This window comes from Natronosalvus sp. KLKA75 (genome assembly GCF_059736265.1).
This window is the reverse complement of record NZ_CM185522.1, coordinates 907619-963166: the sequence shown is the minus strand read 5'-3', so window position 1 is coordinate 963166 and position 55548 is coordinate 907619. Positions and strand designations below refer to the sequence as shown.

The 55548-nt window shown below is 63.9% G+C and carries 56 protein-coding genes and 1 pseudogene (2 of these 57 only partly in view); 27 read left to right on the top strand and 30 right to left on the bottom strand.

All coding sequences use genetic code 11. From position 1 onward, the window contains the following. Positions 1-493, top strand: the 3' end of a protein-coding gene (locus AC6I65_RS04650) for a DNA methyltransferase (RefSeq protein WP_497902890.1). 632 nt of this gene lie to the left of the window's left edge; only the last 493 of its 1125 coding nucleotides appear in the window; the start codon falls outside the window, past its left edge; its stop codon occupies positions 491-493. 156 nt (positions 494-649) lie between these two features. Here the strand turns inward: AC6I65_RS04650 and AC6I65_RS04645 are convergent, their stop codons facing one another. After that, positions 650-1309 (bottom strand): potassium channel family protein, encoded by a 660-nt coding sequence (locus tag AC6I65_RS04645; RefSeq protein WP_253433472.1) that lies wholly within the window; start codon positions 1307-1309, stop codon positions 650-652. A gap of 234 nt (positions 1310-1543) precedes the next feature. Here AC6I65_RS04645 and AC6I65_RS04640 point away from each other — a divergent pair, with 234 nt between their 5' ends. From AC6I65_RS04640 to AC6I65_RS04615, 6 genes are all read left to right on the top strand, one after another. Then, a complete protein-coding gene (locus tag AC6I65_RS04640) occupies positions 1544-2956 on the top strand; it encodes an NCS2 family permease (RefSeq protein WP_497902889.1) in 1413 nt (470 codons plus the stop codon). 58 nt (positions 2957-3014) lie between these two features. Then, on the top strand, positions 3015-3269 hold the full coding sequence (locus tag AC6I65_RS04635; RefSeq protein WP_497902888.1) for a glutathione S-transferase N-terminal domain-containing protein: 255 nt from the start codon (positions 3015-3017) through the stop codon (positions 3267-3269). A 149-nt stretch (positions 3270-3418) separates the two neighbouring features. Beyond that, on the top strand, positions 3419-3880 hold the full coding sequence (locus tag AC6I65_RS04630) for a PAS domain S-box protein (protein WP_497902887.1): 462 nt from the start codon (positions 3419-3421) through the stop codon (positions 3878-3880). After that, a complete protein-coding gene (locus AC6I65_RS04625) occupies positions 3881-5518 on the top strand; it encodes a PAS domain-containing protein (protein ID WP_497902886.1) in 1638 nt (545 codons plus the stop codon). It begins immediately after the preceding gene. 31 nt (positions 5519-5549) lie between these two features. Then, entirely contained in the window at positions 5550-6191 is a 642-nt protein-coding gene (locus AC6I65_RS04620) for a response regulator (RefSeq protein ID WP_497902885.1), read from the top strand. Beyond that, positions 6188-6847 (top strand): DUF7504 family protein, encoded by a 660-nt coding sequence (locus AC6I65_RS04615; protein ID WP_497902884.1) that lies wholly within the window; start codon positions 6188-6190, stop codon positions 6845-6847. The genes AC6I65_RS04620 and AC6I65_RS04615 overlap by 4 nt, the downstream gene beginning before the upstream one ends. Positions 6848-6920: 73 nt before the next feature. Here AC6I65_RS04615 and AC6I65_RS04610 read toward each other — a convergent pair whose 3' ends face one another. Beyond that, entirely contained in the window at positions 6921-7889 is a 969-nt protein-coding gene (locus AC6I65_RS04610) for a transcriptional regulator (RefSeq protein WP_497902883.1), read from the bottom strand. Positions 7890-8109: 220 nt separating this feature from the next. On the opposite strand from AC6I65_RS04610, the gene AC6I65_RS04605 reads away from it, so the two are divergent. Beyond that, positions 8110-9477, top strand: a complete 1368-nt coding sequence (locus AC6I65_RS04605) for a TiaS agmantine-binding domain-containing protein (RefSeq protein ID WP_497902882.1) — start codon at positions 8110-8112, stop codon at positions 9475-9477. Between the two features lie 38 nt (positions 9478-9515). Here the strand turns inward: AC6I65_RS04605 and AC6I65_RS04600 are convergent, their stop codons facing one another. After that, positions 9516-9719: a VNG_1110C family protein gene (locus AC6I65_RS04600; protein WP_253433448.1), complete on the bottom strand. Its 204-nt coding sequence runs from the start codon at positions 9717-9719 to the stop codon at positions 9516-9518. A gap of 184 nt (positions 9720-9903) precedes the next feature. Between AC6I65_RS04600 and AC6I65_RS04595 the strand changes: the two genes are divergently transcribed. Further along, positions 9904-11013: an OBG GTPase family GTP-binding protein gene (locus AC6I65_RS04595; RefSeq protein WP_497902881.1), complete on the top strand. Its 1110-nt coding sequence runs from the start codon at positions 9904-9906 to the stop codon at positions 11011-11013. A 152-nt stretch (positions 11014-11165) separates the two neighbouring features. Here the strand turns inward: AC6I65_RS04595 and AC6I65_RS04590 are convergent, their stop codons facing one another. Together AC6I65_RS04590 and AC6I65_RS04585 are read right to left on the bottom strand one after the other, a co-directional pair. Then, entirely contained in the window at positions 11166-11396 is a 231-nt protein-coding gene (locus AC6I65_RS04590) for a DUF8151 family protein (RefSeq protein WP_497902880.1), read from the bottom strand. 26 nt (positions 11397-11422) lie between these two features. Continuing rightward, on the bottom strand, positions 11423-12319 hold the full coding sequence (locus AC6I65_RS04585) for a DUF8155 domain-containing protein (RefSeq protein ID WP_497902879.1): 897 nt from the start codon (positions 12317-12319) through the stop codon (positions 11423-11425). A gap of 54 nt (positions 12320-12373) precedes the next feature. On the opposite strand from AC6I65_RS04585, the gene AC6I65_RS04580 reads away from it, so the two are divergent. Then, the gene (locus tag AC6I65_RS04580; protein ID WP_497902878.1) at positions 12374-13084 is read left to right on the top strand and encodes a lipoate--protein ligase family protein; all 711 of its coding nucleotides are present in this window, start codon (positions 12374-12376) and stop codon (positions 13082-13084) included. Here AC6I65_RS04580 and AC6I65_RS04575 read toward each other — a convergent pair. From AC6I65_RS04575 to AC6I65_RS04560, 4 genes are all read right to left on the bottom strand, one after another. Then, complete coding sequence (locus AC6I65_RS04575; RefSeq protein WP_497902877.1) at positions 13081-13785, bottom strand: energy-coupling factor transporter transmembrane component T family protein; 705 nt, start codon at positions 13783-13785, stop codon at positions 13081-13083. The genes AC6I65_RS04580 and AC6I65_RS04575 overlap by 4 nt on opposite strands. A 6-nt stretch (positions 13786-13791) precedes the next feature. Continuing rightward, positions 13792-14520 carry an energy-coupling factor ABC transporter ATP-binding protein gene (locus AC6I65_RS04570; protein ID WP_497902876.1) on the bottom strand — a complete coding sequence of 243 codons (729 nt, stop codon included), beginning with the start codon at positions 14518-14520 and terminating at the stop codon, positions 13792-13794. Between the two features lie 3 nt (positions 14521-14523). Then, positions 14524-15105: a biotin transporter BioY gene (locus AC6I65_RS04565; protein ID WP_497902875.1), complete on the bottom strand. Its 582-nt coding sequence runs from the start codon at positions 15103-15105 to the stop codon at positions 14524-14526. A gap of 262 nt (positions 15106-15367) precedes the next feature. Further along, positions 15368-15655 (bottom strand): DUF7545 family protein, encoded by a 288-nt coding sequence (locus AC6I65_RS04560; protein WP_497902874.1) that lies wholly within the window; start codon positions 15653-15655, stop codon positions 15368-15370. Positions 15656-15724: 69 nt separating this feature from the next. Here AC6I65_RS04560 and AC6I65_RS04555 point away from each other — a divergent pair, with 69 nt between their 5' ends. After that, positions 15725-15868: a DUF7557 family protein gene (locus AC6I65_RS04555; protein WP_254159823.1), complete on the top strand. Its 144-nt coding sequence runs from the start codon at positions 15725-15727 to the stop codon at positions 15866-15868. A 45-nt stretch (positions 15869-15913) separates the two neighbouring features. On the opposite strand, the gene AC6I65_RS04550 is transcribed toward AC6I65_RS04555, so the two are convergent. From AC6I65_RS04550 to AC6I65_RS04530, 5 genes and pseudogenes are all read right to left on the bottom strand, one after another. Beyond that, a complete protein-coding gene (locus AC6I65_RS04550) occupies positions 15914-16357 on the bottom strand; it encodes a DUF5799 family protein (RefSeq protein WP_497902873.1) in 444 nt (147 codons plus the stop codon). Positions 16358-16409: 52 nt separating this feature from the next. Continuing rightward, a complete protein-coding gene (locus tag AC6I65_RS04545) occupies positions 16410-16781 on the bottom strand; it encodes a tRNA-binding protein (protein ID WP_497902872.1) in 372 nt (123 codons plus the stop codon). Positions 16782-16987: 206 nt separating this feature from the next. Continuing rightward, positions 16988-18247: an outer membrane protein assembly factor BamB family protein gene (locus AC6I65_RS04540; protein ID WP_497902871.1), complete on the bottom strand. Its 1260-nt coding sequence runs from the start codon at positions 18245-18247 to the stop codon at positions 16988-16990. A 287-nt stretch (positions 18248-18534) separates the two neighbouring features. Continuing rightward, positions 18535-19332, bottom strand: a pseudogene (gene thiD / locus AC6I65_RS04535) (bifunctional hydroxymethylpyrimidine kinase/phosphomethylpyrimidine kinase); the annotation flags it as partial. After that, complete coding sequence (locus AC6I65_RS04530; protein ID WP_497902870.1) at positions 19329-20426, bottom strand: AIR synthase family protein; 1098 nt, start codon at positions 20424-20426, stop codon at positions 19329-19331. The gene AC6I65_RS04530 and the pseudogene thiD, both read right to left, overlap by 4 nt. A gap of 157 nt (positions 20427-20583) precedes the next feature. Here AC6I65_RS04530 and AC6I65_RS04525 point away from each other — a divergent pair, with 157 nt between their 5' ends. After that, a complete protein-coding gene (locus AC6I65_RS04525; RefSeq protein ID WP_497903161.1) occupies positions 20584-22032 on the top strand; it encodes an outer membrane protein assembly factor BamB family protein in 1449 nt (482 codons plus the stop codon). A gap of 112 nt (positions 22033-22144) precedes the next feature. Here the strand turns inward: AC6I65_RS04525 and AC6I65_RS04520 are convergent, their stop codons facing one another. Continuing rightward, positions 22145-23185 (bottom strand): AIR synthase family protein, encoded by a 1041-nt coding sequence (locus AC6I65_RS04520; RefSeq protein ID WP_497902869.1) that lies wholly within the window; start codon positions 23183-23185, stop codon positions 22145-22147. 213 nt (positions 23186-23398) lie between these two features. Between AC6I65_RS04520 and AC6I65_RS04515 the strand changes: the two genes are divergently transcribed. From AC6I65_RS04515 to ddfA, 3 genes are all read left to right on the top strand, one after another. Continuing rightward, positions 23399-24268 carry a dihydrodipicolinate synthase family protein gene (locus AC6I65_RS04515; protein ID WP_497902868.1) on the top strand — a complete coding sequence of 290 codons (870 nt, stop codon included), beginning with the start codon at positions 23399-23401 and terminating at the stop codon, positions 24266-24268. Between the two features lie 139 nt (positions 24269-24407). Next, positions 24408-27632 (top strand): PAS domain-containing sensor histidine kinase, encoded by a 3225-nt coding sequence (locus tag AC6I65_RS04510; RefSeq protein ID WP_497902867.1) that lies wholly within the window; start codon positions 24408-24410, stop codon positions 27630-27632. A 123-nt stretch (positions 27633-27755) separates the two neighbouring features. Further along, entirely contained in the window at positions 27756-28076 is a 321-nt protein-coding gene (gene ddfA, locus AC6I65_RS04505) for a DdfA family disk-determining factor (protein WP_497902866.1), read from the top strand. A gap of 53 nt (positions 28077-28129) precedes the next feature. On the opposite strand, the gene AC6I65_RS04500 is transcribed toward ddfA, so the two are convergent. Next, positions 28130-28825, bottom strand: a complete 696-nt coding sequence (locus tag AC6I65_RS04500) for a helix-turn-helix domain-containing protein (protein WP_497902865.1) — start codon at positions 28823-28825, stop codon at positions 28130-28132. A gap of 180 nt (positions 28826-29005) precedes the next feature. On the opposite strand from AC6I65_RS04500, the gene AC6I65_RS04495 reads away from it, so the two are divergent. Then, positions 29006-29218: a hypothetical protein gene (locus AC6I65_RS04495; protein ID WP_497902864.1), complete on the top strand. Its 213-nt coding sequence runs from the start codon at positions 29006-29008 to the stop codon at positions 29216-29218. Beyond that, the gene (locus tag AC6I65_RS04490; RefSeq protein WP_497902863.1) at positions 29211-29684 is read left to right on the top strand and encodes a DUF7384 family protein; all 474 of its coding nucleotides are present in this window, start codon (positions 29211-29213) and stop codon (positions 29682-29684) included. Before AC6I65_RS04495 ends, AC6I65_RS04490 begins: the two co-directional genes overlap by 8 nt. A 68-nt stretch (positions 29685-29752) precedes the next feature. On the opposite strand, the gene AC6I65_RS04485 is transcribed toward AC6I65_RS04490, so the two are convergent. After that, a complete protein-coding gene (locus AC6I65_RS04485; RefSeq protein ID WP_497902862.1) occupies positions 29753-30766 on the bottom strand; it encodes a DUF3179 domain-containing (seleno)protein in 1014 nt (337 codons plus the stop codon). Positions 30767-30850: 84 nt separating this feature from the next. On the opposite strand from AC6I65_RS04485, the gene AC6I65_RS04480 reads away from it, so the two are divergent. Further along, positions 30851-31300: a universal stress protein gene (locus AC6I65_RS04480; protein ID WP_497902861.1), complete on the top strand. Its 450-nt coding sequence runs from the start codon at positions 30851-30853 to the stop codon at positions 31298-31300. A 6-nt stretch (positions 31301-31306) separates the two neighbouring features. On the opposite strand, the gene AC6I65_RS04475 is transcribed toward AC6I65_RS04480, so the two are convergent. The 3 genes from AC6I65_RS04475 to rocF all read right to left on the bottom strand — a co-directional run bounded on the left by AC6I65_RS04475 (position 31307) and on the right by rocF (position 34134). Continuing rightward, positions 31307-31930 carry a small multi-drug export protein gene (locus AC6I65_RS04475; protein ID WP_497902860.1) on the bottom strand — a complete coding sequence of 208 codons (624 nt, stop codon included), beginning with the start codon at positions 31928-31930 and terminating at the stop codon, positions 31307-31309. Between the two features lie 18 nt (positions 31931-31948). After that, the gene (locus tag AC6I65_RS04470; protein WP_497902859.1) at positions 31949-33103 is read right to left on the bottom strand and encodes an NAD(P)/FAD-dependent oxidoreductase; all 1155 of its coding nucleotides are present in this window, start codon (positions 33101-33103) and stop codon (positions 31949-31951) included. A 110-nt stretch (positions 33104-33213) separates the two neighbouring features. Beyond that, positions 33214-34134, bottom strand: a complete 921-nt coding sequence (gene rocF / locus AC6I65_RS04465) for an arginase (protein ID WP_497902858.1) — start codon at positions 34132-34134, stop codon at positions 33214-33216. Between the two features lie 142 nt (positions 34135-34276). Here rocF and AC6I65_RS04460 point away from each other — a divergent pair, with 142 nt between their 5' ends. Both AC6I65_RS04460 and AC6I65_RS04455 read left to right on the top strand, forming a co-directional pair. Further along, positions 34277-34966, top strand: coding sequence for a metal-dependent transcriptional regulator (locus AC6I65_RS04460; protein ID WP_497902857.1), 690 nt, complete (start codon positions 34277-34279; stop codon positions 34964-34966). Between the two features lie 122 nt (positions 34967-35088). Next, entirely contained in the window at positions 35089-35622 is a 534-nt protein-coding gene (locus AC6I65_RS04455; protein ID WP_497902856.1) for an Rrf2 family transcriptional regulator, read from the top strand. Between the two features lie 173 nt (positions 35623-35795). Here AC6I65_RS04455 and AC6I65_RS04450 read toward each other — a convergent pair whose 3' ends face one another. Continuing rightward, positions 35796-36707, bottom strand: coding sequence for a DNA-3-methyladenine glycosylase family protein (locus AC6I65_RS04450; RefSeq protein ID WP_497902855.1), 912 nt, complete (start codon positions 36705-36707; stop codon positions 35796-35798). Between the two features lie 152 nt (positions 36708-36859). Here AC6I65_RS04450 and AC6I65_RS04445 point away from each other — a divergent pair, with 152 nt between their 5' ends. Further along, a complete protein-coding gene (locus AC6I65_RS04445; RefSeq protein WP_497902854.1) occupies positions 36860-37381 on the top strand; it encodes a DUF555 domain-containing protein in 522 nt (173 codons plus the stop codon). A gap of 253 nt (positions 37382-37634) precedes the next feature. Here AC6I65_RS04445 and AC6I65_RS04440 read toward each other — a convergent pair whose 3' ends face one another. The 6 genes from AC6I65_RS04440 to AC6I65_RS04415 form a co-directional block, all read right to left on the bottom strand. Beyond that, positions 37635-37871 (bottom strand): UPF0058 family protein, encoded by a 237-nt coding sequence (locus AC6I65_RS04440; RefSeq protein ID WP_253438168.1) that lies wholly within the window; start codon positions 37869-37871, stop codon positions 37635-37637. Between the two features lie 480 nt (positions 37872-38351). Next, on the bottom strand, positions 38352-38531 hold the full coding sequence (locus tag AC6I65_RS04435; RefSeq protein ID WP_253433364.1) for a DUF7836 family putative zinc-binding protein: 180 nt from the start codon (positions 38529-38531) through the stop codon (positions 38352-38354). Positions 38532-38589: 58 nt separating this feature from the next. After that, positions 38590-39843, bottom strand: a complete 1254-nt coding sequence (locus AC6I65_RS04430) for an RNA-guided endonuclease InsQ/TnpB family protein (protein WP_497902853.1) — start codon at positions 39841-39843, stop codon at positions 38590-38592. Positions 39844-40023: 180 nt separating this feature from the next. Then, the gene (locus tag AC6I65_RS04425; protein ID WP_254159799.1) at positions 40024-40989 is read right to left on the bottom strand and encodes a transcription initiation factor IIB; all 966 of its coding nucleotides are present in this window, start codon (positions 40987-40989) and stop codon (positions 40024-40026) included. 206 nt (positions 40990-41195) lie between these two features. Next, complete coding sequence (locus AC6I65_RS04420) at positions 41196-41480, bottom strand: DUF357 domain-containing protein (RefSeq protein ID WP_497902852.1); 285 nt, start codon at positions 41478-41480, stop codon at positions 41196-41198. A gap of 82 nt (positions 41481-41562) precedes the next feature. Beyond that, positions 41563-42828, bottom strand: coding sequence for an RNA-guided endonuclease InsQ/TnpB family protein (locus AC6I65_RS04415; RefSeq protein WP_497902851.1), 1266 nt, complete (start codon positions 42826-42828; stop codon positions 41563-41565). A 138-nt stretch (positions 42829-42966) separates the two neighbouring features. Between AC6I65_RS04415 and AC6I65_RS04410 the strand changes: the two genes are divergently transcribed. Both AC6I65_RS04410 and grxC read left to right on the top strand, forming a co-directional pair. Beyond that, positions 42967-44331, top strand: coding sequence for a DUF389 domain-containing protein (locus AC6I65_RS04410; protein WP_497902850.1), 1365 nt, complete (start codon positions 42967-42969; stop codon positions 44329-44331). A gap of 24 nt (positions 44332-44355) precedes the next feature. Further along, positions 44356-45720 (top strand): glutaredoxin 3, encoded by a 1365-nt coding sequence (gene grxC / locus AC6I65_RS04405; RefSeq protein WP_497902849.1) that lies wholly within the window; start codon positions 44356-44358, stop codon positions 45718-45720. Between the two features lie 27 nt (positions 45721-45747). Here grxC and AC6I65_RS04400 read toward each other — a convergent pair whose 3' ends face one another. Continuing rightward, positions 45748-46182, bottom strand: coding sequence for a thiol-disulfide oxidoreductase DCC family protein (locus tag AC6I65_RS04400; protein WP_497902848.1), 435 nt, complete (start codon positions 46180-46182; stop codon positions 45748-45750). A gap of 223 nt (positions 46183-46405) precedes the next feature. On the opposite strand from AC6I65_RS04400, the gene AC6I65_RS04395 reads away from it, so the two are divergent. Further along, complete coding sequence (locus tag AC6I65_RS04395; RefSeq protein ID WP_497902847.1) at positions 46406-47944, top strand: HTTM domain-containing protein; 1539 nt, start codon at positions 46406-46408, stop codon at positions 47942-47944. A gap of 1100 nt (positions 47945-49044) precedes the next feature. Here AC6I65_RS04395 and AC6I65_RS04390 read toward each other — a convergent pair. Further along, positions 49045-51663, bottom strand: coding sequence for a DUF7827 domain-containing protein (locus AC6I65_RS04390; protein ID WP_497902846.1), 2619 nt, complete (start codon positions 51661-51663; stop codon positions 49045-49047). 704 nt (positions 51664-52367) lie between these two features. Beyond that, complete coding sequence (locus tag AC6I65_RS04385) at positions 52368-53132, bottom strand: VOC family protein (RefSeq protein WP_497902845.1); 765 nt, start codon at positions 53130-53132, stop codon at positions 52368-52370. 108 nt (positions 53133-53240) lie between these two features. Here AC6I65_RS04385 and AC6I65_RS04380 point away from each other — a divergent pair, with 108 nt between their 5' ends. The 3 genes from AC6I65_RS04380 to AC6I65_RS04370 form a co-directional block, all read left to right on the top strand. Continuing rightward, entirely contained in the window at positions 53241-53861 is a 621-nt protein-coding gene (locus tag AC6I65_RS04380; protein WP_497902844.1) for a non-canonical purine NTP pyrophosphatase, read from the top strand. A 169-nt stretch (positions 53862-54030) separates the two neighbouring features. Further along, the gene (locus AC6I65_RS04375) at positions 54031-55041 is read left to right on the top strand and encodes an NAD-dependent epimerase/dehydratase family protein (protein ID WP_497902843.1); all 1011 of its coding nucleotides are present in this window, start codon (positions 54031-54033) and stop codon (positions 55039-55041) included. A gap of 259 nt (positions 55042-55300) precedes the next feature. Then, a protein-coding gene (locus AC6I65_RS04370) for a hypothetical protein (protein ID WP_254159788.1) crosses the window boundary here: on the top strand, positions 55301-55548 show its 5' portion. The gene runs 112 nt beyond the window's last position; only the first 248 of its 360 coding nucleotides appear in the window; the start codon lies at positions 55301-55303; its stop codon lies beyond the right edge, outside the window.

Sequence of the window (55548 nt, the reverse complement as noted above, 5' to 3'; positions counted from 1 at the left end):
TCCTTACTGGGATATGGACGAGCGCGAGCAGACGCGAAACCGGCGGGCGACTCGAGAGAGTAAGTTGGGGGCGTTCGATGCCGACGTCGACGCCGTCAACGCCGATGCCGACGGCAGTGGCGGCGACGATGTCGGTGGCCGTGAGAGTAAGAGTGGGAGCGACGATGGAGGTGACGCACAGCACGCCGACTCGAGCGGCCAGTCGAAAGCCGACTGGCTCGCCGAGATGGGCGAGCGATTCGCCCAATTCTCGAGGGTCCTCAGGCCCGGCCGGTACGCCGTCGTCTTCATCGGCGACATGTACCGCGAACAATCCTACGCGTTCCTGGCCGCCGATCTCGCTCGAGCGATCCAGGACGCAGCGCCGATGACGCTCGCGGCGAACCTGATCTGGTACGATCCATCGAAAGATCTCCACGTATACGGCTACCCGTTCTCGTTCGTGCCGTCGATGGTCCACCAGAACGTGCTCGTGTTTCGGGTCGACGAGTGAGTAGCGAACGCGTCTGACCGCTGTCACACGGCCGTCTGACTCAGTTTTATGCCCGATCGGTGAGTAAGTACATTCGAGGCACGCACCACCCTGACGGTATCAGTTCCCATCCTTCCCCGGTGTGTGCCTGCACGTACCCCCTCTTTCGGCGTCGACTCAGGTTTCAGCCAGCAACGTCGACCGAACCTGCTCGATGGCGTCCGTCTCGGTGATCACCGCTACCTCGTCACCGGCGGCCAGCGCCGTCCCCGGGAGCGGAATCGTCAGCGACTCCGTCTCCCGTCCGTGGGCGTAGATGCGCGAGCCTTCGGGTAACTCGAGTTCGCTGAGTCGCTTGCCGACCGCCGGCGACCCTTCGGCGATCTCGAGAACGGTCAGGTGCAGGTTCTGGGCCAGGTCAGCGACGACGTTGAAGTCCCCACCAAGGAGCGCGGTCTTCGCGCCGGCGGCACCGAGTCGCTCGGGGTAGATGATCTCGTCGACGTCCGCGGCGTACTTCTCGTAGATGTCCTCCCGGTAGTCCTCGTCGATCCGCAAGACGGTCCGACAGCCGTAGTGTTTGCCGACCATACACGCCGCGAAGTTGACGTTCAGATCGGGCGTCATCGCGCCGATAGCGTCGGCCGTCTCGATGCCCGCCTCGAGCAGTGCATCCTCGTCGGCGCCGTCTCCCTGCACGCCGTCGAACCCCTCGCCGTCGGCGCGCTCGAGACGTTTCTGGTCGTTGTCCAGGATGACGACGTCGTGGCCCTCCTCCGCGAGAATGCGGGCCGTTCGCGCGCCCACCCGACCGTACCCGACGATGATGAACTTCATGCGATAGCGGTACGCGGGCAGGGGTGAAATATGTTGGTCCGTGACACGGCACGCGTCCGGTCGGGCGAGCGTGTCGGGCAAGCGATAGAACGTGTCCTCGAGTTTGAGTTTCAGTGACAGGTAATGGTGAAGACTGCCTGCGAGACGGCTCGAGTATGCAAGTATGCGTATAGGTGGTCACATCGAGACGGGAAGGTTTAAGCGACCCCCCTCACCTATGCTCGAACGTCCAACATGGGGGCAACCGACACGCTCGCGGAGTACTTCGACTTCCGGGCTCACGACACGGACCTGCGCACCGAATCGGTCGCGGGGATCACGACGTTCCTCGCGATGTCGTACATCATCCTCGTCAACCCGTTCATTCTGGCCGATGCGATCGACATTCCGGGATACGGAGACATCGCAACCGTCCAGATGATCGCCATCGGGACGATCATCGCCTCGGCGGTCGCCATCTTCGTGATGGCGTTCTACGCCAACCGGCCGTTCGGCCTCGCGCCCGGGATGGGACTGAACGCCTTCTTCGCGTACACCGTCGTCCTCGGCATGGGCATTCCCTGGGAGACGGCGCTCGCGGCGGTGTTCGTCGAGGGGATCATCTTCATCGCCATCACCGCGATCGGCGCTCGAGAGTACGTTATCCGACTGTTCCCTGAACCAGTCAAGATGGCCGTCGGCGCCGGTATCGGTATCTTCCTGCTGTTCATCGGCCTGCAGGAGATGTCGATCGTCGTCGCCGACCCCGAGACGGCGGTGGCCCTCGGCGGCCTCGCGACGAATCCTGCGGCACTGCTCGGGCTGTTCGGTCTGTTGCTCACGTTCGTGCTCTGGGCACGAGCCATCAAGGGGTCGATCATCGTCGGTATCGTCGCCACGACCGGGCTCGGCTGGCTCGTTTACCTGACCGGACTCGCCGGCACGACAGTGCTACCGGAGGCGCTCGTCGGTGAAGATGGCGGCCTCACGTTCGCCGTCGTCACCTCCCCGCAGTACGACATCTCGCCCCTGCTCTTCGCGTTCGTCGACGGCCTGCAGGACGTTGACCCACTGACGTTCACGCTGGTCGTCTTCACGTTCTTCTTCGTCGACTTCTTCGACACCGCCGGGACGCTCATCGGCGTCTCCCAGTTCGGCGGCTTCCTCGACGAGGACGGGAACCTCCCGGACATGGACCAGCCGCTAATGGCCGACGCGATCGGCACCACCGTCGGGGCGATGGTCGGCACCTCGACCGTGACGACGTTCATCGAGTCCTCGACGGGCGTCGAGGAGGGCGGTCGCACGGGCATGACCGCGTTCGTCGTTGGCCTCCTCTTTCTCGCCACGCTGGTGTTGATCCCGCTCATCGCGCTGATCCCCGCCTACGCCTCCTTCATCGCACTGGTCGTCGTCGGCATCATCATGCTCGAGGGCGTCCTCGACGTCGAGTGGCAGGACCCGGCCTGGGCGGTGTCGGCTGGGCTGACGATCACGATCATGCCACTCACGTACTCCATTGCGAACGGCCTCGCTGCCGGGATCATCGTGTACCCGATCATCAAGGCCGCCACCGGCGAACTCGAGGACGTGCGCCTCGGCCAGTGGCTGATGGCGCTGGCGCTCGTGGGCTACTTCTACGTCTATACGAGTGGGATGCTCGGCTGACGAGTAATCGACTGCCGCAACCACGTCTTTCTTCTCGATCGAGCCCCGTTTTTCAGACATGACAGACATTACCTTATACGAACTGCCCGGCTGTCCGTTCTGTGCGAAAGTCCGAACCAAGCTCGAGGACCTGAACCTCGAGTACCACATCGTCCAGGTTCCGGCGGCTCGCAACGAGCGCACCGAGGTCGAGGCCGTCAGCGGCCAGACCGGCGTTCCGGTCATCGTCGACGAGGCCCACGGCGTCGAGGGAATGGCCGAAAGTAACGACATCGTCGCGTATCTCGAGGAAACCTACGGCGCCGAGGCGTAGGCCGACGGCTCGACGACGGCGGTCGGCGTCACCCATCTCGTAGTGGAAGAACCGATCCGGAAACGAACGGAGAAGCATCACCACGCCAGGCATGTCAAGATAGTTTTATTCAGATATATGGTGAGACGGTACGAAATGCCGCTACTTGGATGTCTGAATCCTCTCTCTATACGCGAGTTTTCGAGGAACTCACCGAGGGCGTCGCGATCGTGGATCCCGAGACCGAACGATTCGAGGACGTCAATCGGGCGTACGCCGACGTGTTCGGGTACGAACCGGCCGAACTCGAGGGCGCGTCCTTCGTCGAGGTGATCAGTGACGGGGGTCCCTCGGACGGGGACACCCTGTCGATGACCCTCGAGACACCGCGGACAGACGAATCTCACCAGTTCGAGTACGTCCTCAAGACCGCCGAAGGAACCGAGCGCCGCGTCGAACTGACGCTCACGCTCCTCGACGTCGACGACGGCAGTCGGTGGCTGTCGACCATCCGCGAACGTGGATCCGAGGAAACGCGATCTCGAGCGCTAGACACGACGGTTCAGCGGCTCAACATCGCCCTAGCCGGAACGAACACGGGCGTCTGGGAGTGGAATATGGAGACCGACTAGGTGACCTGGACCGAATCGATGGAACGACTGTTCGGACTCGAGCCCGGCACGTTCGAGGGAACCTTCGAGGCGTTCGCCAAGCGCGTCCATCCTGACGACCGCCCCGCCGTACAATCGGCCATCGAGACGGCCATCGAGCAGGACGACGTGTTCCAGCTCGAATACCGAATTCTCCGTGACGACGGCGAGCAGCGCTGGGGGTACGCACGGGCTGAAACGTACGGGTTCGAGGACGGCAACGGTCGAATGGTTGGAATCGTCACCGACATCACGAAGCGCAAGGAACAGGAGCGTCGACTCCACCGACAGGACCTGCAGTACAGGCAACTCGTCAACCGCCTTCCGGAGGCCTACTACACGTTCGATCGCGACTGGACGCTGACGTACTGCAACGAGGTGCTGGCCGAACGACTCGAAACGACTGTCGACGAATTGATCGGAACGTCGGTCTGGGAGGTGATTCCCGGCGCTCGAGGATCGATCCTCGAGGAAACCTTCCAGGAAGCGAAGGAGCGCCAGGAGGTAACGTCATGTGAATTCTACGTCGAAGATTACGAGTACTGGATCGAGGCGCAGGCGTATCCCTACGAGGACGGGGTTGCGGTCATCTCGGCCGACATCACCGACCAGAAGGAGAAGTTTGGGATGGTGCTGGACTCCATGCCACTCATTTTCTATCGGATCGATAGCGAGGGAGTTTTCCAGGAATCTCGCGGCAAAGGGCTGACGATGCTGGGTCTCGAGCCCGGTGCCGTCGTCGGCGAATCCGTGTTCGACGTGTACGCGGCCAACCCAGAGATCCTCGAGGCGGTCGAACGGACGCTCGAGGGCGAAGAGGTGTCTCTCACGTTCGAAGTCGAAAACCACTACTTCCAAAGCCAGTTCAGACCGATCGTCGAGGACGACGACGTGACCGAACTCATCGGCATCTCGATGGACATCACCGAACTGGAACGCCAGCGCGAGCAGATGGAGTTCTTCAACTCAATCCTCCGTCACGACGTGTTGAACGGGATGACCATCATCAAGACGCGCGGCGAACTCCTGGCCGACCAACTCGAGGGCGAGCACGGGCGGTATGCACGGACGATCGTCGACTGGTGTGACGCCACGACGGCGGTCACGAAGAGAGTCCAGCGCGTCATCGAGACGCTCACGACGCCGAACGAGGAGAGCCAGGTTATGCCGGTCGATGCAGGCGCGATCCTCCGGCGGAAGCTAGACGAACTGCAAAACGCGCACCCTGAGGTCACCTTCGTCGACGATTTCGACTCGAGCGTGTCCGTTCGTGCCGACGAGTTGTTGTCCGACGTCCTCGCCAACCTCCTGTCGAACAGCATCGAACACAACGACACGGACGGCCTCCGGGTCGAAGTGACGATCGAAACCGACGACGCCGACGCCGTCACGATACGAATCGCCGACAACGGGATCGGAATCGCCGACGAGCGCAAAGAAGGCGTGTTCCGTCGCGGCGCGACCTCCCACGTCAAAGAGACCGGGTCAGGCTTCGGGCTGTTCTTCGTCGACGTCATGGTCGAGAAGTACGGCGGCGAAGTCTGGGTGACTGACAACAACTCAGGCGGCGCCTGCTTCGTTCTCGAACTCCCGAAAGCGAACGGAGGGACAAAAACGTGATACGTGTGCTCTCCGTACCGGGGGCAAGGAAATGACGGGCGCAGACGCTCCGGTCGTCCTCATTGTCGAAGACGAACCGGACGTGGCGGAGAGTTACGAGCTCTGGCTCGCGGGTCGATACGAGATCAGGCGCGCCCACGACGGCGAGGATGCGCTCGACGTCATCGACGACACGGTGGACGTGGTCCTCCTGGACCGGATGATGCCGAAACGATCCGGCGAGCAGGTCCTGCGCGAGATCCGCGAACGCGGGATCGACTGTCGCGTCGCGATGGTGACAGCGGTCGAACCCGACTTCGACGTCGTCGAGATGGGGTTCGACGCGTACATCACCAAACCGCCAGAGCGAGCGGACCTGATCGGTACGATCGACCAGCTGCTCGAGCGGGCGACTCTCGATGGAGCGTTACAGGAGTATCACTCGCTGCTGGCCCGGAAAGGCGCCCTCGAGTCCGAAAAACCGCTCGCCGAGCTGGAAGCGAGCGACGAGTACCAGAATCTTCTCGACCGTATCGACGCGAAACAGGCCGAGATAGACGATGGTCTCGGGGACATGGCCTCCGATATCGACTTCGTTAGTGCGATCCGTGAACTGGCCGACGACGCTGACGGAGGCGACCAGGACGGTTCGGCCGCATTCGACCGGATCACCGACGCCGAGGAGGAACGATGACCGACGGGTACGACGTCGCAGGAGTACTCCCCGACGGGTTGCTCGAGGAGGTCGAGCCGGGGACGAACGTCGCAGTCGTTGGGCCGTCGATGAGCGGAAAGCGCGAGATAGCGCTTCGCTTGCTCGCAACCGGCTACGAATCGGGTGACGGCATTCTGTGCATTACCACGGGAAACGCAGAACGGCTGTTCAACGACCTCGAGCGACACGTTACGTCGCTGGATCGGAAGCAGATCGGCGTCCTCAACTGCGGTGGACGTAACACGTGCTCGATGATCGAGGAGATGACGGAGTCGGTCTCCTCGCCAGCCGACCTGACCGGGATCAGCATCGGGACGGCCAAACTGTTCAACCAGTTTCACAAACGAGGCGTTTCGGACATCAGGTACGGTCTCATCTCCGTTTCGTCCCTCCTCCAGCACCTCGACAGCAACACCGTGTTCAAGTTCCTGTACGTCTTCGCCAACCGGGTGAACGATACGAACGGCCTCGGGATCTACACACTCAACGACGACACACACGACGCACAGGTCATCAACACGGTCCGGGGGCAGTTCGACGGGGTCATCGAACTCCGGGAAACAGACGCCGGCGACTGGGAGTGTCGCGTTCGTGGGTTCGGGCGAAAATCGACCGGCTGGACGGCGCTCGAGTAGCGTCGCCGTCAAAAATACAGGGACCTCGAGTCCAAATCCGAATCCGGATTTGGATCCCCATTCGGATTCGGAGTCAGGCCGCTTCTTCGCGCTTCGCCCGCTCGCGAATCACCTTCCGGAGTTCCGCGGCGTCGTCGAGCGCTTCGAGTTCCTCGCGTTCGACCAACGCCGTCCCGTCGACGTTTTCCTGCTTCGCGCGGTCGACGACGTAGACCGACTGGGTGTGAGTGACCTGGCCGATGGAACTCATGATCCTCGCACGTTTCTCCGCCGCCTTGGTGAACTGGGAGTGGCCGGTGAGGACGACGTCCTCGTCGTCGGCCTCGTCCTGGCTGACGGCCTTGAACGGCGAGCGCAGCGTCGGGTGGACCCGGTAGCCCGCCCGCGTGAGAACCGCGACGACCTCCTCGTCGTCGGGGTCGGCGTCCGGCTCTTCGGGCGTCGCATCGCGCTCGCGAACGTCCTCCGTACCCTCGAGAACGTCCACCGGGCTGGTCAGGGGCGCGTCGAAGAGGTCCTCGAGCGCCATCGCGACCTCGATGGAGGCGTTCATGCCGTCTTCGTACTTCGAGACCGTTCGGCGGGAGACCCCGAGTTCGTTCGCGAGCTGCCCCAGGCTCCACTCGCGAGCCTCGCGTTCGTCGGCCAGCAGGTCGCCGTCGATGTTGACGTAGAGACCGCCGGGGGCCGCGTAGATCAGCGGCGGGACGTTCTCGATGAACAGGTTGTAGGCCGTGTCGGGGCTGAACACCGGAACGCCGTGGCGGAAGTAGACCACGTCGGGTTTCAGGTCCTCGTCGCGACTGCGCAGGCCGATGACCAGCGGCGTCGCCTCGAGGTAGGTGCCGAGTCGGCGCATCTCGTGGCCGGTCGCCTGGTTGAAGGCGTCGACGTTGCCGAGGATCTTCACGAGGATCAGGTCCTCGCCGCGGCGGGCCGCGATGTCGAAGCTCTTCGGGCGAATTGCACACCGGTCGCTCACCGTAAAGCCCGCGTCTTCGAGCATCGCGGTGACGTTGCCGACCAGTGCGGATCGGGACATAGGGAAAGGTAAGTCACTCCTGGTATATGAGCGTTTCCCCGATGACTCCGTGCCGTCCGGTCTTTTTGGGTTTCGGCCGGATCGTCGCCACTCCTCGAGATCCGAGCAGCCGGTTTTATAACTGGACGAACCAGTACGGCCGGTCGGAATCGGGACCAGGGCCAGTTCGCAGAAGTCACGAGGCGAAACCGGTTAACGACTCGCGGTCCAACGAGCAGCGATGACCGTCGTCGGCCTCGACGATACGGACTCCCGCGAGCGCGGGATGTGTACGACCTACGTCGCGACCGAGGTGGCCAACCGCCTGACCGAACAGACGGGCGCGACCGCCGAGCGCCTGCTCCTCGTCCGGCTCAACCCCGCCGTCGAACACAAGACTCGCGGGAACGCCGCCCTCGCGATCCACCTCGGCCACGACCAGCAGTGCGATCCAGAGACGGCCTTCGAGGTCGCCCGGGCGACACTCGAGGACCTCGCAGAGTCGGCCGACGATCGGACGAACCCGGGACTGGTCGTCGCCGACCACCACCCCGACGAGGTTCCCGACGACGTGAGTGCGTTCGCGCTGTCGGCGATCCGTGACCACCTGTCGATCGACGAAGCCACGACGCTCGCCGACGACTGCGGCTACCGTCGGTGGGGGGCGGGAAATGGCCGCGGACAGATCGGCGCGCTGGCGGCGGTCGGCGCCTGGGTCGCCCTCGAGGAGCGGGACTGGACCCACGAGTACATCGCCTACCGCGACCCGGAACGGTGGGGAACGCCGCGAACGATCGACGAGGAAAGCGTCTTCGCGGCCGCCGAGGCGGGCTATCCAACCGTGTGGGACACCGTCGACCGGGTCGAAGGCGAGACGGTCTGCGTCCCGCACACGCCGGGACCGATCCTGCACGGGATCCGCGGCGACGACCCCGAGGCCGTCCGAACTGTGTCCGAAGCGATCAGGAGCGAACCGGTCGCCCGAACCCAGCGATTCGTGACCAACCAGGGAACCGACGTCCACCTCCAGGACGGGTCGACCCTCGAGTCGTTCTCGGCGGCTCGGGACGGGCGAGCCTACCGCCTCGAGGGACGGGTCGCCGGCGAGCCCGAAACGCGACGGGGCGGGCACGTGTTCTTCGAGTTAGCCGACCCAGCCGACAGTGCGTCTGCAGACGCCTCGAGTGAAAGTGACAATACGGACGTCTCGAGCGCGAACGCGACCGAGACGCTCACCTGCGCCGCATTCGAACCCACCAAACGCTTTCGCGACCGGGTACGCGCCCTGCGAGTCGGTGACCAGCTCACCGTCTGTGGCGAGATCGCCCGCGGTACCCTGAAGCTCGAGAAGTTCGCGGTTCGCGACCTCGTCGAAACCGAGCGCGTGACGCCGACCTGCGAGTCCTGCGGCCGACGGATGGAGAGCGCCGGTCGTGGCCAGGGCTACCGGTGCCGGAAGTGTGGGACGACAGCGGCGACGAAGGTCGACCGACCTCTCGAGCGCGACCTCGAGGTCGGGTGGTACGAGGTACCCCCGTGTGCGCGACGCCACGTCGCGAAACCGCTGGTCAGAGGGGGGTTCGACGGGCCGACGCACCCGGAGCGATGATCGTAGTCGTGATCATGATCGTGACCGCGGTCAGATGGTCAAGGTAAACTGACGCCCTGGCGTACCAAAAACTGACTCGCTTCCTTGATCTCGACCGGGCTGCCGATGATCCGGCAGTACCGATCGCCTTCGGGGAAAATCGTTATCGTAAACTCCTCGTCGAGTTGCGCCTCGAGGCCCGCCAGGGCCTCCTGCGGGAGGACGATTTGCGTGCTATCGCGCAGACTCGACGGATCTGGCATTCGTTCGGCTAAACGATGCGTTGCCGGTCGTTTATGTGTGTCGAAGTGTCCGTCGGTTTCGAATAGAGGGGTGATCCGGATGCATCCCGGTTTCCCGATTCGTCCGTGCGCGGCCGCGACCGCACCGCGACGCCTGCACGAGGTCGAAAGGGTTTTTCGCGACGCGCGGATGAGGCTAGATAGAATGGGGCTCGAGGAGGACATCCAGGCAATCGAGGAGGAAATCGCCAACACGCCCTACAACAAGTCGACCGAGGCGCACATCGGCCGGCTGAAATCGAAGCTCGCCGAGAAGAAAGAGAAGCTCCAGAACCAGTCCTCGGCGGGTGGCGGCACGGGCTACTCCGTCGAGAAGACCGGCGACGCAACGGTCGGCCTCGTCGGGTTTCCGAGCGTCGGCAAGTCCTCACTGTTGAACTCGCTGACCAACGCCGAGAGCGAGACCGGCGAGTACGAGTTCACGACCCTCGACGTCAATCCCGGGATGTGCAAACACCGCGGCGCCAACATCCAGCTCCTCGACGTACCCGGGCTGATCGAGGGCGCGGCGACCGGGAAGGGCGACGGCAAGCAGGTGCTCTCGGTCGTCCGGAACGCCGACCTCATCCTCTTCGTCCTCTCGGTGTTCGAGATCGAACAGTACGACCGCCTCCAGGAGGAGTTGTACAATATCAACATCCGCGTCGACAAGGAACCGCCCCGGGTGACCGTCCGGCCGAAGATCAAAGACGGCATCAAGATCACCTCGAGCGCCGACCAGGACCTGGACGAGGCCACGATCAAGGAGGTCCTGCGCGACCAGGGCTACGTCAACGCCGACCTCAACCTCGGTGAGAAGGTGGACATCGACCGCCTGATCGACGGCCTAATGGAAAATCGGGAGTACATTCCGTCGATCACCTGCGTCAACAAGGTCGACCTGATCACCCCGGAGTACAAGGAGACCGTCGACGAGCAACTCCGCGAGCGCGGCCTCGACCCCGAGGAGGTCACGTTCATCAGCGCCGCAGAGGAGAAGGGGCTCGAGGCGCTCAAGGATCGGATGTGGAACAACCTCGACCTGATCCGGGTCTACATGGACAAGCCGGGACGGGGCGTCGACTACGAGGAGCCGCTCGTCATCTCGGCAGGGTCGACCATCGAGGACGCCGTCGACAAGCTTGGCGGCGAGTTCGAGGAGCGATTCCGATTCGCGCGGGTGTCGGGGCCCAGCGCGACCCACGACAAACAGCAGGTGGGCGACCAGCACGTCCTCGAGGACGAGGACGTGTTGAAGCTGATTTTGCGTCGATAGCGGCGCTGCTTGGATCGATGTGATCTCCGGGAGGGAGTGGGTCGATCGGCGATGAGTCGACGGCGGATCGGTGACGGATCGAGGATGGCTCGACTCCGCCAACAACGCCGTCGCTAATTAGCCGACGATCAACCGAAGAACTGACAGGCGCCTCAGATCACTCGAGCCAGCAACTTCTGGTAGCCGATGCCGTAGAGGCCGGCGTACAGCAGGACGAACCCGAGCACCCCTGCCCAGACGGCCACGGACAGTTCACCGGCGCCGAAGTTCTGGACGCTCAGCAACTCCGCGGCGGCCCCGGCCACTGTCAGGGCGGCCGCGATCAGTGAGTAAAGTAGTAGCGTCGCCATTTCGAGGACGACTTCCGTATTCAGTGCAGCCATTACCGGCCACGAGTATCTCGAAGGACCTAACCCTTTCTGTTGGCGCCGAAACCACCGTTTCGGATCTCGGCCGTAACCTGAGAGCCCACAACGAGGTCGTGATCCGGGCAGATGAGCTTCGCGCCGAAGCCGTCGTCGCGCGCACAGAAGAACGAGAGTCCGGTGATCGGCGTGCCGTCGACGGTCACCGCGAGGCGGTCCCAGTCGACGGTTCGACCGCCATCCTCGAGCGTGCCGAGTCGAGTTCCACCGAGGCGAACTTCGGTACCCGAAACGTCCCCGAGGACGCCTCCGCCCTCGTAGTGGGGCATCCCGCCGTCGAGGACGCCGCCGTCGTCCGCTGCGATTCCGACGAACCCCGATCCAGGAGACGGATGCGCCGGAGCGTCGAGCACGGCGTACGTCTCGCCGACGTCGACCACCGTGCCGATACCGTCCCACGCGAGCGGCCGAATCTCCAGGCCGAGCGCCAGCGGGAGCGACCCCGATGCCCGATAGCAGTTCTGGTCGGGTCGACGAAAGCCAACGTGGAGGTGGTTGTCGACCCAGGGGGCGAAGAAGCCGGCCCGGACGAGCCGACCCAGCGAGTCTCCCGCCTCGACTGTCTCGCCCGCCTCGACGGTGGGGTCGACGTGGAGGATTCGGGCGACCAATCCAGCGAACGGCCCGTCGCACTCGAGGAGGACCAGGTGGTCGTGATCGGGCGCGTACGGTTTCGGCGGCGCTCGGACGGTCCGCGTCTCGAGCACGGTTCCCGAGACGGGGCTCGGCGCCGCGGTCGTCCGGCCATCCCGTAGCGTCCCGGGATAGAGGTCGATTGCACAGCCCCGGTCGTGGGCGGGGTACGGCGAGTTGTACAGCGAGAAGCGAGCGTAGCGCTCGAGCACCGAGGGTCCGAGCGGGACCGGTTCCGGCGCGTCCATCGCCTGTGAGTCGGAGTCGCGAGGATTTAGATAGTTCGGCTCCACGCTTCTGGTATGCCAGCGACTCCGCCGGTTCGCGTCCTCCGAGGCCGGAAACCGACGATTGACGCCGACCGGGCGGCGAGCGAACGCCTCCTCGAGGTCGCCGCCGATGGCCAGCGGGCGGTTCGGGTCTGGACGCCCCACCGCCAGGTCGCGTTCGGCCGCCGCGACGCCCGACGCGAGGGGTACGAACGGGCCCGCGAGGCCGCCGACGAGCGCGGGTTCCCGCCGGTCGAACGGGGCGTCGGCGGTCGGGCGGTCGCCTACGACGGGTCGCGGGTGCTGGCGTTCGCCCGCGTAGAGCCCGTCGCCGACTTCCGCCGAGGGACCGACGAGCGCTACGAACGGCTCACGGCCGACGTCGAATCGGCCCTCACAGCCCTCGGCGTCGAACCGGTTCGTGGCGAGCCCGACGACTCCTTCTGTCCGGGGGCCCACTCCCTCTCGCTCGAAGCGGGTGGGTCGCGTCGCAAGGTCGTCGGCATCGCCCAGCGAGTGACGAGCGACGCCGCCCTCGTCTCGGGCATCCTGCTCGTCGAGGCGAGCGACGAGCTTCGAGACCTCCTCAAGGCCGTCTACGATGCGCTGGAGGTGCCGTTCGATCCGACATCGGTGGGTGGCGTCACGGGCGATTCGGGTGCGTCCGTCGAGACCGTCCGGTTCGCCCTCGAGTCGGCCCTCGTCGGCGAGCGGGAACGCGTTCTCGAGGAACTCGACGCCTAGAGGAACGCCGATACCGTTAGCGCGACGGCCAGCCCGAACGCTGGCACGTCGAGCCGCGTGAGTGCGAGTTCCGGGAGCGTCGGGTTCCAGGCGAAACACCGCGCCTGCATCGCGATCGCCAGTCGATCCGCCCGGAGAAACGCGCGCTCGAGGGCCGTCACCCCGAGGTGGGTCACCCGCTCGAGCAAGCCCCGTTCAGTCCCCAGTCGAGCCGCAGAGGCGTCCCGGATCGACCGCAGATCGGCCCGGAGCACGGGGAGAAACCGAAAGACGAGCGCGACGCCCATTCCCAGCACCTGGCCGGGTTTCCCCGGAATCGTTCGCTGGATAGCCGCCCGAGAGGCGCGAACCGGCGTCGAGCGCACGTAGGCGGCGCTGACGAGGACGATCAACAGGACGCGGTAACTCGCGAGCGTCGGCTCGATCGCGTCGCCAGGCTCGAGCCACGGCGGACCGAACGAGATCGCGGCGACGACCGGGGCCGCGAGAAGAAACGGCAGCGCGAATCGGTAGGCGACGAGCGCACGAAGTGGCGAAACGGCCGCAGACCACAGGAACCCCAGCGCGAGGACGGTGAGTGCCGCGAGCGGTCGCGGCGAGAGGTGAGCCAGCGCCGCAACGGAGAACCCGATCTGGACGGCGAGTTTCGATCGCGGATCGAGGCGATGAGCGAGCGTGTCGTCGGGTTCGTAACCGAGCATCGATCGTCAATCCCCGACTCGCGAACCGCTGCCGGGCGCGCGAACGGCAATCGCCTCGCCCTCGAGGGAGTCGCGAGCGTCGGCCGGTGGTTTGTCGATCGCGATCGCGCCGTTTCGCATAACGATCACCCGGTCGGCCAACGCGAGCACGTCCCGCAGGTCGTGAGTCGCGAGGACGATTCCGGTTTCCTGCTGGGAGAGGGCAACCAGACGCTCGAGGACGGCCCGACGGGCGGGGTCGTCGAGGCCGGTGAACGGTTCGTCGAGGACGAGGTGGGTCGGCTCCATCGCGAGTGCGCCCGCGATGGCGACGCGGGACTGTTCGCCCCCGGAGAGGGTGTGGATTCGATCGTCCTCGCGTCCCTCGAGTCGGACGGCTTCGAGCGCGTCGGCGACGCGGCGGTCGATTTCCGGACGCTCGAGGCCGAGGTTTTCCGGGCCGAACGCGACGTCCGCGCCGACCGTCGCGGCGACGAACTGGTCCCGTGGGTGCTGGAAGACCATCCCCACGGCTGTGCGGGCGGCCACGAGGTCGTCGGTGACCGGCGTGCCGTCGACGAGAACCGTTCCCGCCGTCGGCGTCAGTAGGCCGTTGCAGTGACGCAGGAGCGTCGTCTTCCCGCTCCCGTTCGCCCCCGCGAGGACGACGAACTCGTCGCTCCCGATCTCGAGCGAGATGGACTCGAGGACGGTGACGCCCTCGATCTCGTAGCGAACGTCGCGAAATTCGATCATCGACTAGGCGACGGGGATCCGTTCGCTTCGAACGATCGCGATCGCGGCGGCGAGTTTCACGAGGTCGAGGGGAACGTAGTACGCCATGCCGATGATGGCCGCCTCGGCGAGCGAGAGGCTCTGGACCCAGGCGAGCCACGGGACGCCGAGGCCGTAGATGATACCGAGGCCAACCAGCAGCGCCGCGGCGAGCGTCGTTTTCTGTATCGTCGCGGGGTCTCGAACCTGCCAGCCCCGGTGGACGAGGAGGCCGATAACGAACGCCGCGATCGGGTACGACCAGAGGTATCCCCCGGTGTAGTCGAACAGGTGACCGACGCCGCCTACGCCCCCGGCGAAGACCGGAACGCCGACCGCGCCAGCGGCGAGGTACAGCACCATCGAGATGACGCCCCAGACGGGCCCGAGAACCAGTCCTGCGAGGAAGACGAACAACACCTGGAGCGTGAACGGGACCGGCGAGACCGGCAGTGGAATCGATACGTAGGCGCTCGCGCCGATCAACACCGCTAACAGGGCGGCTCGAGCGAACGAGCGCACGACGTCGCCGCCGACGAGGTCGACGTTTTCGGTTGACGTAGCCATACTTCGACCCACTCGTAAACCAGATTTAACTCTTGGGTTTACGGATGGGAGCGAGAGTACAGTCCGTGGGACTCGCTCACATTAGCTCCGAGCGGCCACCAGCGTGCGACCGTCACCGATGAATAGCAACCACCGGCCAACGACCAATAGCCGCAGCCCGACAGTGACGTCGCTCGAGTCAGCGAGAAAATGCGAAAACTGCTCGAGCCGACGGGATAACGCGACCCCGTCGAGTGGCGCGGAAACCGATTCGAGCGCCGACTCAGTGGTGGTGGCCCGTCGCTTCCGCGAACGAAACGCCGAAGCGCTCCTCGAAGAGGTCCATGACGCGTTCCTCCTGGGCCTCGAGGTCCTCACCTGGATCCTCACCGTGGTGGACGAGGTGGTGGGCGCGGCTCGCGAACGAGAGCAGGGTAATGTCCGCGACGGTCTCGGCCTCGCCCTGACCCTCCTCCGCGAGGAGGTCGACCAGGCCGGTCGGGAGCGTGACTTCGTCGGCGTCGCCATCGGCTTCGATCGAAAACGTGGTCGTCTCAATGTCGTCTGTCATCGACTGACCCTTGGCGGGCAACCTTAAAGGTACTGTGCCTTTATTGCCGTCGGCGTCTAACCGTCGACCATGCCCCAGGTCGAACTCGACGAGGAGACGATCGAGCGACTGGACGCCCTGCGGATCGAAGACGAGTCCTACGACGAACTGATAATCGAACTGATCAACATCTACGAATCGAGCGAGCGGACGCTGTTCCACGCGGGCGATTGATTCGACGGAGCGACGCGCGGGCTGAAGTGAGTCACTCGAGCGGCGTCATTCCGCCGCAGTCGCACAGATCCCCTCCCAGCGGCCGTTCTCCTCGAGGCGGGCTTGCAGTTCCTCGGCGTACTCCTGGGTGAGCGCCTCGGCAGCCTCGCGCTCGGCGTCGTGGGAGCCACCGCCGCCCATCCCGAGGGCGCCCTTGATCGAATCGATGACCCCGCCGCCGGAGTCGTTGCTACCCCCCGGGGCGCCGCCCATCGCGCCGACCTGGGAGCGGACGTTCTCGAGTTCCGGCAGGATCTGGTCGATCTTGTCGGTGTTGGCGACCATCCGCGCGGTTTCGGGGTCTTCGGGATTCTCGATCTCGAACTCGGTCGCGGTCATGATCAAGCTCCACTCCTGGCTCGAAAAGCGAGAGCTCTGGACCCGCGTCGAGAACTCCCGGTCGACGGTCATGCGCTCGCTGACGATCCGGTCGGTCCACTCGGTTCCCATGCGTAACGATTAGGCGATGGCAGTATCAGGGTTTCCCTCCTCGACTCGAGCGTCAGTAGAGGACGCCGCCGAGTGGCACGTCCGCGTCGACTTCGGAGTCGGGAGTCACGAGTACCGGGTAGCCCTCGTCGCTCGGAACGCCTACGGTGAGGACCTCAGATTTGAACCCGGCAATGCGAACGCTCCCGAGGTTCGTCGCACAGAGAACCCGGCGACCGATCAGTTCCTCGGGATCGTAGTGGTAGTCGTGCTGGCCTGCCGAGCGAACGAGGTCGTCACCGGTGTCGGAATCGGACCCGGAACCGGAATCGGAACCGAGGTCGATCCACAGTTTCGTCATGTGCGGCTTTCGCGCCTCGGGAAACGACTCCGCGCGGACGATCTCTCCGATGCGAATCTCGACGTCGAACGGACTCTCCGGCATCGTCTCGAGACAGGAGCGCCAGACAGATATACGTCGGCGGTTCGCTCGAGGCAGCGAGTGAAGTCGAAGTCGAAGTCGAGGTCGAGGGATTCGTTGACAAGTCGGATCGGAGTTAGGATCGATGAAATTACTGACGAGTCGAGGGCCAGGATCGGTAAAATCGCTGATGAATCGGATCTGGACGTGGAAGACGAATGCTCGAGGTCTCAGCAGCCGTCCTCGGGCGCACCCTCTCTGAACGCGACCAGTTCCCCGTCGTGGTCGACGTACAGCGTGTCGCCGCTGATCGCCCGAACGTATCCCACTGGCGCCTCGTTCGTCGAAATCGCCCACTTCTCGGTTCCGTCGTCCTTGGACAGCGCGACGAGTTCCTGGTCGTAGTCGCCCCGGTCCCCTCTTGCCTGTCCGAAGTAGACGTAGATGGTCTCGCCGCAGATAACGGCCTGTCCGAGGTTGTACGCACAGGGGACTTCCCACTCACGCTCACACGCCTCGACGGAACCGCCGTAGAGGTTGAAAGAGTCGCCGGTGATGTAAACGTCCTCACCGAGCGTAATCTCGTGGTCCGTCTCCGACGTGATGACGCCCTTCACCTCGCCCGTCTGCGCATCGTGCACGCCCTGGTCGATGTCGGACCACCAGTCGACGACGACCGCGCTCGCGTTCGCGTGGATGGGGCTCTCGACGTCCTGATAGACCTCCTCATTTCGCCAGACTTCGTCCCCGGCTTCGGGCTCCAGCGCGAGCACGGTTCGGGGTGTCGCGGCGTAGACGACGCCGTTCGCCGCGGCGGGGGCCCTGGCGAATTCGAACGTCCCGTCCGGGCTAACGGGTGACTCGAGCGTGACCGACTCCCGTTCCCACCGAATCGAGCCGTCGTCGACCTCGAGGGCGTAGAGGGTTCCGTCGACGACGACGAATGCGGCTCCGTAGGCTACCGCGTGACGGGTGACCGAGTCCGCCGGATCGAACGACGTCTCCCACCGGACGCTGCCGTCGGATCGGTCGAGCGCCACGACGCCCTCGTCGGTGGTCAGACAGACCACGTCGTCGGCGACCGCGGGGTCGCTCGCGTCGACAGCCGCGTTCTCCCAGACGAGTGCCCCATCCTCGGCGTCCAGCGCGACGACGCCGTCGGCGGTCGAAGTGTACACCGTATCGTCGGCGGCGGCAACCGAGCCGTCGTGGTCGGCCGTCCAGACGGGGGCGAGTGCGTCCCCGTCGAAGTCGTGTCCGTCGGCGATACACCTGGTCTGTCCCGCGTCGCCGCGGTAGGATGCCCAGTCTTCGTCCATAGTGGGGTTCGGTCGGCGTGTCGGGTCCGGGAGGTCCGTATCGAGCGCTGCGTTGACATTGGAGGGGCCGTCACCGTCGTCGTCGTCTCCCGCCCCGCTCGAGGCGAGTCCGACGCCAGTCGACAGTGCTGCACCAGTTGCGAGGAAGGAACGGCGTTTCCATTTTCCCATACCTGTTCAGGGTCGAATCATCTCATTACTATCGACGTACTATCTCACAGTTGTATGCTGAGCAACTGTTCAAGCGGGTCTAATGACTGGGTAAAGACACGGCTGCCGGTGATTTCGAACGGCGCCCGCCAGCGGCAGTCGGCCCGCGCTCTCGACGGGACTCGACCGCTGGCACCGTCCGTCGAACGTCGGACGTCGCCCCCTCCCTCCACCCGAGTCGACCACCTGCGCCGCGTTCCGTTCGGAATTTACTCGAGTCGTCCTCCGTATTACACCCGAACTCACTCGAGTTCCGCGGTCGGGTTCGCCGCACCCGCTCCGCGACCCACGTTGGCGTAGCGAGTCAGCGCGGCCTCGACGAACTCGATTCCACCCTCGACGGCCGCCTCGAGGCCCTCGCCTCGAGCCAGGTTCGATGCGATCGCGGCGGAGAGCGTACACCCGGAGCCGTGGGTCGCCGCCGTGTCGATTCGCGGGTGGTCGATCGCCGTGATCCCGTCGTCGGTACAGAGGAGGTCCCGAACCGTCTCGCCGGGGACGTGGCCGCCCTTCACCAGCACAGCGTCGGTGCCGGTCTCGAGGAGCGCCCGTCCGGCGTCGCGTGCCGCGTCGTGAGTGTCGACGTCGATTCCCGTCAGGACGCTCGCCTCGTCGGCGTTGGGCGTGACGAGCGTCGCCTGGGCGAACAGCTCCCGGTAGGCGGTCTCTGCATCGGCGTCGAGCAGTCGGTCGCCCGAGGTGGCGACCATGACCGGGTCCACGACGAGCGGCGCCTCGAGGTCGGCCGCGTGCTCGGTCACCAGGTCGACGACGTCGGCGGTCGCGAGCATCCCCGTCTTCACTGCGCGAACGTCGAAGTCGTCCAGGACGGCCCGAATCTGGGCATCGATCTCCTCGAGCGGGAGGACGAAACTCGACTCGACGCCACGGGTGTGCTGGGCGGTGACGGCGGTGATCGCGCTCGTGCCGAAGACGCCGTGGGCGGCCATCGTCTTCAGGTCGGCCTGGATGCCGGCCCCGCCGCCGGAGTCGCTGCCTGCGATGGTGAGGGCGACGGGCGGCGTCTCGGGTGAAGGGACGATCATCGGTCGTCGCCTCCGTTCGCGTCCCCCTCCCCCGATCCGTTCTCGCCTCCTTCTCTCGACTCGTCCCTGTTCGAGGCCTCCTCGGCCAATCGCTCGAACGTCCCCCAGAACGGGTCCGTCCCGGGGTGGTCGATCGACTCCCCGTCGACGACCACACCCTCACCGTCCGTGACCTCGCCGACGGTCGCCGCCGGGACTCCCTCGGCCTCGAGTGCCTCGATCACGTCGTCGACGCCCTCGGGGTCAACTGTCGCGAGCAGCGTTCCCTCGCTGATCGAGATCCAGGGATCGATTTCGACGGCCTCGCAGGTCTCGCGGACGCCGGGCATGATCGGCACGCGATCGCGTTCGATCCGCATCCCGACGCCTGCCGAGCGCGCCATCTCGAACAGCCCGCCGTAGACGCCACCCTCGGTCGCGTCGTGCATCGCCGTAACGGCGTCGCCGCCGACCTCGGCCGCGAGCATCGCCTCTCGGATCGGACTCATGTCGTAGTAGCGGTCTTTGGCGGCCTCGAGCGCGTCGGGGTCCATCCGCTCTGCGAGCAAGGACTCGTACTGAATCGCCAGCAAGCCGGTCGTCTCGATGGCCGGCCCCTTCGTCACGAGGACGCGGTCGCCCGGTCGAGCGCCGTCGGGGCGAATCAGGTCGTCGTGATCGCCGACAGCGACGACGGTCGCGCCCCCGACCATCGGGTAGTTGCACCCGGCGTAGCGAGCAGTATGGCCCGTGACGACCGAGACGCCCAGCTCGCGCGCCTCCCGGTCGAACGTCTCCCAGACGGTCGCGAACTGTTCGTCGGTGATCTCCGGCGGGAGGTTGAAGTCGACGCTCAGGTACGCCGGCTCGAGCCCCGAGACGGCCACGTCGCTGAAGAGGATGTGGAAGGCGAACCACGCCGCCCGCTCGAAGCCCAGCGAGGGCATGATGAAGACGGGATCGGTTGCCATCGCCACGGCGGTGCCGCCGACGTCGACGACGCCGAAGTCGACGCCGTGTTGCGGTGCGAGTCGCACGTCCTCGCGCTCGGCGCCCAGGTTTGGGTAGAGGTACTCGTCGAAGAACTCCCGGTCGGCCTTGCCGAGTTCGTTCATACGGGAGGTATTCGTCGGTTGTACAAAGGGATGTTGCTGGCCAATCTCTCGGAAATTCGATCTTCGCTATCGTCGACGGAGTTCTACGAGACTGTTTCAAGTTGTAGAATTGTCTAATTACCTTCTAATAATAATCAATGATGGTTTCTGCGAGCGTATGGGTGAACACGATAGTGGGTCACTCGGAGAACAGTCGTTTAAATCAACGCCTCGCCGCAGGTTCCTTGCCGGTGCTGCGGGTACGTGCCTCCTTTCGGGGATCGGTGCCGGGGTCGCTACCGGCGGCGGATCCGACGGAGACGCGGAAGGTGGAAGTGACGGAGACACAGAATCGAGTGCAGGCGAAGAACTGTGGCACGTCGATTACGAAACTCCGGATCCCCTTGGTAGACCGTACTTGTCATCGGTAGCGGATGGCACCCTCTATGTGAGTAACCTCGATACCGTCCATGCACTGTCCGCATCGACGGGCGACGAAGAGTGGCAATTCAGCGTTGACGACACGGAGTTTCACGATCAGCCCATCGTGGTCGATGGCACCGTCTATGCTACGAGTCACGTTTACTCCGATCGGGACGTAGAAGACACTGCAGTGTACGCGCTGGATGCGGACACGGGCGAACAGAAGTGGCAGTTCGACGACTACGATGTGACCGTCGCACCGATACACGTGGCGGAGAACACCGTCTTCATCCCCAAGCAATTTTGCGTCACCGCAGTAGACGCGGACACCGGAGACCACCGATGGGACTTCAAGGTTGGGTACGGGATAGAAACCCAGCTCAAAGTCAAAATGGACTCTTTCGCCAAGACGGACTCCGGCACGTTCTACGTCGCTGATAGCGACGGGAACGTGTTTGCCGTGGACGTGGCTAGCGGCGAGGAAGAATGGCGCGCCGACGTCGGCAGCCGAGTGTATACCGAACTCTCGGTGGTCGATGACACGCTGTTCCTCGGAGTGTTCGACAGTGAAACTGACCAGCCGGACAACTTCCAGTACTACGTTTCCGCGCTGGACGCGACCACCGGCGAGGAACGATGGCGATTCACGGTGAATCCGGATCCCGGTACCGAAAAGCCGAGACCCGAGTTCGTGACCGTGTTCGACGACACCCTGTATGTCGGGACGGACGATTGCTACGACCATCCCACGTGTGCAAACCTGTACGCCATCGACGCGGGATCGGGCGAGGAAAAGTGGCAATTCGAGGCGAACAATTCCGTCGACACGGTGACCAGGGCAGATGGCACGCTCTTCGTTGGAACGGCGCTTGGGGAAGGCGGCGACGGCGTCGTTCACGCACTCGAGCCGGAGACGGGCACGGAACGGTGGCGCTTCCTCGCCGGTAATCTATTGGTCTCACCGATAACCGTCATCGAAGATACCCTCTTCGTCGCCAGCAGAACTGACACGGACTTCGAGGACGCCTATCGATTAAACGCGCTGGATACGACAACCGGCGAGGAGCGATGGAACTTCGTTGCCGATTCCGACATAAGCGAGCCGAGATTCGCCGATGGTTCCGTCTTCGTTTCAGCTGACTATACATCAGTGTACGCACTGGATGCGGGCGTAGAGGGATCGAGCGGAGATAGCTCGAACTGACGACGATTCGAGCGGGGCCGAAAACGAAATCGACTGCTAACGTACCCGTGCCGGAAATTCCGAAAGCGCCAGTGCACACTCGGAATACTCCGGTATCACTCGTTTGCGTGGTTCACTTCTCGGCGAGGCGTTCGAATGCCCCCCACGAAGAATCGACGCCGGGGTGCTCGAGCACGGCGCCATCGACGCGAACTTCGGGAGCGTCGCCGGCCTCCTGGACGTGCCCGATTTCTGCGACCGTCGTTCCACGACCCTCGAGCGCCTCGACCACCGCCGAAAGGTCCCCCGGATCGACCGCGATCACGAGCGAGCCACAGCTGGTCGCCCGCCAGGGGTCCATCTCGAGGGCGTCACAGACCGCTTGGACGGCCGGCCGAACCGGGACCGCCGAGCGATCGATCTCGAAGCGAGTTCCTGACCCTTCCGACATCTCGACGAGCGCGCCTGCGAGGCCACCCTCGGTCACGTCGTGCATCGCGTGGACGGGGGCCGACGCGGCGGCGGTCAGCGCGTCGCGGACGGCGAAGCTATCGTCGAGGCAGGCCCGAGCGTCCTCGAGGACGGCGTCGGAGACGTCGATTTTGTCGCCGAAAAGAGTGCTCAGGAGGGCGACGGCCTCGACGGCCGGTCCGGTGGTGAGCAAGAGTACATCGCCGGGGCGGGCGCCATCGGGGCGGACGACGGCCTCGTGGTCGCCGACGCCGAGCACCGTCGCACCGCCGACCCACGAGTACGAGATGCCGGCGTAGCGGGCGGTGTGGCCCGCCGTGATCGCAATTCCGAGATCGACGCACTCCTCGTGGATCGCCTCCCAGACGATCGCGAACTGCTCGTCGGTCATCTCCGGGGGCAAGGTAAAGGAAATCGAGAGGTGAGAGGGAGATATTCCGCTGACGGCGACGTCCGTGAGCACGATGTCCAGGGCGAACCTGGCGGCCCGCTCGAGGCCCAGATCCGGAAGAATCGACACCGGATCGGTCGCCACCACGACGGCCCGGCCGCCGACGTCGAGCACGCCGAAGTCGACGCCGTGGGTTGGCCCGAGCACGACGTCGTCGCGGTCGGCACCGAGACGGGGGGCGATCTGTCGCTCGAACACCGTCCGGTCGATCTTGCCGAGCGCGGGGTCGGAGTCGGGCGAGGGGTCGGTCACGGTCGAACGTTCTCGAGGCGGGCGCTTAGGCCTGCTGATCGTTCGCTCGAGGCGTTCTCAATTCTTCTAATACTATATATATCATAGTCATTCAATATAATTTCGATAGTAAATCACGGAGACGCGCTCAAGGCTCGACCACGTCGACGCCCGTGCAGAATAGCTGGCATCCGAACGGCCACAGCTATTACCCGTCATCACTCAGGAACCGGCATGCACGGAACTGGCGTGCCGCTGGTGACGCCGATCGGCGACGATGGACGCGTCGATCACGAGCGCCTCGAGGCGCTCGTGGACTGGTTCGCGAGCGCGGGCATCGACTTCTTCGTCCCCTGCGGCTCGACGGGCGAGGCACCACTGTTGACGGCCGACGAACGGACACAGGTCGTCGAGACGGTGGCCGACGCGACCGAGAAACCCGTCCTCGCGGGCACCGGCCACGAAGGATACGAACCGACGCTCGAGGCGACCGAGGGTGCGGCCGCGGCAGGTGCCGACGCCGCGCTCGTCGTGACGCCGTCGTACTACGGCAGCGACGACGCCGCGCTCGGGCGCTACTACCGCGACCTGGCGGACGAATCGCCGATCCCGATCTACCTCTACAGCGTGCCGAAGTTCACCGACTGCCCGCTCTCGCCGCGACTCGTCGAGTCGCTCGCGACCCACGAGAACGTCGCCGGGATCAAGGACTCGAGCGGGAGCCTCGAGTCGATCCAGCGCCTCGTCCGGTTTACCGCCGACGCCGACTTCTCGGTGCTCGTCGGCCACGGGAGCGTCTACGCCCACGCGCTCGATGCCGGCGCCGACGGCGGGGTGCTGGCAGTCGCGAACGCCGTCCCCGACCTTGCGAGCGAAATCTTCGAGACCCATTGGAACGGCGACGACGACACCGCTCGCGACCTGAACGCCGCCATCGTGGAACTCAACCGGACGCTCACGGCCCGCTACGGCGTCCCCGGCATCAAGGCGGCCCTCGCCCACCGCGGCCTCGAGGTCGGGCCCCCGCGCCGACCGCTCGAGCCGGTGGACGAGGACGCCGCAGCCGAGATCACGGCGGTGCTCGAGGCTGCGCTCGAGACCTGACGATCGGTCGTCGCGCCCGTCTTCGACGCTCGAATGACGTCCGTCGTACCGCCCTCACCGCTCGAGTGACGTCCGTCACGGGATGCTTCACCGAGAAGCATGCCAGAGATTTTATCCCATCGAGTGATCATTACGACGTATGAACGACCGGTCGATAGGCACACGAACGACTTTCTGGGAGGGGATGTCCGATGACGTGGCGCGGGACCGCTACCGGACGCTCGTCGACACGGTCGACGACGGGCTCTACCAGCTCGACGCCGAGGGCCGCTTCGAGGCCGTCAACGAGGCGATCGTCGAGACGACGGGATTCGCCCGCGACGAACTCGTCGGCGAGCACATCTCGATGCTCCTCGAGGACGAAGACGTGGCTCGAGGGAGACAAGAGATCAGGAGACAGCTCGAGGAGGGGACCGGTGACGTGTCGACGATGGAGTTCTCGGTCCGGACAGCGGGCGGCGGCGCGGTTCCCTGCGACGTCCGGATGACAGTGCTGATCGAGGACGGCGAATTCGCCGGAACGATTGGCGTCGCGCGTGACGTCTCCGAACGCGAACGCCACCGCGAACGCGCCGAATCCGCCCGGGAGACCTACCGGTCGATCACGAGCGTCCTGGACGACGCCGAGATCGGCGTCATCGTCCTCGACGACGAGTTCACCGTCGCGTGGGCCGACGAAACGATCGAGGAGTACTTCGGACTCTCGCGAGCGGAACTCGTCGGTCGCGACAAACGCACCGTCGTCGACGACGTCAGCCAGCGGGTCGCCGACTCCGAGAAATTCGCGGAACGCGTCCTCGCGACCTACGAGGACAACGACGCCGTCGAGCGCTTCGAGTGTCGCGTCACCGAAGCCGAAGAGCGGACCGGCCGCTGGCTCGAGCACTGGAGCAAACCGATCGAGACGGGTCAGTACGCCGGCGGTCGGGTCGAACTCTACTCCGACATCACCGAACAGAAGCGCTCGGAGGGCGCTCTCCTCGAGAGCGAGGCCGAGTTCGCGTCGCTGGTCGATGCCGTCGAGGAGTACGCCATCTTCCGACTCAATCCCGAGGGGCGCGTCGCCTCCTGGAACGAGGGTGCCTCGAAGATCAAGGGCTACGACCGCGAGGAGATCGTCGGCGAGCACTTCTCGAGGTTCTACACGGCCGACGACAGGGCCGAGCGCGTCCCCGAACGAAACCTCGCTACCGCCCTCTATCGAGGGTCGGTCGAGGACGAGGGATGGCGCGTCAGGTGCGACGGCACGACGTTCTGGGCGAACGTCACCATCACGGCGATCTTCGACGGCGACGGTACCCACCGGGGGTTCCTCAAAGTCACTCGCGACATGACCGACCGGCGCGAGCACGAACAGCAACTGCAACACGAGCGCGACCTGATCACCCGGGTGCTGGAGACGAGTCCGGTCGGGATCATGGTCGCGAATCCGGACGGAACGACCGTGCGGGCGAACGACCGGTTGGCGGAGATCTTCGACCGATCGGTGCAAACGATGGAAGCCTACAGCGCCGGTCAGCGGGACATGTACGACGCGACCGGCGAGTACATCCCACTCGAGGACCGGCCGATCAGTCGAGTGTTCGAGACCGGCGAGGCGGTGACGGACACGGAGATCTGGATCGAAGACGCCGACGGCCAGCCCCGGTGGCTCTCGATCAACGCCGCGCCCGTCACGCGAGACGACGGCAGCGTTCGCCACGTCGTCGCCGCGGTGACCGACATCACGCAGCTGAAGGTACAGGCCGAGCGCATCGAGCGACAGCGCGACGACTTGCGAACCGAACTCGACGACCTGTTCGAGCGGATCGACGACGCCTTCTTCGCGGTCGACACCGACTGGCACGTCATCTACGCCAACGAGGCGTTCGCCGACCTGGTCGACGTCTCGGGGCCGGAACTACTCGGCGCCCCGATCTGGGACGCCCTCCCCGAACTCGAGGCAACTGCGTGTTCCGACGCGGCCCGCGAGGCGAAGCGGACCGGAACCACGGTCGAACGCGAGGTGTTCTACGAGCCAGCCGACGCCTGGCTCCAGGTGACGATCTACCCCTCCGAGACCGGTCAGTCGGTCTACCTCACGGACATCACCGAACGCGTCCGGTCGCGTAATCGACTGCAACGCCGCACCGTCCAGCAGGCGGTCATCGCCGACCTCGGGCAGTTCGCCATCGAGACGAACGACATCGACGACCTCATGCACGAGGCGACGCGGCAGGTCGCCGACGCACTCGAGGTCGAGTACTGCAAGGTCCTGGATCTCGATCCCGTCGCCGACGAACTGCGCCTCCGACAGGGCGTCGGCTGGCAGGCGGGAATCGTCGGCACGGCGACCGTCTCTGCCACCGACAACTCCCAGGCCGGATACACGCTCATCGCGGAGGAACCCGTCGTCGTCGACGATCTCGAGTCGGAGACCCGATTCCGAGGCCCCGACCTGCTGACCGACCACGACGTCTCGAGCGGAATTAGTACCATCATCGGCTCCGCCGACGATCCGTGGGGCATCCTCGGCGTCCACGACACCAGTCATCGATCGTTCATCGACGAGGACGTGAACTTCGTCCAGAGCGTCGCCAACATCCTCGCGGAAACGATCGAGCGCACCGAGTACCGGGCGGAACTCGAGGGAACGATCGACCGCCTCGAGGACTCGAACGAACGCCTCGAGCAGTTCGCCTATGCAGCCAGCCACGACCTCCAGGAGCCCCTGCGGATGGTCTCGAGCTACCTCCAGTTGATCGAGCGCCGGTACGGCGACAACCTCGACGAAGACGGCGAGGAGTTCCTGGAATTCGCCGTCGACGGCGCCGACCGGATGCGCGAGATGATCGACGGTCTGCTCCAGTACTCGCGGATCGACACCCAGGGAGCCCCGCTCGAACCGGTCGACGCCGGTGAGGCCCTCGAGGAGGCGCTCGCCAACCTCGAGGTGCGAGTCGTCGAGACCGACGCGGTGATTACCGCCGATCCGCTGCCGTGGGTCCGGGCCGACGGCAGTCAGCTCAGACAGGTCTTTCAGAACCTGATCGCCAACGCGCTCACCTACGCTGGCGACGCCCCACCACGCGTGCACGTCTCGGCCGAGCGCGACGAATCGGACTGGATCATCTCGGTACGAGACGAGGGCATCGGCATCGATCCCCGAGAGGCGAATCGAATCTTCGACGTCTTCAACCGCGCTCACTCGCGCGAGGAAGATACCGGCACCGGCATCGGCCTGGCGATCTGCCAGCGCGTCCTCGAGCGCCACGGCGGCGAAATCTGGGTCGACTCCGAACTAGGCGAGGGTGCGACGTTCTCGTTTACCCTTCCGGCCGCGGCCGACGCCGGCGGCGACGGCGACGCCGACACCGACGAATGAGGCCAAAACCGGAATACCCGAGGATTCGTTTCGAACCAGATCGCGGCCCTCGAGATGTAGGGGCCGAAACTAAGGCGTCACTCCTCGTCGTCTCTGGTAGTCAACCGTCACTTCTGTCCTCCAATGTCCTCAGACCACTCACCCGACGACAGGATTGGGTACGATCCGGAGACTGACACGTACACCGTCTCCTCTGACTGGGCGACCGACGAATTACCCTCGGAGGCGGTAGTCGAGGCGGTCGCCGCTGCCACCGGATCGACGCCGGAATCCATCCCTCCGCTCTACGAGGTCGTCGACCCCGAGGCACTGGACCAATTGTTCGAACCGACAAGCCACGTGCCGTCGCTGCGAACGGGCGTCGTCGAGTTCCGGTTTCACGGGTGTGACGTGACCGTCTCCACCAGCGGTCAGACGACCGTCACGGTTTCCGAGCGCGATTGACGACGGGTTCCGTCACGTCCCGTTCCGCTCCGGATCGGCTCCAGGCCTCACCTTCACGAACCATCAAAGAGCATCGTGAGCAGCTTTCGCTCGGCGGTGTGGATGTGCTCGGAAAACGTCGCGGAGGTAATGTCGAGGCGCTCGGCTACCTCCTCGCCGGTACACGTTCGCGGCCAGTCGTAGTAGCCCGCCTGGTACGCGACCTCGAGCACCTCGTGCTGGCGGTCGGTGAGCTGGGCCTCCAGGACCTGCTCGAACGACGATTCCGTAAAGAGGGGCGTGACGGACCCCGTTTCGCGCTTGGAGACGAGCGAGGCGCCGTCGATCTCCTCGAGAAACGTCTCGATGACGTCGCCGGCCTCGTACGGCGACGGAATTTCGGCGACGACCCGTCCTTCGCCGTCGACGCCGCGAACCTCTCTGGGGAGCGCACCGCACGTCGCCAGCGTCACGGCGGGACAGTCGGCGGAAACCAGAAATTCGAACAACCCACCGCGGTCGTACGTCTCGAGAAGCGAAACGCTCACCGAGGCGTGGTCAGCAGCGAGGTCGTAGATTCGACTCGTCTCGGTGCCGGTGACGGTGAAGTACTCCGCGAACTGGCCGTCGTCCCGGGGAAGTAGTTTCGCTAACTCGATTTCACAGCCGTCGATGGTCGATGCCGCGACGAACGGATACGAACTATCAGAAATCGAAAACGTAACTTCGACGGCGGAGGCACTCCGTTTCGCGTTGGGAGACCGATGCATTTTTCTCACGAACAATCACACAGAGGTGAATTACTACTCTACCCCCTATATAATTTGGTTACTAGCTGTCGAAATCGCTGTCTGGCTCGGTTCACCTCGAACTCAGCTCCCCTCGAGCTACCGCGACCGTCGAGCGCCGTCCCTCGAGTACTTTTGAGGGTCGACCCCCAACCCCGAGTGATGACCGAACGCTGGCAAGCGCTATTCGACCGGGGGGAGTCGTTCGCGGTCGACCTCGAGACGATTCGAAACGAGTTCGCGAGACGGCGCGAGTTGGCTGCCGATGATCCCGGGCCGGGCTCGGGATCGAAACCTGAATCGGGCTCGGCCTCGAAATCGGAATCGGCCCTGGAACCAACATCGGAATCGAACCCGGAGGACAACGATGCCTGACCGACCCAATCCGGCACGCATCGTCGCCGACGCGGACGTACTCGCGGCGGACCTCCTCGTCGGCGGGGTGGCCAGGGACGCCCTCGACCACGTGCGTCGCCACTCCTGGATGGACCTGGTCGCGAGCGACGAACTCCTCGAGGCGACCAAATCGCTCGTCGCCGGCCTGGCCGACGCCGACCTCGCGCGGGCTCACCACGACCGACTCGAGCGCGAGTGCGTTCGCGTCGAGCACCCACCCGAGGACCATCCGGCGCTCGCCTCGGCCTACCGGGGGAACGCGGCGCACCTCCTCTCGTTCGACGAACGCCTGGGGTCGGCAAAAGCGGGAATGACCTTACAGCCGCGGGTCGCCGTGAGCGTGCGGACGCCGGACGCGTTCGCAACGGTGTTCGACGCCGAGAGTCTCTACGAGGCCATCGAGGGCGACACCTATCCGGGACCGGACCAGGATCCTCGAGCGTGAGGAAACGCGGCGTTCGCCGCCGAGCAGTCGTTCACCGGCACCGGCCCCAGGGTACGCTCGCTGCCGACTCACCGGTCGACGAGCGATTCCTGCCCGTGGTCGTCACACCAGGCGAACGCGAACAACCGCTTCGCGGGGACGGTCTCGAGGCGACGCCCGTCCTCGCTCTCGCCGGTGACGGGGTCCCAGGTCGTGCCGTCGCCGACGAGCAGCGGGCTGCCGGTCGCGTCTACGTCCATATCCACGTCCACATCCGTCGCTCGCGCGAACTCGAGGACGAAATCGGGCGCCTCGAACGCGTGGATGCCGGCCTCGCCGGCGCCGACGACGACCTCGCTCTCGCCGACCGACGCCGTCAGGACGCCGCCCGCCTCACGAACCCACGGGACGGGGATTCCGAGCGCGTCGCCGGCGCGCTCGATGCCGAGGACGACCGCTTTGGGCTCGAGGTCAGTTCGGTTCCAGGTCCGGCCGCCGTCACTGTCACCGTCACCGTCGCCGCGAAGACCAGCGAGACCGACCTCGTCGCTCGCGAAGTACCCCGCGTACGGCCGTTCGTCGTAGTCGACCGGCGCCGGGTCGTCGTTCTCGCTCGCGGCCTCGCTCTCGGCGTCGGGGACGGGCTGGAGGACTCGACCGTCGGGGTAACGCTCGAAGAAACGGTCGACCGTCGTCAGCGAGGACCCCCGCGGCGACAGTCGCGCCCCCTCGAGGGGGCCGTCGATGCAGACGCCCGCGGATTGTTTCCACTCCGAGTCCGTTTCTCGATCGTAGAGGACGAGGTCGTCGTCGGCGAGCTTTCCGCTCACGCCGAACGTGAGCCAACGACCGTCGACGACGGCGTCGTAGACGACGGCACTGGCACAGAGCGGGCACCAGGTGACGGCCATCGGGGTGCCCGACACCTCGTCGTTGACCACCTCGTGGTAGTCGAGGATCCGGAGCGGGTACGCCCGCGCGGAGCCGTCCTCGGTTTCGAGGACGACGGCATCGTCGGAGGCCGGTCCCCGGTGGTCCGGGCCGAACCGGGGATTGTCGATGCTGGGGATCGCGTCTCGGGGAATAACCTGTCTGACGTTCATACGAGGCCCTCGTCCGGATACGAGAAAAATCCAGGGTCAGCCCAGGAGGTGAATCTTCTTTCCGATGGGCAACCAAGGCCAGGTATGTACGACTCGATCCTCGTCGCCACCGACGGCAGCGACACGGCCGAGCGAGCGGTCGACCACGCCGTCTTCCTCGCCAAGACGCTCGCCGTCCCGCTGTTCGCCATCTCGGTGCTCGAGGACCGAACGGCCTACGATTCGGGCATCGTCGACCCCGAGGAGGTTCGCGAGCGACAGCAATCTCGAGCCGACGACGCCCTCGAGCGAGTCGAGGCGGTGGCGGGCGAGTCCGATGTCCCCGTCACGACCGCCCGGAAACGAGGGACGCCCCACGAGGAGGTTCTCGACTACGCGGACGAGCAGGGCTGTTCGGTGATCGTCGTGGGCGCACAGGGCCGCTCGGCGTTTCGCGACGCCTTGCTCGGAAGTACGGTCGACGCGCTGGTTCGCCTGTCCTCGAGGCCGGTGCTGGTCGTCGGCGACGGCGAGGCAGACCGAGTGACCCCGTAGAAGTGATTAGAAGGCGCCCGTGAGCGCCGATCGCCCGACGACGCTGACGAGCGTAATGAGGACCGTCCAGAGGGCGATGCTGCCGGTCATCCACGCGAGCGTGTCCCGGCCGCGGGCGCCCAGCGAGAGCGCGAGGACGGCCGCGAGGTGGACCCCGGTCGTGACGGGCGAGAGTAGCGCCAGCCCCGGTAGCCCGTAGCGATTCCAGATGCGGATCGCCCGTTTCCGTCGCGCGGAGGGTTCGCCCGAGCGGCGGCTCTCGAGCCACGACGCGACCCGGTCGGCCGCGAGGACGATGCCGTAGATCGGGAGGACGTTGCCGGTGAACGCCGTCACGGCGACCACGACCGGATCGAGTCCGAGAGCGACGCCGAGCGGGATCACGACCAGGATCTCGAGCAGGGGAGTCGCCGCGAGCGCGAAGACGAGCGCGTACTGCCAGGGGCCGCTGGCGGCGTCGAGGAGGTTGCGAGCCCACTCCTCGACGCTGGCGAGTTGGGCCTGCGCTACCCCTGAGAGCAGGCCCGTGCCCGGGTCCGGAACCGGAATGGCATCCGAAATCGATCTATCGGCAAGGCTACCGAGGGCCCCCTCGAGCGAAACCAAAGCGTCGAAAACGATCGGGTCCACGAAATTCTCAGGCCTCGATCAGAGCACGGACCAGGCCTTGCGGGCCCGGTTCCATGAGGTCAGGTCGGCGATCCAGCGGGCGGCGATGAGCTTCTTGAGGTTCTTCGCGGGGAAGCCACCGAAGGTGTCGACAGGGAGCATCTTGACGCCGTGAGCGACGGCCTCGTCGCCGACGGAGACGACCGTCCCTTTGTCGTCGTACTCCCAGGTCTTGAGCGGGCGATTGTCGATTGCGCGGGCGATGTTCTCGCCGACGACCTCCGCGGCCTGCCAGGCGGCCTGTGCGGTCGGCGGGGCGGGCTGACTGCCCTGGTCGACGATCGCCGAGTCGCCGATGGCGAACACGCGCTCGTCGGAGGTCCGGAAGTTCGCCTTCGCCTCGACGCGATTGTGCTGGTTCTCGAGGTCGGTCCCGTCGAGGGCCTCCCGCCCCGTGATGCCGCCGGTCCAGACGAACACGTCGTACTCGAGGGGGTCGCCCTCGTCGAAGTGAATGACGCCGTCTTCGGCCTCGGTGATCGGGTCGTCGGTGTGAATCTTGACGCCGGCTTCCTCGAGCAGGTTGCGCAGAGCCTGCTGGATCTCGGGGTCGTTCCCGGGGAAGATTTCGTCGAGCGCCTCGACCAAGTGAATCTCGAGGGGCGCGCGGTTCTCGTCGCGGAACGCCGCGACCTCGCCGGCGGTCTGGATGCCCGAGAGGCCAGCGCCGCCGATGACGATCTGGGCCGGTTCGCCGCGGGTCGCGTTGCGACTCGCCTCGGTGAGCTGCTCGTTGATCTCGAGGGCGTCGTCGAGGCTCTTGAGCGTCAGCGAGTGCTCCGCGAGGCCGGGGATGCCGTAGTAGGCGGTACTGCTCCCAAGCGCGACCAGCACGTAGTCGTACTCGACGTCCTCGCCGTCTGCGAGTTCGACGACGCGTTCTTCGGTGTCGAGGCCGGTGACGGTGTCGGTGATGAACCGGGTCCGCGGGTCGGCGATGTCGGCAACCGGGATGGTGATGTCGGCGCGAACCGAGGGATCTCGAACCACGCGATGGGACTCGTGCAACACGAGGTGGTAGTCGGTGTCGGAGATCCAGGTCAGTCGAGCGGTCTCGTCGAGTTCCGATTGGAGCGACTTGATCGCGCCGGCGCCGGCGTAGCCGGAGCCGAGCACGACGACGTTCTCGGTCATATACGCCAACCTCCGTATCACACCGATACAAAGGTGTTGAAACCCGGATAGGCGTGCGCACCGTTCCCACGTAGCAGAACTCTCCAGAAGCAATCAATTATTCGATGTATCTACAGGATCCGCTTCCCGAAGACACTCGCCGCCAGTTCGGCGGCCAGTTCGGCCGTCTCGTTTTGCTCGTCGAGGATCGGGTTCACCTCGACGACGTCCATCGACCGGAGGATTCCCTCGTCCTGGTCGCGTTCGTAGACGGTTTCGAGCGCCGAGTGGGCCTCCCGGTAGGTGACGCCGCCGCGGACGGGGGTCCCGACGCCGGGGGCCATTCGGGGATCGAGCCAGTCCAGGTCGAGACTGACGTGGACGCCGTCGGTCCCCGCCGTCGCCACGTCCAGGGCATCCTCGACGACCGCCGTGATGCCCCGCTCGTCGATGTCGGACATGGTGAACGCGGTCATCTCACTCTCGCGAACGAGTTCGCGCTCGCGCTCGTCGATGCTCCGGAGGCCGACGTAGGCGATCGACTCCTCGCGGACCCGCGGGGCGTGAGCCCACTCGAGGCCGTCGAACATGCCGTGACCGAGCGTCGCGGCCAGGGGCATCCCGTGGACGTTCCCGCTCGGGGACGTCGCGGGCGTGTTGAGGTCGGCGTGGGCGTCGAACCAGACGACGCCGAGGTCGGCGTCCCTGGAGGAACCGCTCATCGACCCGATGGCGATGGAGTGGTCGCCGCCGAGGACGAGCGGGAACGCACCGGTCTCCAGGGTCGCGGCGACGGAACTGGCGACGCGCGTGGTCACGTCCTCGACCTCGCGGAGGAATTTGGCGGTGCCCTCGACCGGCTGGTTCGCGTCGGGGTCGCGCTCCTCGGCACGGGGCATCGGGAGGTCACCCTGGTCGAGAACCTCGACGCCGGCGCCGGCGAGTTCGTCGGCGAGTCCCGCGTACCTGATCGCGGAGGTTCCCATGTCGACGCCGCGTCGGTCGGCCCCGTAGTCCATCGGTGCACCGATTACGTGGACAGCTCGATCCATACCCGCAGTTCTCCACCCGACGTTTAGAGTGACCCGATTTCGGATTCGAGTACCCGGTTTCACGAAACCGCTGAATACGTGGCGTTCGCGGTCGGATTCGATTGTCGGAACCTTTAGGAATAGACGCGCCTAAATTCGGACGATGATGCTGAGTGACGTCATGGAAGACTACCTCAAGGCGATCTACCAGCTCCAGGAGGGACGCGACGAGCGGGTCAAGACCTCCGCCATCGCCGAGGCGCTCAAGGTCACCTCGCCGACCGTCACCAGCATGCTCTCGAAACTCGAGGAGCGCGGTCTCGTCGACCGCGAGAAGTACCGTGGGGTGGTCCTCACCCCGGAGGGCGAGACCGTCGCCCTCGAGGTGATCCGTCACCACCGTCTGCTCGAGGCTTACCTGACCGAGCACCTCGACTACGACTGGTCGGAGGTCCACGCGGAGGCCGACCGCCTCGAGCACCACATCAGCGAAGACTTCGAGGCCAGGGTCGCCGCCGCACTCGACGACCCCGACGTCGACCCCCACGGCGCCCCCATCCCGAGCGCCGACCTCGAGGCGCCAGAGACGCCGACCGGCGATGCCATCTCAGCGTTCGAAGCGGGCGACCGCGTCGTCGTCCGCGAGGTCGCCGATCACGACCCCGAGATTCTCTCGTACCTGGCCGACCACGGCGTCGAGCCCGGCGTCGAACTCGAGATCGTCGAGGTCGCCCCCTTCGGGATGGTGACCGCGCGGCCGCTCGAGTCAGCGGATACCGAAACCCAGGTCTCGCTCCCACAAGAGGTGGCCCGTCACGTTCGCGTCGCGACGCCGGTGGACGCCCGGTCGTAATCCGTCGACGAACCGACGAACAGGAAGCGGAATTGATTACTACGGTTGTGAAGAATATGAGATAGCGATCGAAACCGTACCTGACCATCGGCTTTAAGCAAATCAATTACCAAGGATTCACCATGTCATCAATCGAGCTTACCCCGAGCCAAAAGAAAATTTTGCGCGCGCTCACCAATCTTCACTCCGAGGACGAAGATGCGATCAAAGGTGAGGACATCGCCGAGCAAGTCGACCGCAACCCGGGAACCATCCGCAACCAGATGCAGAGCCTGAAGGCCCTTCAGCTGGTCGAGGGCGTACCCGGCCCCAAAGGCGGTTACAAGCCGACCGCGGCCGCCTTCGAGGCTCTCGAGATCCAGCAGATGGACGAGCCAGCGGCCGTCCCACTCACCCACGAGGGTACCCCGGTCGAGGGCATGATCGTCGAGGAAATCGACCTCTCGAGCGTCCACCACCCGGAACTCTGCCGGGCCGAGATCCACGTCCAGGGCTCGACCGGCGACATCCACGAGGGCGACAGCGTCACCGTCGGGCCGACGCCGCTATCGAAACTGGTCATCGAGGGAGTACTCGATGGGAAAGACGACACGAACAACATCCTGATTCTGCGGATCGAGGATATGGTCGCGCCGGCAGAAGAGTCGGCCCACTGACGGTCGACGCCTCGTCTATCGACTCGTACTGGGACTCTCGAGCCACGTTCGTACTCTCGCATCACGTTCGGACACTCGTCAGCACCTCGAGAGACAGCACTACCGCTTGTGTCGAGCGTAATCGCCAGCTCGGGGGGTCGAACTGGACGCGGGCCGAAGTTCTCGCGAACCGCCTACGCGTCGACGGCACCCGTTCGCAGGTGGTGGAAGAGGTACGTCTGGGCGTACCCGGCGTACTGACCGCCGAGTCGCTCGCGGATCGCTCGAGACGTCTCGCCGTACGATCCCTGGTCGCAATCGGGGTAGTACTCCGCGATTGCGCTCCTGATCCACGTGTCGAGGGGCACGGCCTCGTCGAACCCCAGCGAGAAGAGCAGGACGCAGTCGGCCACCTTGTCGCCGACACCGACGAACCGCGTGAGGTGCTCGCGGGCGGCCTCGTACTCGAGGTCGCGGGCGTCCTCGGGGCGGGCCTCGCCGTTCGCGACCATCTCGGCCGTGCGCTGGACGTAGGGGGCGCGATACCCCAGGCGCAGGTCCCGGAGGTCGGCTTCGGTGGCGGTCGCGAGCTGTTCGGGCGTCGGGAAGGCGTAGACGGTCTCGCCACCGAGCGCGTAGGCGTCGCCGTACTCCCTCGCGAGCGTCGAGGCCATGCCGTGGATCCGCCCGACGCGCATCTGCGCCGAGCAGATGAACGAGATCAACGTCCCGAAGGGTGGGTCGTCGACCAGTCGCATCCCGTCGTGGGCCGCGTATGCCGCTCGAATCAGCGGATCGTCGGGCGCGTCCGCGGCGATCGCCTCGAGGTCGTCCTCGAGGCGCAACAGCTCGCGGACGAGCGGGTCGGCATCGGTCGTCGATTGCCACTCGAGGTCGCCGCCGGGGCCGTCGGGCTGGCGCACCCGGATCGGAACGTCGTCGACGACGGTTTGGTACCACGCCTTGGGCGCTCGACGGTCCGTGTACATCTCGCCGTCGCTTCGCGTCCAGAGGTAGCTCTGGCCGCTCTCGAGGGTGAGGTACAGGTCGAAGCCGCCCGAGAGGGCTTCGACGGCAATTGTGTCGCTGACAGTGGCTGTCGCCATCGCTCTGGTCGTGGCCTTCGTGGGTGCGGGTATGGGCCTTCTGATTTTGGCCTGGTTCGAAAATCCGGTACGAGAGTACGAGCGAGAGCGAGACAACGCCTGTGGCCCACTACGGGCGAACCTTCATACCGAATGCGATACAATAGCTCACTATGCACTGCAGGGTTGTCGTCGAAGCTGCCGTGCCGGTGTTCGACGTCGAGACGGAAGACGAGGCAATCCGTATCGCCATCTCGAAAACTGGCGAGATGCTGAACCCTGACCTGAACTACGTCGAGATCAACATGGGCGAGCGCACCTCCCCCGGCGGCGAGGAACTGCCGCCCGCGTTCATCGCCGCCGACGAGGCCCTCGTCGCCCTCGAGCTCGAGATGACCGTTTTCAACGTCGAACGCGAGGAACACGCCTCCCGCATCGCCCGCAAAGAGATCGGCCAGCGACTCGAGAACATCCCGCTGGAGGTGCTTTCGGTCGAGGTGCTCGAGGACGATGAGGATGAGGACGAGGACGACGACGACGACAGCGACACGGACAACGATAGCGACAACGAAACGTCAACCGACGAGTCGGCTCGAGACGACGAAGACGAGGCTCGCAGCGGAGACGAGGCTGACGATCAGAGCTCCGAGTCGGACGACGACGTCCTCCCCGAATTCGAAGATTTACTCGAGTGACGATTTCGAATCAGAAGCGGTAGTCGACCAATCGTCGCGCAAGTACGGAGCCAGCGTTTACCTCAAATAAAAGCACCACAGTCTATCGCACGAGAGCAGTCGACGAACGGATCCGGGACCCAAGAACGGATTCGTGAAGTGGAACACGAAGCGAGACGAAGTGCGTAGATTTGAAGTCGAAGTCGAAATCAAACGTCAGAGAGAGCCAGCCTTTCCAGTTGGCAGTGTCGTGGACTAGGGTATCGCAGGAAACTCAGTCGGCCGTGGCTGCGACGGCTTCCGCCTCCCCCTCTCGCATCGGTTGCGTAATTCCCCCAGCCAGCGCAAAAACAGCAGCTTTGTGATCGGTTTTCGATTTGTGGATCGATGTCGGTCGAATCCCAAGAGACTCGTACTCGTCGAGCGAAACCGAACAGTCCTCCCAGTTAGCACAGTGGTTCGATACTTCGGCAAGAAGGCCGTGAAGGTGAATGAGCTCTTGTTTCTTCATAACCATGCAATCATACCCACTGCAGGGTTATATTATTATCTTGAGTCTCGTTAACACGCTCCAGGTGACGATTGAACGAAATTTCGCCGTTCGAGACCATCTCGAGGGGAAATCGCTTCTCAAAAACCCCTCGGAAGGATCGGCTTAACGAGGATTTGAACGACGTAATCTGTGATTTCTGACGGAATCCAACGAGGTTTCCCGGGGACAGGGATCGACTTCGGTTGCGCGGCCGAAACTGGTCGACGGTCGGGGCGTAGAAATCGACACGAACAACTGAACGTGTCGCTCGCTGGCATTGAGTTGTAGCGAGCAAACCGATCGGTGACTGGAGCCGAAAATCGCCTCTCGAATGCGTTCCGATCGATCGACCATCAGGATCGAACTCGAACTCGAGCATCGAGCCCTCGTTCACCCCTTCGAGACGCGGCGCTCTGCACAGGTGCGCTCAATAAAGGATCCACGACCGGGCCGCCGCCGTTACCCGAGTTGTTTCAACGTTCGCAGATCGCGGTCCGTCCGGGTAAATTCGGCCATTCGCCGGGAGGCGTGGCAATTAGGACAATGAAACATCGAGGTGGAGTCGGGCAATTCCGTCGGCGTAAGTTGCCATTCTTTGACACATTCAGGGCAGACGAGTTGGACGGTCGTTTCGACCATGCTATGGCAATACACACCCACCGTCAAAAACGTTACCGCGCAAGTCAACTACCTCACCCTACACGCCTTCGACGTGTCGAGGGTGGGGCTTGTCCGTGAACTCGGCCTCGAACCCATCAGGGTAGGCGGTAAATCCGCGCTTCGGCGTCACCGTTCCAGACTTTAGGGCGAGTTGACTGTCGCCCGTCCGCCGAGACGACTGTTGGCCTCGACGGACGTACCGTAATCCAATGTTCTTCGCCGCGTTGTAGTCCGCGTTCGCTTCCGACCCGCACTTCACGCACCGGAAGTTGTTGCGCGACGGGCGATTCTCGTCTGCCGTGAATCCACACTCGGCACACCGCTTCGACGTGTACGCCGACCTGACTTGCTTCACCGAGATGCCGACCGATTCGGCTTTGTACTCGACGTATTCGTAGAGCGTTCGGAACGCCCACTTGTGACCCCACGATGCCCCGGTTCGGTCGCGGATATGGGTCAGGTTCTCGAACACGATTACGTCACAGTCGTAGCGGAGGGCTTCGTCCACGATCGCGTTGGATGCCCGGTGGAGTACGTCGCGGACGTATCGAAGCTCTCGACTGCTCGACTGTTCGAGCGTTCGGTGGGCGCTTCGGGTGCCGGTCTGTTGGAGTCCGGCACGTACCTTCTCGAATTCGCGGAGGTCGTGGGTCAACTTCCGCCCGCTGAAGAAGGAGGCGGTGCTGGTGACGGCGAGGTTTTCGATACCGAGGTCAACCCCGAGAACCGTTCCGTCCTCGGCGGTGTTCCGCTCAGTATCGTTCTTGGGTCGGCGGAAGCCGATATGCAAGAAAAACTTGCCGTCTCGGGCGGTGAGCGTACTCTCCGTGACGCACCATTCGTCCGAGTCGAGATACTGCCGCTGGTAGCCATCGTCAGCGTCGGGGAGGGCAAGCGGACACCGAACCCGACTCTCCGTCGTGGAGAGGGAGACGGTATCGTCATCAAACACCGTCATCGTCCGCGTATCGTACGTTACGGTCGGCGCGGTGAACGTCGGCTTGCTGACCTTCTTGCCTTTCGACCGGCGTTCGATACAGCCGGTGATGGCTTGTGCGGCTTGGTGGGTGGCGAGAATCGCGTGCTGACTCCCGAGGTCGGTATCTTTGCGCACAGAATCGTAGGCGAGGGGTTGCACGTCGCTCTTGGTGTTGCAATGTCCCCACGCGAGGTCCGTGGCGATTTGGCACCCCCGTTTCCACTCGGAGATGGTGTCTTCGAGCAAGTTGCGTTGCTCACTGTCTACCGAGAGGCGGGTGATTGCCGTCCGACGCACGTAGTCGTCTGCCACATATTCAATGTATTCCCGTGGCTATTTATAGGTCTCTGAAATGCCCAGCGATACGAACGCGCCCTTCCCCTCCCTACCGCTCGTTTCACTCGTGCTCGAGGAAGGGGACTCCGCGTTACCATTTAGTTGAAACGACGAGTCGATCGACACCGAGACTGCAGATACGGTCGTCGACCGACTCTATACCGTCATCGTGTCGCTGGCCTCGAGCAACTCCTTGTACCGGTTTCGAATGGTGACTTCGGAGATGCTCGCGACCTCGCTGACATCGTTCTGGGTGACCTTCTCGTTGGTCAGCAAGGCGGCGGCGTACACCGACGCGGCCGCGAGGCCGACCGGCGACTTGCCGCTGTGGACGCCCTCCTTGCGAGCCGACTCGAGCAGGTCGCGTGCCCGACGCTCGGTCTCGTCCGAGAGGTCCAGGTCGCTGATGAACCGCGGGACGTAGCTCTCGGGGTCGGCCGGCTTGATCTCGAGGTTGAGCTGGCGGACGATGTAGCGGTAGGTCCGGGTCAGCTCCATCCGGTCAACGCGGCTGACGGCGGCGATCTCGTCGAGGCTGCGCGGCGTCCCGGCCTGTCGTGCGGCGGCGTACAGCGCCGAGGTGGCGACGCCCTCGATCGAGCGTCCCGGGAGCAGGTCCTCGTCGAGCGCTCGCCGGTAGATCACGCTGGCGGTCTCCCGGACGTTCTCCGGGAGGCCGAGCGCGCTAGCCATGCGGTCGATCTCGCCGAGAGCCTGCTTGAGATTCCGCTCCTTGCTGTCGCGGGTGCGGAAGCGCTCGTTCCAGGTGCGCAGGCGCTGCATCTTCTGGCGCTGTCGGCTCGAGAGCGAGCGCCCGTAGGCGTCCTTGTCCTGCCAGCCGATGTTGGTCGACAGGCCCTGGTCGTGCATCATCTTCGTCGTCGGCGCGCCGACGCGGGACTTCTTGTCCTTCTCGGCGGAGTCGAACGCGCGCCACTCGGGCCCGCGGTCGATCTCGTCTTCCTCGACGACCAGGCCACACTCCGAACACACCGTCTCGGCGTGTTCGCTGTCCGAGACCAGTCGGCCACCGCACTCGGGGCACTGCTCGTCCTCGCTGGCTCGCGGCTCCTGTTCCCGCTGTGTCTCGCCACTGTAGGTTCGAATTGTCGTATCTGTCATGGTGTATCGACTCAGTTACTCAGAGCTCCCGGGTGGGGGGTACCAGAAGAAAACCCGGACGCTCCAGCTAACATACGGTAAGGGCGAAAGGCATATAAAGCTTTTGCCTTCTTTATAAAGAGTCATGCGAGCAGTTATGTACGTTTCGGTTAGTACATGATCGTTCGTTGCGTATCGGGCGTTCGGACGGGAGACCGCCGGTACCGTCAGACGGTAAAGAGATGTCCCTCGGTCGGCACGTCGAACAGGCCGATCCGAGCCCCGGCATCGAGCCAGGCGTGTCCGTAGGAGAAGGCCGCAAGCGCGTTCACCAGGTCGTCTTCCTCCCGGAAGTGACGGCCGTCCTCGAGATAGGATCGAGCCATCTCGAAACACTCCGCGGCAGCCTCGGCCATCGGGGTTCCCTCCGGCGGCGCGACGGTCGCCGCCTCGAGCGCCTCCGCCAGGAGGGTGCCGTAGCGATCGGTCTTCTCCTCGAGATCAGCAGGCATACGCAGTGGTCGACGGGAACGGTCGTAAACGCATCGTCATCGCCACCGTCATCGAGTGCGGACGGTCCGTTCACAGCGACTGTCAGGTCGGTGAATCGCCTCGGGACTTGACCCCGAGGCTTCCCGTTTCTATGACGTGACTTGCAGACACACGTTGAAAGTCAGGCGTGTCCGTAGCGGTCACAGTCTCCACGGGCGTGTCTTCGGGCCATCCCAGCCCTAGTTCAGAAAAGCCTCTCTGCAAAACGTTCATTGCCGCGTTCGCGTCCCTGTCTGTCTCGAATTCGCACGACGGGCAAGAGTGTTCACGCACCCAGATGGGTTTTGCTGTCTCCACACCACACGATGCACACTCTTTGGTCGTGCCTCGGGCCTCTACTTGAGCGACGTGACAACCGTACAAGTCTGCCTTGTATTCGAGGAGCGTGATGAACTGTCGCCACGCCGCATCCTGCTTGGTCCGGGCGTTCCCGTCGTTCTGAAGCATCCCAGCTACATTGAGGTCTTCCACAAACACGGCATCGTATTCGCGGACTAGCCACGTTGTGAGTTTGTGCTGGTAGTCCAGTACCTTCCGCTTGATGTGGCGCTTGACCTTTGCAACTTTTCTCCGTTGTTTCTCGTAGTTGTTCGATCCGTTCTCCTTCCGCGAGAGTTTGCGTTGCTCGCAGTGAAGACACTCGTACTCGTTTTCGAGGTCCAGCCAATCCACAGTCTTGCCGTCAGACGTGTGGATGTAGTTGAGGATGCCGAGGTCAATACCGACGCTGTTGCTCGCATCCAAGGAGTCCAGCGCAGGTTTTTCGGGAACGTGTTCGTCATCGGTTTCGAGTCCGAAGGAGATGAACCACTCGCCTGTCGTCTCTTTCTTGAACGTGACTTCTTTGACCGTGGCGCGGTCGGGAATCGGGCGGTGGTATCGGATTTTGACCCAACCAATTTTGCTGAAGCGGACGTAAGCATACCTGTCTTGGCCCCTCTTTTCATCAAGGTCGAAACCAGACTGGTTGTACGTGACGCTCCGGTAGTCGGTGGGTGCTTGCCGTTTGAGCCGACCGACTTTGTATCCTTTCTCTTTCTTCTTGTAAAGGTTCGAGAGGTTGCGGTGGAAACGAGCGACTGTGGCTTGTGCGGCCTTCGAGTGTAGTTCACTAAACACCAACCACTTGCGTTTCCACTCAGGAAGCTTATTGTTTTGGTCGTACTCACTCGGCTTGTCGCTTCCAGGACTGTGTTCGTAGTCCCAGCGGACATGGTTGTAGAGCTGGCGATGAATGGTGAGATGGCGTTCCAGTCGCTCCGCTACCTCTTGTGTCGGGTAGGCGTGGTAGCGGTGACTGTATTCCATCGCTATCTCTTGATTAGTTATATGTTTCCTTAATGGTTTGTATCCCTGCGTGTCGGTTTCGTCCTCGAGGAAAAGCCTCGGGGTATTCGCCGTGTCCGCTGATAAAGACGTAACTAGGGGGCCGTGGTATCGCCGACGATGCGACTGATACAGGCGCTCGTCCCCTCCGCCGTCCGGGACGACGTGCTGTTCGCGCTCGACACCGAAGGGATCGACTACGTGACCCTCCGGGAGAACACCGACGGGGAAAACAGCGTCATCGTCCAGTTTCCGTTGCCGACCCAGGCCGTCGAGGAGGTCCTCGAGACGCTCGAGGAGGCGGGCGTCGACGACGACTTCATCGTCGTCAGTTCGATCGAGACGGCACGGACGCCGGGCCTCGAGTCCCTCGAGGAGCGCTTCGTCAGCGGGAGTGAGTCCGACGACAGCATCTTCTACGAGGAGATTCGGACGCGGGCGCTGAACATGACGCCGAACCGCCTCACCTACTACGCGATGACGCTCCTGAGCGCGGTCGTGGCGACGGCCGGTCTCCTGCTCGACTCGCCGGCCATCGTCGTGGGGTCGATGGTCATTGCCCCGCAGGTGAGTGCCGCGCTGACCGGCACTGTCGGGATGGTGCTCAACGACCGCGGCATGATCGTCGACGGCATCTCCTCGCTCGTCGGCGGGTTGGTGGCCGCGATGGCCGGGGCGTTCGCGTTCGCCTGGCTCCTTCGCTCCGGTGCCATCGTCCCCTCGACGATCGAGATTACCGCTATCCACCAGGTGAGCACCCGCATCTCGCCCGACCTCCTCTCGCTGATCATCGGCATCTGCGCCGGTGCTGCGGGCGCGTTCGGTCTGGCGACCGCCCTGCCCGTCTCGCTCGTCGGCGTCATGATCGCCGCGGCGCTCATCCCCGCTGCGGCAGCCGTCGGCATCGGCCTGGCCTGGAACGCGCCCCTGGTCGCGGCCGGAGCGTTCGTCCTGCTGACGATCAACGCCGCGTCTATCGTCCTCTCCGGCCTCGCCGTCTTCTGGTATCTCGGCTACCGGCCCGCCGACTGGGTACCGGGTGACCTGGGCCGGAACCTGACCCGCGACCGCCTCGGCGCAATCGTTCCCGCCGTGCTCGTCCTCTCGCTGGTCTGCCTGCTCGCTGGCGGCGTCCTCTTCCATCACGTCTCCTTCGAGAACGACGTCAATGAGGAGATCCGGACCGTCCTCGACAATCCCGAGTACGACCGTCTCGAACTCGTCGACCTCCGAACGGAGTTCGTCGGGGGCGACCTGGCCACGTCGTACGAGGTGACCGCCGTGGTTCGTCGCCCCGACGGCGTCGCCTATCCGGACCTCGTCTCTACCCTCGAGGACGCCCTCGAGGATCGGACGGGCCGCCAGATTGAGGTGACCGTCGAGTACGTCGACCGGGACACCGGAACGGACCGTGGTGAGGCTCGGTTCGACTCGGTGAACCGGCCGATGACCGACCGCGGAATGCCAGGAACGCAAGGCGTTTAGGTCGCCTGTGCGTAGTACGGATACATGAGCGACGCCCCTCGAGTCGAAATCTACACCAAAGAGAACTGCTCGTACTGCGAGAAGGCGAAGGACCTCCTCGACGCCAAAGGGGTCGCCTTCGAGACGTACAACGTCACGGGTGACGAGGACCTGTTCGAGGAGATGGTCGACCGCGCCGAGGGTCGCAAGACCGCGCCCGAGGTGTTTATCGACGACGAACTGATCGGCGGCTGGGACGAGACCAGCGCGCTCGACGAGACCGGCGAACTCGACGAGCTGCTCGGGATCGCCCGCAACGACGACTGCGAGGTCATCGAGCACCGTCGCCTGCTCATCGCCGGAACGGGTATCGCCGGCCTGACAGCGGCCATTTACGCTGGTCGGTCGAACAACGAGCCCCTGGTCATCGAGGGCGACGAACCCGGCGGCCAGCTCACCCTGACGACCGACGTGGCGAACTACCCCGGCTTCCCCGAGGGGATCAGCGGCCCGGAACTCGTGAACAACATGAAGGAACAGGCCCGGCAGTTCGGCGCCGAATTGAAAAACGGCATCGTCGAAAACGTCGAGCGCCTCGAGGATCCGTCGGTCGTGGAGGAGGCCACCGAGGACTCCTTCTGCGTCGACCTCACCAACGGCGACCGCTACACCGCCGACGCCGTCATCGTCGCCTCCGGCGCCAGCGCCCGCACCCTCGGTATCCCCGGTGAAGACGAACTCATGGGCTACGGGCTCTCGACGTGTGCGACCTGCGACGGCGCGTTCTTCCGGGACGAGGACATGCTCGTCGTCGGCGGCGGCGACGCGGCCATGGAGGAAGCCTCGTTCCTCACGAAGTTCGCCGACACGGTCTACTTGGCCCACCGCCGCGAGGAGTTCCGCGCCGAGGACTACTGGATCGACCGGGTCCACGAGCACGTCGAGGACGGCAACATCGAGATTATGAAGAACACCGAACTGATCGAGATTCACGGCTCCCAGGAGGCGGGCGTCGATCACGTCACCCTCGTCCGCAACGAGAAGGGGCACCCGACCGACCGCCTCGACGACCCCGAAACCGAGGAGTTCGACTTCGACGTCGGCGCCGTCTTCTTCGCCATCGGCCACACGCCCAACACCGACTACCTCGAGGGACTGGGCATCGAGACCGACGACGAAGGCTACCTCAAGACGAAAGGTGGCGACGGCGGCGGCCAGACCGAAACCGCCGTCCCCGGCATCTTCGGTGCTGGCGACGTCGTCGACTACCACTACCAGCAGGCCGTCACCGCCGCGAGCATGGGCTCGAAGGCCGCCATCGACGCCGACGAGTACTTAGAGGACCTCGAGCGAGAGCGCGAAGAGGTTGTGCTCGAAGAGAGCGAGGAAGTTCCTGCGGCCGACGACTGACGACTGTCGGCTGATACCTGACTCCAGTCAGGAGTCGGTTCGCTCGAGGAACCGCGACTGTACGTCCCCCGTCGGCATCATACACTGCTCTTTCTTCCCGAACCAGCGATAGCGCCGGGTCGCGACGAAGTCGTACGCCCAGTCCCGAACCGGGCGTGGGACGAACCGAAACGGCGACAGCAAGGCGTAGATCCCGCCGAGATGTCTCGCCGTGCGAATGATCGCCCCCGACTTGACGTAACTGTCCTCGCCCTCGATCAGGACGACCGACTCGAGTTCGTCGGTCGGGAGACCGTGTTCGGCACACAGCGCTTTGCCCACGTCGGACTGGAGGGACGCGAAGTAGAACTGCTCTTCCGTATCGCGGGGCACGACGAACTGGACGAAGCCGTTACACAGGTTGCAGACGCCGTCGAAGAGGAGAATGGGGGCATCTGCGGGAACCTCGAGGTCGACGCTCATTGGTCGGACCTTTCGCTGGGGTGCAGTTCAGCGTTCCGATGGCGGTGATTGGGGTCGATGGTCTCAGCTCGAGATTTTCGCGGATTCGCGGGTACAAGGACCTGCTGTTCGAGTATACGTCAGAAAGTTTCACGAGTCCACGTCGATCGAAACTGAGCGACAAAGGAGACAACAAACTTATGCGTCATTGCGCGTGACACCTCGGAAACGGTCGACCCAAACGATGTCCTCGCAATCCACCTCCACTCTGGACCGGCTGTCAGCCGCCATGGATCGGTTCGCCACCGCCCTCCAGCGACGGTTCGAGATCGATCTCCGGGCGCTCGCCGCGTTTCGAATCGCTCTCGGGCTGTTGATCATCCTCGACCTGCTGAACCGCGCTCGCGATTTCCACGCGTTTCACACCGACAAGGGGGTCCTCCCGCTCGAGGCGTTGCACTCGGATTACGGCGACGTATACTCGATACACGCGATTTCTGGAGACGCCTGGTTCCAGGCGCTCCTGTTCGGTATCGCGGGCGCGTTCGCGCTCGCGATGGTCCTCGGGTACCGAACTCGACTCGCAACGATCGTCTCCTGGCTCTTGCTCGTCTCACTGCACGTTCGAAACCCAATGGTAACGAACGGCGGCGACATCCTCTTGCGCCTGCTGTTGCTGTGGGGGATCTTTCTCCCCCTTGGCGAACGGTGGTCGATCGACGCCAGGCGAATCGATCGGGAACGTTCGACGATTGCCAGCGAGGCGACGATGGCCGTGCTCTTACAGGTGTTCTTGATGTACTTCACCAACGCTATCCACAAGTGGCGGAGCGACGTGTGGATGGAAGGGGAAGCGCTCGTTCGTATCTTCCAGGCCGATCAGTTTACGATCTTGCTCGGCAACGTTCTCGCGGACCAGGTCTTCCTGTTGCAACTGTTTTCGTACGTTTGGGTCGCACTAATCGTGCTCTCGCCGCTCCTGATCGCACTCACGGGCTACCGCCGTGCTCTGCTCGCGACGCTGTTCGTCGGCATGCACCTCGGCATGCTCGTCACGCTTCGCATCGGCCTGTTTCCGCTGATCGTCATCGCCGGCTTACTTCTGTTCTATCCACCGGTGATATGGGACCACGCGACCGCCCTTGCCGCCCACGTTGGCATCGCGGCGCCGCTCCGAGCGCGAGTAGCACGACTGCAGGCGGTCGTTCCGCGATTTCCTGCAGTGGACGTCCCGATGCCGTCGCGCTCGAGTGTCCTCGAGCGCAGTCGTGGTGCGTTCTTCTCGGTCATTCCGGCGCTGCTCTTGCTCCTGGTCCTCTTCGCCAACGCCGAGGCCGTCGACTACACCGAGGTTCCCGACCCTGCAGAGGAGGTCATCGACACTGCGATGATTGACCAGAGCTGGCGGATGTTCGCACCGAACCCCACCTCGAATGCCAAGTGGTTCGTCGTCCCCGGCGAACTCGAGGACGGGTCGGAGGTCGACGCCATGCACGGCGAGGAAGTCGACTGGGATCGGCCGCCGAGCGTCGACGCGACCTACGACGGGGCGCGGTGGCGGAAGTACCTCAGCAACATGCGCTACGCCGGCAACGAGAATCACCGCTCTTACACGGCGAACTACCTCTGTCATCGCTGGAACGACGAACACGACACCCAGCTCGAGACCGTCACCATCTACGGACTAACGGACCGCGCCGAGCGGGGAGAAGAGCCGGATATCGCCCGATTCGAACTCATCGAGTACGACTGTTCGGGTGAGTTCATCCAGGAGTCCAGCTAAGACGTTCAGTTACGGAGTCGACGGTCGGAGGCCGTTGAATCCGAGCGTTTTCGGTCGAGTTCGAACGCCGTCTGTACACGTTTTTGGACTGTACGTGCCTCGAGCAATCCGTGGCTGTCTAACCGACTCGCACCTGGATCTGTCGGGCCCGACTACGGGTGCCCGTCGTCCGACTCGACGAATTGGCCTCGAGAAAGACTCGAGTACGAAGTACCGCAGAATAGCGATGCCGTGAATCGCGAGCGGTGAGCCGGCTACGATGAGCCGACTACGATGAGCCGGGTACGTCCAGAAGGGGCGAGGCCGAGAACGGGAGAGGAACAGCGACGAAAAACGCCGTCTACGCTGGCGACTGGTTGACCGAGCGGAGGCGGTGGCCACCACTCAATCGTGACGAGACGAAGCGCAGCGTCGGGTCCGGGTCGCAGTCGCCACGATTGGGTGTGGTGTGTGTCGAGCGCCGGGCGTAGCCATCGATCGGCCCACGAAGGAAACCTGCACGATCTCACAGAAACGATGCTGTTCGCGACGAGGTGAGCCCGAGGAACGTTTTGGTGTAGTTCGTGGACGGTCCGATGCGCTTTTGGACGGCCCGCTTTCACCACCAGTAGTGTTGCCTATCATCTCTCGAGTAGCGCCGTCCACGATGACGATTCCAGGACAGCACGGGGTTGGCCGTGTGGCACCGGACGTTTCCGTGAGAACTGGACGGCCCCGCCGTCAACTCTGACGACCGGCAGCGACGATCACCGAAGGCAGGTCCTTACGTCGGCAGTCGTCGGCGTCGGTGACGATGCAATAGCCGCCAGCGGGACACAAGTGAGTAGAGAGGGACGACGCACGAACTGGCATGGACTGTGACCGTGAATCGAATGCCGTGGTAGCTGTCGACGGACCGCCAGGACGGCCGTCCAGTCGTGGGGACTTTTCGTGGACGTGGAACGCGAGTGCTCGAGCGGTCGGCTACGTTCACGGTAGTGGAATCGATCGTCGCCTCGATTGGTTCTGAGCGAGGGTGGACGGAACGCCGTCGCTGATCGGTGTAGCGTTCGATAAAATGAAAACCGCGGGACCGGAACTGCTCCGGTTAGTTCAGCTGCTTAGTCCTGGCGGCGGAGTGCCAGCATCGCAGCGCCGAGGAGTGCGACGAGAGCGACAGCGACGCCGAAGCCGGGCGAACCGTCATCGCCTTCGTCGTCATCGTCGTCTTCGGTGTCGTCACCGTCAGTGTCGTCACCGTCGGTGTCGTCACCGTCAGTGTCGTCACCGTCAGTGTCGTCACCGTCAGTGTCGTCACCGTCAGTGTCGTCACCGTCAGTGTCGTCACCGTCAGTGTCGTCGCCGTCAGTGTCGTCACCGTCAGTGTCGTCACCGTCGGTGTCGTTACCGTCGGTGTCTTCACCTTCTTCGACCGTGAGGGTGCCCTCGTCGATGACCGTGTCACCAACGACGAGCGACCACTCGTAGTCATCAGCGGTGGCCTTGCTGTCCGTGCCTTCGAGCGTCACGGATTCGCCAGCGCCGACGGTCTCTTCCGCGTCGATCACGTTCTTCCCGTCGAAGACGAGCTGAACGGTAGTCGTGGCCTCCTCGTCGCCGTTGTTTTCGAGGTCAACGGAGAACTCGAGGGTGTCACCTTCGACAGCGTCCTCGGGGAGGTTCGCGGTAGCCTTCCAGTTCTCGAGGGAATCGTCAGAGTCGTCTTCGGCTTCGACGATCACGCCTGCGTGCTCGGCCTGTTCGTTGACAGCGCCGGTTGCGCGGACGGTATCGAGTTCCTCACCAACCTCGCGGTCGCTGAGGTCGAACGTCGCGACGGCGCGGTGGTCGTCACCGACTTCGGCCGTCTCGGTCATGACCGAGGTCGCGAAGCGCAGGCGGAAGTCAACTTCCGTACCTGGGGCGACGTTGGTCGATGTGGCGACTTCGGATTCTGCACTGTTGCCGATTTCGACAACGTCGTCGTCGTTGACGTTCTCGAACTCGAGCGTGCGTTCTTCAACGTTGAACTCACTGGAGACTTCTTCGTCTTCGTCAGCAGTGACGTACGGGTTGTCACTGTTGACGGAGAAGGAGACCTCCCAGGTTTCGCCAGCGTCAACGCTTTCGTCATTAGCGCCTTCGTAGCTGGAGAGGTCAGCGACGACGTAGAACGTCTCGTTCTCGGCGTCAGTGACGATCTGAGCGTTGTCAGCGTCAATGAGGTCGTTGACTTCGATGTTGTCGGCGTCACCGTAGCGTGGGTCTTCCGTGTCAGTGAAGTTGAGCGCCAGACCGTCTCCAACCAACTCACCATCACTGTTGAGCATGTAGCCGTACAGACCGTTGGCTTCGACTTGCGTCACGAAGACGTCGTCTTCGGCGAGCGTCGAGCTTTCGGTCATGTCAGCGATCACGTCTTCGATGTCAGCATCGACGGCCGTGTCCTCGGGGGCCACGTACGTCGAGATGTCGCCAGTCGAGCGGGCCTCGAGCAGGAGAACTGCTGCGTCAACTTCGTTACCGGTGTCGACGGAGTCGCCCTGGAACAGTTCCAGGTCGAAGTCAGCGGGCAGCAAGTGAGCGTTGCCCAGTTCGCTGTTCTCGTCTTTAATGGTGACGCTGTCATCGTCATCCTCCGCAGTGAAGGTGTCACCATTGTGGCCTGCTTGGTAGGTGTTGAACAGAACGGTCACTTCGCCGTCACCGTTTCCGTCCTCAACCGTCACGTTCGCTTCGTAGTTCTCGTCTTCTTCGACGAGGTTGAAGGTCGCTTGCTCAGCACCTTCCTCGAACTGAATGGTGATTTCGCCGACGTCACCAGAGACAGCCTGGTAGGTGCTCGAGTCGAAGGCGACGTTAGCGTCGGCTTCTTCGACCGAGAACGAGTCAGTCTCGTCGGAGATACCACTGTCAATCTCGGAGACGCGGACCGTGTAGTCACCCGTCTCGAGGTTCTCAATCGTGCTCAGGTCGAACTCAGCGGATGCTTGACCTTCGGAGTCGAGTGATTTGACTTCGGAAGTAGCAACGGCTTCTCCGTCGCTGTTAAGAAGTTCGAACTCGACATCCAGACCGATATTGTCTGCTTCCGCGGACACTTCAATAGTGTCACTGTCATAGTAGGACTCTGAGACATCCCCGATCTCTAGACCGAGGTCATCGAGAGTCAGAGTGGAAGTCTGACCATCCTCTTCGAACGTGACGTTGATCTGGTCACCGGCTTCGTAGCCGCTGGTGTCCAGCGTCCGAACGTGACTGTCGGCTCCGAGACCACGCGTGATGGTGCCATCAGGAGCCTCGATTTCGACGGTGTCGCCAGCAAGGTCATCGTTGACAATTGCGACGTTTTCGCCGACATAGGCCTCAGGCTGATCGTCGTTGGCCATCGTCACGGTAGTCGACTCGATGTCGTACTCGTCTTCACCGAAGAGCTCGAGAGTTGCGCCAGGCGCGAGTGCCTCGCTCAGTGCGATTTCGAGCCGGTTGTCGGTGGCAGTGAGATCGGCATCTTCCACGGGGACGTCATCTCCATTACGGTCCGTAATGGCGATCTCATCAGCTGTAAATTCGCTTGGAGATCCGTCGAAGACGATCTCAATCAATGCGTTACCGTTTGAATCCTCATAGGATACAGGTCCCTGTTCGACCGAAAGGTCGCTGTGGTTCGACGCAGCGGCGGAACCCGCGAGGGCAGCGCCACCGATCGCGACCACAGAGAGGACCATCAGCGTAGCCATGACGACTGCGCTGAATTTATCCTTATAATTGCCTGTCATTGTTATCGTTGTATTCTGTTACGGCAACAGTATCGTTCCTGCCAATCGCACATTACCGTGCGTGAGGCCATACTTACTACTGTCACCCTGGGTAGGGGTATTAGATACCGAAGAGCCATTGTTATAAATGCTTTGTGGTGGTCTCGAGGTGTGCCAACCCTGCACAATCCCCCTCAGACCCCGTTCAGCCCGGTATTAGCGCCGAACACGGTCGACGTACAACTCGAGAATACATATAAAGGCCAGTAACTGTCACGGAGTAGTGAGGGTCACGGTTTGGCTCAGGATTGACTCCAGCACTGGTGATCAGACCGAACTATCTGCCGGGAGTGAGTGTCCAGGATTGCCGAGAGGATGGAGTATTCGAGTGATCGTAAGACCGGATTACCGCTTCAACGATCCAACCAGTCACGGGAGTGGTGGCGAACGTGATGACGACGTGACGACGATTTGGCTGGCTCGAAACGAGTCGTGCACAGCGTGATCACCCGAGACCGGCTCTCGAGGGGCGCACCGCTCGAGCTGCTCGAGTTGCTCAAACCACTCGAAGTTCCCAAACTACTCGAGCCAGACGAAGCTGTGACACTACACCATCGATCAGCGAGAAGATTCGATACCGTGGAAGCGCAAAAGAGCGTTCGTGACTGTCGATCGCTCTCGAAAACTCAGTCTCGAGTCACAATCTCGATCTCGTGGCCGTCCTGATCCTTCGTGAACGCGTAGCGGTCGTCACACGACTCCGGATCGCGGTAGTCTTCGCTTTCGCGCTCGAGCAACTGGTCCCAGGCCTCGTTCAGGTCGTCCACGGAGACCGCGAGGTGACCCCAGGCGTCGCCCAGTTCGTAGCTCCGACCGTCGTAGTTGTAGGTCAGTTCGACGGTCATCTCCTCCGGGGCGGCCCCCTCCCGCTGGACGAAGTAGTTCGCGAAGGTGTCCGACTCCCAGCGACTGATCTCGTCGTACTCGAACTTCCGCGTCCAGTAGCCAAGTGCCTCGTCGGCGTCCTCGACGCGGATCATCGTGTGGTCGAGGCTCCACTTCGCCCCGTAGTCGCGCTTGACAATCTCGATCTCGTGACCGTCGGGGTCCTTGACGAACGCGTAGCGGTTCCCGCAGGACTCAGGATCGCGGTAGTCCTCGACGCCCTCGTCCATCAGCTGCTGGTAGCTCGACTCGAGTTCGTCCTCGGGAACCCGGACGGCGATGTGTCCCCAGGCGTCGCCCACCTCGTAGCTCCGATCGTCGTGGTTGTACGTCAACTCGAGGACCGCGCCATCCTCGTGGTCGTCCTCGGGACCGAGGTAGACGTTGGTGAAGGTGTCGGCCTCCCAGCGTCCCTTCTCCTCGTAGTCGAAGTGGGTGCCGTACCACTCCAGGCTCTCCTCGAGGTCCTCGACGCGCAGCATGACGTGATCGAGCGTAGCGTCCATGCCCAGAAACTCGGCCGCCGGGAGGAAAAGGCTAGCGGAGGCGGCGACCGGGGGGAGAGAAGAGGAGAAATCGACGGCGCTTTCCCGCTCCCGTGCGCGCCCACGCGTATGGACACACTCTATTTCGCCACCGGCAACGCAGGCAAACTCGAGGAGGCCCGCGAGTACCTCGACGGGCAGGCGGTCCTCGAGCAGATCGAGTACGACTACACCGAGATCCAGAGCGACGACCTGGGCGAGATCGCTGCGACGGGCGCTCGGGAGACCTACGACGCGATGACAACTGGCGACGCGCTAGCGGGCGACGGCGAGCTAGCGGGAGACGACGAGCTGGCGACCGAGAAAGCCGACATCGACGGCGTCCTCGTCGACGACACCGGCCTCTTCGTCGACGCCCTCGGCGGTTTCCCGGGGCCATACTCGGCCTACGTCGAGACGACCGTCGGCGTCGAACGCGTCTGGCGACTGCTCGAGGCCGAGGACGAATCCAATCGTCGCGCACACTTCCGCACGGTCATGGCCTACGCCGACGCCGAGGGCGTCGAGACCTTCGAGGGGTCGGTCGCGGGAACCATCGTCGCCCCGCGGGGCGAGGCGGGCTTTGGCTACGATCCGATCTTCGAGTACAACGGGCAGACGTTCGCGGAGATGATGGCCGCGGAGAAGAATTCCATCTCCCATCGCGGGCGTGCGCTGGCCGCGTTCACCGACTGGTACGCGGATCGGTAGTCCTCGGAACCCGCTCGAGTGACGAACTGGCTCGAGCGACGTGAATGAATTAGACGGTGCGAACGACTCGGACGACGCGAACGACTCGAGTACCCCGACACCCGTAGGAATCGAATACGACGGGGTACGCCACCTATACTAAACCGCGGGCGACTGGTTGGCCTCCCCGATGGAGCAACACCCACTCGCCGACCGCCGCGTCCTCGTCACCGGTGGCGCCGGCTTCATCGGCAGCCACCTCGTCGACGCGCTGGCTCCCCACGCGGAGGTTCGCGTCCTCGACAACTTCGTCAACGGGACGCGCGAGCACGTCCACGACGACGCGACCGTGATCGAGGGCGACCTCCGCGATCCGATCGCCCTCCAGCGCGCGGCTCGCGGCGTCGACGTCATCTTTCACGAGGGCGCCATCGTTAGCGTCACCGAGAGCGTCGACGACCCCCGGCATACGAACGACGTCAACCTCGAGGGAACCCTGGGCGTGCTCGAGCAGGCCCGCCTCGAGGACGCCCGGGTCGTCCTGGCCTCGAGCGCGGCGATCTACGGCCACCCCGAAAGCGTTCCGGTCGCGGAGACGGACTCCCTGCGTCCGACCTCGCCGTACGGGATCCAGAAGCTCGCCCTCGATCACTACGCACGCGCGTACAACCAGTTATATGGCCTCGAGACGGTAGCCCTGCGATACTTCAACGCCTACGGCCCTCGCCAGCAGGGTCCCTACAGCGGCGTGATCGCGACGTTCCTCGAGCAGGCTCGCGCCGGCGAGCCGATCACCATCGAGGGCGACGGCGAGCAGACGCGCGACTTCGTACACGTCTCGGACGTCGTCCGGGCGAACCTCCTGGCGGCGACGACCGACGCGGTCGGGAAGGCGTACAACGTCGGAACGGGTACGCGGACGTCGATCCGGACGCTCGCCGAGACGATCCGAGACGTCACCGCTTCGGACTCGGACATCGTCCACGTCGAGCCCCGCCCGGGCGACGTCCGCCACAGCGTCGCGTCCGTGGCTCGAGCGAGCGACGAGCTCGACTTTGCGGCACGAATCGACCTCGAGTCGGGGCTCGAGCGGCTCGTCGAAGCGGGGACGGACTCTCGAGGGGCGCAGCGGGCAGCGGGTCGACCGACGAACGAGGTCGGTGGCGAGCGAGAGACGGCCGGCAGCCGGCAGGATGCGTAGGACGTGTAGAACGTGAAGTGCGCGCAGGACAGGAAGAGTGGACAGGACGCGCAGGATGTGTCGGACGGCCCCGTCCACGATCTGGGTCAGAATTCGCTTTCAGACTCGGTAATCGTCACGGAAGCTACAACGTACGGCGACGGGAATCCGACGAAGCCTCCACGTGAGAGACTCGAGACAGCCACGGCTTCTTGGGAGTCACGCTCGCGTGCGTGTAGGACGCCGATAACTAACGATGGAGCGGCCCTACTCCCTGGGTATGGCTACAATCGACAGCATCATCGTGTTCGCCGTGAGCTTGCTCATCGGAGCCCTCGGAATCTACGTCGGGGCCAGAGTCATCGTCGACACGGAGGACTACACCTACGCCCTGGTCACGGCTCTCATCGGGGCGATCGTCTGGGGCGTCGTCGGGTTCTTCCTCGGCTGGATCCCACTCCTGGGCCCAGCGATCGTCCTCATCGCGTACCTCACGGTGATCAATGCCCGCTATCCAGGCGGCTGGAT

Coding starts and splice junctions, on each gene's coding strand:
- AC6I65_RS04645 (WP_253433472.1), bottom strand. CDS start 1,309: ATGAAGTTCATCATCGTCGGGTACGGTCGGGTGGGCGCGCGAACGGCC.
- AC6I65_RS04640 (WP_497902889.1), top strand. CDS start 1,544: ATGGGGGCAACCGACACGCTCGCGGAGTACTTCGACTTCCGGGCTCAC.
- AC6I65_RS04635 (WP_497902888.1), top strand. CDS start 3,015: ATGACAGACATTACCTTATACGAACTGCCCGGCTGTCCGTTCTGTGCG.
- AC6I65_RS04630 (WP_497902887.1), top strand. CDS start 3,419: ATGTCTGAATCCTCTCTCTATACGCGAGTTTTCGAGGAACTCACCGAG.
- AC6I65_RS04620 (WP_497902885.1), top strand. CDS start 5,550: ATGACGGGCGCAGACGCTCCGGTCGTCCTCATTGTCGAAGACGAACCG.
- AC6I65_RS04615 (WP_497902884.1), top strand. CDS start 6,188: ATGACCGACGGGTACGACGTCGCAGGAGTACTCCCCGACGGGTTGCTC.
- AC6I65_RS04610 (WP_497902883.1), bottom strand. CDS start 7,889: ATGTCCCGATCCGCACTGGTCGGCAACGTCACCGCGATGCTCGAAGAC.
- AC6I65_RS04605 (WP_497902882.1), top strand. CDS start 8,110: ATGACCGTCGTCGGCCTCGACGATACGGACTCCCGCGAGCGCGGGATG.
- AC6I65_RS04600 (WP_253433448.1), bottom strand. CDS start 9,719: ATGCCAGATCCGTCGAGTCTGCGCGATAGCACGCAAATCGTCCTCCCG.
- AC6I65_RS04595 (WP_497902881.1), top strand. CDS start 9,904: ATGGGGCTCGAGGAGGACATCCAGGCAATCGAGGAGGAAATCGCCAAC.
- AC6I65_RS04590 (WP_497902880.1), bottom strand. CDS start 11,396: ATGGCTGCACTGAATACGGAAGTCGTCCTCGAAATGGCGACGCTACTA.
- AC6I65_RS04585 (WP_497902879.1), bottom strand. CDS start 12,319: ATGGACGCGCCGGAACCGGTCCCGCTCGGACCCTCGGTGCTCGAGCGC.
- AC6I65_RS04580 (WP_497902878.1), top strand. CDS start 12,374: ATGCCAGCGACTCCGCCGGTTCGCGTCCTCCGAGGCCGGAAACCGACG.
- AC6I65_RS04575 (WP_497902877.1), bottom strand. CDS start 13,785: ATGCTCGGTTACGAACCCGACGACACGCTCGCTCATCGCCTCGATCCG.
- AC6I65_RS04570 (WP_497902876.1), bottom strand. CDS start 14,520: ATGATCGAATTTCGCGACGTTCGCTACGAGATCGAGGGCGTCACCGTC.
- AC6I65_RS04565 (WP_497902875.1), bottom strand. CDS start 15,105: ATGGCTACGTCAACCGAAAACGTCGACCTCGTCGGCGGCGACGTCGTG.
- AC6I65_RS04560 (WP_497902874.1), bottom strand. CDS start 15,655: ATGACAGACGACATTGAGACGACCACGTTTTCGATCGAAGCCGATGGC.
- AC6I65_RS04555 (WP_254159823.1), top strand. CDS start 15,725: ATGCCCCAGGTCGAACTCGACGAGGAGACGATCGAGCGACTGGACGCC.
- AC6I65_RS04550 (WP_497902873.1), bottom strand. CDS start 16,357: ATGGGAACCGAGTGGACCGACCGGATCGTCAGCGAGCGCATGACCGTC.
- AC6I65_RS04545 (WP_497902872.1), bottom strand. CDS start 16,781: ATGCCGGAGAGTCCGTTCGACGTCGAGATTCGCATCGGAGAGATCGTC.
- AC6I65_RS04540 (WP_497902871.1), bottom strand. CDS start 18,247: ATGGGAAAATGGAAACGCCGTTCCTTCCTCGCAACTGGTGCAGCACTG.
- AC6I65_RS04530 (WP_497902870.1), bottom strand. CDS start 20,426: ATGAACGAACTCGGCAAGGCCGACCGGGAGTTCTTCGACGAGTACCTC.
- AC6I65_RS04525 (WP_497903161.1), top strand. CDS start 20,584: ATGGGTGAACACGATAGTGGGTCACTCGGAGAACAGTCGTTTAAATCA.
- AC6I65_RS04515 (WP_497902868.1), top strand. CDS start 23,399: ATGCACGGAACTGGCGTGCCGCTGGTGACGCCGATCGGCGACGATGGA.
- AC6I65_RS04510 (WP_497902867.1), top strand. CDS start 24,408: ATGAACGACCGGTCGATAGGCACACGAACGACTTTCTGGGAGGGGATG.
- ddfA (WP_497902866.1), top strand. CDS start 27,756: ATGTCCTCAGACCACTCACCCGACGACAGGATTGGGTACGATCCGGAG.
- AC6I65_RS04500 (WP_497902865.1), bottom strand. CDS start 28,825: ATGCATCGGTCTCCCAACGCGAAACGGAGTGCCTCCGCCGTCGAAGTT.
- AC6I65_RS04495 (WP_497902864.1), top strand. CDS start 29,006: ATGACCGAACGCTGGCAAGCGCTATTCGACCGGGGGGAGTCGTTCGCG.
- AC6I65_RS04490 (WP_497902863.1), top strand. CDS start 29,211: ATGCCTGACCGACCCAATCCGGCACGCATCGTCGCCGACGCGGACGTA.
- AC6I65_RS04485 (WP_497902862.1), bottom strand. CDS start 30,766: ATGAACGTCAGACAGGTTATTCCCCGAGACGCGATCCCCAGCATCGAC.
- AC6I65_RS04480 (WP_497902861.1), top strand. CDS start 30,851: ATGTACGACTCGATCCTCGTCGCCACCGACGGCAGCGACACGGCCGAG.
- AC6I65_RS04470 (WP_497902859.1), bottom strand. CDS start 33,103: ATGACCGAGAACGTCGTCGTGCTCGGCTCCGGCTACGCCGGCGCCGGC.
- rocF (WP_497902858.1), bottom strand. CDS start 34,134: ATGGATCGAGCTGTCCACGTAATCGGTGCACCGATGGACTACGGGGCC.
- AC6I65_RS04460 (WP_497902857.1), top strand. CDS start 34,277: ATGATGCTGAGTGACGTCATGGAAGACTACCTCAAGGCGATCTACCAG.
- AC6I65_RS04455 (WP_497902856.1), top strand. CDS start 35,089: ATGTCATCAATCGAGCTTACCCCGAGCCAAAAGAAAATTTTGCGCGCG.
- AC6I65_RS04450 (WP_497902855.1), bottom strand. CDS start 36,707: ATGGCGACAGCCACTGTCAGCGACACAATTGCCGTCGAAGCCCTCTCG.
- AC6I65_RS04445 (WP_497902854.1), top strand. CDS start 36,860: ATGCACTGCAGGGTTGTCGTCGAAGCTGCCGTGCCGGTGTTCGACGTC.
- AC6I65_RS04440 (WP_253438168.1), bottom strand. CDS start 37,871: ATGAAGAAACAAGAGCTCATTCACCTTCACGGCCTTCTTGCCGAAGTA.
- AC6I65_RS04435 (WP_253433364.1), bottom strand. CDS start 38,531: ATGGTCGAAACGACCGTCCAACTCGTCTGCCCTGAATGTGTCAAAGAA.
- AC6I65_RS04425 (WP_254159799.1), bottom strand. CDS start 40,989: ATGACAGATACGACAATTCGAACCTACAGTGGCGAGACACAGCGGGAA.
- AC6I65_RS04420 (WP_497902852.1), bottom strand. CDS start 41,480: ATGCCTGCTGATCTCGAGGAGAAGACCGATCGCTACGGCACCCTCCTG.
- AC6I65_RS04415 (WP_497902851.1), bottom strand. CDS start 42,828: ATGGAATACAGTCACCGCTACCACGCCTACCCGACACAAGAGGTAGCG.
- AC6I65_RS04410 (WP_497902850.1), top strand. CDS start 42,967: ATGCGACTGATACAGGCGCTCGTCCCCTCCGCCGTCCGGGACGACGTG.
- grxC (WP_497902849.1), top strand. CDS start 44,356: ATGAGCGACGCCCCTCGAGTCGAAATCTACACCAAAGAGAACTGCTCG.
- AC6I65_RS04400 (WP_497902848.1), bottom strand. CDS start 46,182: ATGAGCGTCGACCTCGAGGTTCCCGCAGATGCCCCCATTCTCCTCTTC.
- AC6I65_RS04395 (WP_497902847.1), top strand. CDS start 46,406: ATGTCCTCGCAATCCACCTCCACTCTGGACCGGCTGTCAGCCGCCATG.
- AC6I65_RS04390 (WP_497902846.1), bottom strand. CDS start 51,663: ATGGCTACGCTGATGGTCCTCTCTGTGGTCGCGATCGGTGGCGCTGCC.
- AC6I65_RS04385 (WP_497902845.1), bottom strand. CDS start 53,132: ATGGACGCTACGCTCGATCACGTCATGCTGCGCGTCGAGGACCTCGAG.
- AC6I65_RS04380 (WP_497902844.1), top strand. CDS start 53,241: ATGGACACACTCTATTTCGCCACCGGCAACGCAGGCAAACTCGAGGAG.
- AC6I65_RS04375 (WP_497902843.1), top strand. CDS start 54,031: ATGGAGCAACACCCACTCGCCGACCGCCGCGTCCTCGTCACCGGTGGC.